Below are 57,671 nucleotides of genomic sequence, written 5' to 3'. Positions count from 1 at the left end.
TGAATCAATTAAATTTCTTAAATGATTTAATTGGTGTTGCTGCAGAAGTTGATACAATTTATGCGAAAAAGCAACAAGATATTTTATATAAAATTGTTGGCCAATAGGAAAAAACAATATTTTTAAAAGGGATTCTTAAAAGAATCCCTTTTTTATTTAACTGAAAATCAAAATATAATATATTAATGATAAATGTTTTTTAAATATTTTTGACAATTTTGTAAAACTTGGCACGTAACTTGAAAAAGTATATAGTGTAATCAAAATGATAGATTACTTTAAAATAGATTTGAAAAAATAAATTATAGAAAACATGAAAAAGTTATTTTTTGCAGCTGCTTTCGCAGCAGTTGGTTTAGTAGGAGTAAATGCTCAAACAGGTGTTGAGGGAACAGTACACGTAGGTATTCCAGTTGGTGATACATCAGATGTTTCTTCTTTCAATATTGGTGTTGATTTAGCGTACTTACACCCAGTAGCAGATAACTTCAAGTTAGGAGCTAAAGTTGGTTACGATCACTTTATCGGTAAAGATTATGATTATGTAATTGCAGGACAGCGTTTTACTAACAAAGGTGAAGATTATGGTTTTATTCCATTAGCTGCAACTGCTAAATATGAGTTTAACAACAACTTATTTATTGGAGCTGATTTAGGATATGCATTTGCTACAACTGACGGAGTTGAAGGTGGTTTATTTTACCAACCAAAAATTGGTTACTCTGCAGCAACTTGGGATTTATATGCAGGTTATAAAGGTATTAGTGCAGGTCCAGAAAATAATGATTACGTAGATTACAAATTCAATGCAGTTTCTGTAGGTTTTGCTTACAAATTCTAATTAGAAATTCATTAAAATAATGATAAGACTATCCGAAAGGATAGTCTTATTTTTTTTATATAAGTATTTAAATGTCGGATAAGGTATTCTATTATAATTTATTGATTATGTTTTATAATACACATTTAAACGTTTATTAATTGAGTAAATATCTAATTAATAAAATGTATAATTTATTTAATATATGGTTCATATAATTATCTATTAAAGATCTGTCAATCAAATGTTTTTTAAAAAATATTTTTGACTCGGTTTATAGGTTAGGTTATGAAAAAAATAGGATTAATTTTATTATTAATATATTCAACATGTTCTTTTGGTCAGAAAAGAGAAAAGATTGGAATTCAGGTAAATGGGTATTTAGGTGTTCCGGTAGGATTACTTTCAAATGATTCTAATTTTAATTATGGAGTTTCAGTTGGTTATTTAGGCAAAATAGAGAATTTTTTTAGAGTGGGTGGTTCCATAGGTTATGATCATACTGTATTAAATAAAGCATCTCATATACCTCAGGATAGAGGGTTTCAATATTTATTTGTAGGTGCTTCAGCTGAATTAGATGTTTATAAAAAATTTTACATTGCTGCTGATTTAGGTTATGCATTTAATCAAACTAAAAATGGTTCAGGTTCGCATTATTTTACTCCAAAAGTAGGTTATCATTATTCTGATGATTTCAATTTCTATTTACATTATAAAGGAGTTCGATATTCTATAGGTCAAGTTGCTTCAATTGGAGCAGGACTAGCTTATAATTTTTAAAATAAATAATAATAAAAAGTTGGTTATAATTAATTATAACCAACTTTTTATTTATTTGTAAATCAATTTTTTGAATTTCTTTTTATTATGTTTAACATTTTTTGGCACAGCAATTGAAAATTATACCACGAATCTAAATTCAAAAATCAAACAAAATGAAAAAGTTATTTTTTGTAGCAGCAGGGTTAGTTGGTATGGTAGGAGTTAATGCTCAAGAGAAAACAGAGACACCTCAATTAGGTATTAAAACAAGTGCAAATGTTACGTCTTTCTTAGGAGACGATGTAAATGATGATGATTTTAAATTAGGATGGTCTGCAGGTTTGTACTACCACATTCCAATTAATCAAACGTTAGCTATTCAGCCAGAGGTAAATTATGCAAGAGTTGGAGCGAAGTATAAAAATGAGATGATTAATTCTCAAAATATCACTCAAACATATTCAAATTCAACAACATTAGATTATATTCAAGTTCCTGTATTATTAAAAATTTACCCAGGTGAATCTCGATTTAATTTCGAGGTTGGACCTCAAGTAGGTTTTAATATTTATGCTTCTAATAAAGCTAAATTTGATACTAATATAGCAGGAGAAAATATTATTTCTGAAACTAAAACTGATATCTCTGATAATGTAGAAAAAGTAGATTTTGGAGTTGTTGGTGGTATTGGATATAATATTACAGATAATGTAAATGTAGGTGCTAGATACTATTTAGGATTACAAGATACATTTAAAAGTAACGCTAATTTCGATGCGAAGAACCATGGGTTTACATTCGGAGTTGGATATTCATTCTAATCAATTAGGATTAATTTTTATAACATAAAAGTAAAGGCACTCTTGGAGTGCCTTTTTTTATTGAGAGATAATTCTGTTGATTGTTCTATTTAATATTGTTGAATTAACAATTATTATTATTAATAATACAACTATACTTCCTATAATAACTTCTATAAATGATGAATTTTCAATCACTATAAAATTTCCTATTTTTGATTTAATATAGTTAACCGTATAATAAACAAGTGGTAAACTAAAGATAAAACCTAAGAAGATAAAAAATGTCATCATTTTCAGATATGGTTTACTCAATTGATTTTTAGAAAATCCAATCAGAGATAAATCTTTAATTTTATGTTTGTTCTTTTCAATTAATAACTGAAAATTAATTATCATCAACCAAATTGCTGCAAAAACAATAATTCCACCAATTAATAAAACTAAACTGAAAGCTAATTTAAGATAAGATGTTAATTCGTTATTTTTTAATTCATCTTTGTTGATGTCGTAGTTCTGCTCTTCAAAAAAAGCTGAGTAGTTTTCTTCACCATCGTTTGATGTTTGTACAATAACTCTTGATGGTTCTGAAAGTTGATTTGGAGCAAAATTCTTATTCGCCCAATCTAAATAATTTTCAGGAACTAAAATCGTGTTAATTTTTGTAGTAAAATCAACAATTCTTGCTTGGTAAACTTTCTGATTTTCACCTTTACCAATTACCAACTGAAACGGGATTTTTGTAAATAAACTTTCTGATACTTGTGGTAATCCTTGGCTCGAAGCAAATCCGAAATTGTATAAATTCAAATAACTTTTAGGAATTATTATTGGGATAAATTCATCACCTTCATTCCACTTCCATTGTTCGTTATCAACATCAATAAATTGTTCAGGAACAGATTCAAAAAATAAATCTGTCGAAAAACCTCTAATTCCAGCAACACCACCAACTTGTAATTTTACAGGAAATAAACTCGATTTAAAAGTACCAATTTCTTCAACAAATGTTTGAGTTTTTAGATATTCAATCTCATCAGAATCAAAAGTAGGTTTGCTACCTGTTAATGTTCCTAATGTTGATATTTTTTTATTTAAAACGATATAATTCGATTTCCAAATACTACTATCTTTTGTAAAGTTTTTAGCAAAATCGAAGTATAAAACATTCGCTAAAATTAGAATGTAAAAACCAATAATTGTAAAGATAAAAAAGGTAATCATTCGAGTAAAACTGATTTCTTTTCGAACGATTTTTTGTAAAAGTTGATTAGAGCTTAATGACATGATTTAATCGTTGATCTTCTATTTGTTGTAAACTTGTTAGGATTATTCCTGCTTTATTTTTCTTTGCTTCAATTTCAATTAAATCCATTAAAAGCGATTGATTGATATCATCTAAATGACTAAAAGGTTCGTCTAAAAGTATAAAGTCAAATGGTTGACAAAAAGCACGTATCACAGCAATTCGTTGTCGTTGCCCATAAGAAAGATGAACAGCTTTTTGGTTTAAATGTTTTGATAAACCAACAGCTTCAATCCAATTTTTAATCTCATTTTCTGTTGCGTGATTGGTTAATCCATTTTTCAGTTGGATATTCTCTAAAAGCGTTAATTCTTCAAATAAATGTAAACCTTGGAATACATAAGATAATTTTGTTTTTCTTATTTCGTTCCAATCATTCGATTTTAGTTTTGAGATATCTTTAGTATTAAATAATACATTTCCGTCATAATCCTTTCTATCTCCGTAAATGATATTAATTAATGTTGATTTTCCAACTCCTGAATGAGCGACAATTTGATAATAGTTTCCTTTTTCGAACTCAATTTCATTGTTCCAAACTTCAGATTCATCAAATCCAAAATCTTTTAAAGGATGAGGGATAATATTTTTAATTTTAATTACTTCCATTTGATAAAATACCTGGATTTGAATAAACTGAATAGGTTTGATCTAAGAATAATAATATTGTCTCCAAAGAATTTACATCACTTTTCTTAAGTTGTAAATTTCCAGTTTTAGTGTATTCGTCCGTTACTTTAAATTCTATTTTAGAAAATTGACTAATAAATTTTTCCATTTCATTTGTAATTGGAATCGGTGAGTTTTTAATAAAATAATTCTTCACATCATTCGGATAATCTTCCAAGTTTAAATTAACATTCGCAAACATCGAATTTTTAGCACCTGAGGAGAAGGGCGATTGTATAAAATTATTTTTACTTACACGATTCAAAGCGAAATTATTTACTTGGATTTGATTATTTGTCACAAACATAATGTTGTTGTTAAAAGAGAAATATATAGATTGATTCGTGTTGATTTTTAACGAATGATAATTTCCATGACTAACTATTCCTTTTCCGAAGTTTGAAATAAAATGATTGTAAAAGTCTTTGTTTTTCATTCTTCCAGCTAAAATAAATTGTGGAATAATAATAGTCTTTTCAAAAGTTTCTTTTTTACCAAAATAATCATTTACACTAAAAGATTTAGCGCTTTCAAAATCATATATACTAAATAAAGCTTCGCCTTCAAAACTATTTTCTAGTATTGTGTAGTCGATAGTATATTCATTTAAAAAATCTGAAATTATATTTTTATTATTAAGAATATATCTCGTATTTGCAGGATAAGCACCAATAGAAATATTAGCATAACTTCTTTCAGGAAAATATTTGTAAAAATCTGTGTTGATTTTTGATTTCCACATTGGGCGTTTCTCTAATTCTATTTTTGTAGCTGGATCTGGATGAAATTTTTGAGTAAAACTAATATTATCATCGTTGAATGAAAGGTAAGTAGCCCAAGCACTTTTAGAAAAGTCTAAATTGTTTTCTGATGGATTTGTTTTGTTAGAAAAATACTTTGTAAAATTTCCTGTGTACCAAATATTAACATCTTGTGTGTTTTTTAAAAAATCAGCAAAACTAATATTATCAATTAACGAATTTTCATTTTTAATTAAATCTTCAAAAAAAGAATTTAGATCGGATGTCGGAGTTCCATATTCGCCAGCGATAAACATAAATTGCTTCTTATTCCAAGCTAAATATGGTTTTTTATTGCCTTTAATAAAAGTGTAATTATTTTCGTCAACAAAAGAAATATCTTGCTTATAAACCGATTTATAAATGGTTTTTAATTGTGCTTCAAACTCACTTTTATCATTCATATTCATAGCAAGAGTAACAATTAATTTATTGTTAAGTTTCTTACCAAAGATGTAAATCGGCGAAATAATATCTACGCCAGCATCTGTAGGAGATTTTTTAATTAAAGAAATCATTTCCTTCAAAGCTGGATCTGCATTATTAATTTCTGTTAATGCTAACTTTGCAAGATTGTATTGTTCAATATTTTCAAAGTTTCCTTTTTTAGCAATAGATTTTGGGTTGATTTGTATTACAAAATCAATGTCCGCTGGAATCATTTCTACATAATCTTTATTGTTACTACAGCTCAAAAGCTGGAACATTATAAGAGCTAATAAAATGAAATTCAGTATTTTTTTCATATTCACAATAGATAAAATGAATTTTTAATAGTTTATACAAAATTGCTAAAATATTTCTCTAAAAATTAAAGATTTTAGAGTAAATGATTGAAATATTTTTAAATTTAGAATTCACAGGCTGAAAACAATATAAAAACTTCAAAATTTATCATAATTGCGCATTTTTCCTTATATTCGCAAACCTTGATTTAGAAAGAAATAAACTCAGAATTCATGGCAAATAAATTCAAAGAATATAAGCACTTAGACTTAGTACAAGTCGCAAATGATACTTTACAAGATTGGAAAGAAAATAATGTTTTTGAGAAAAGTATTACGTCTCGTGAAGGAAATGATTCATACGTTTTTTACGAAGGGCCACCTTCTGCAAACGGAAAGCCAGGAATTCACCACGTATTAGCACGTTCTATCAAAGATATATTTTGTCGTTACCAAACGTTAAAAGGGAAACAAGTTTTCCGTAAAGCGGGTTGGGATACGCACGGATTACCTGTAGAATTAGGTACTGAGAAAGAATTAGGAATTACAAAAGAAGATATCGGATCTAAAATTTCGATTACTGAATATAACGAAGCTTGTAAAAATACAGTGATGCGTTACACAGATTTGTGGAACGATTTAACTGAAAAAATGGGATATTGGGTTGATATGAACGACCCATACATCACATACAAGCCAAAATATATGGAGTCGGTTTGGTGGTTATTACAACAAATTTATAACAAAGATTTGTTATATAAAGGATACACAATCCAACCATATTCTCCAAAAGCAGGTACAGGTTTATCTTCTCACGAATTAAACCAACCTGGTACATACAAAGATGTTACAGATACCACAATTGTAGCTCAGTTCAAAGCGAAGAAAGAAACTTCAGATTTATTAAAAGCTATTGATGGAGATGTTTACTTCTTAGCTTGGACAACTACACCATGGACTTTACCATCAAATACTGCTTTAACAGTTGGACCAAAAATCGATTATGTATTAGTTGAAACTTTCAACCAATATACTTTCGAGCCAATGAAAGTTATCTTAGGAAAACCATTAGTTGGTAAACAATTTAGTAAACCATACTTCTTAGCTGAAACTGAAGAAGATTTCACAGTTTACGCTGCAGGAAACAAAACAATTCCTTACCGTATTTTAGCTGAGTACAAAGGTGCTGATTTAGTAGGAGCGCAATACGAGCAATTATTACCTTGGGCTTTACCTTACGAAGATGCAGAAAAAGCATTCCAAGTAATCCCTGGAGATTTCGTTACTACAGAAGACGGTACTGGTATCGTACACACAGCTCCAACTTTTGGTGCGGATGATGCGAAAGTTGCTAAAGATGCAGGTGTTCCAGCAATGTTAGTTTTAGATGAGAACGGTAACGCTGTTCCATTAGTAGACCTACAAGGTCGTTTTGTTGAAACTTTAGGTGAAGGTTTCGGAGGAAAATACGTGAAAAACGAATACTATGATGAAGGTCAAGAGCCAGAAAGATCGGTTGATGTTGAAATCGCAATTTTATTAAAAGAGCGTAATCAAGCTTTCAAAGTAGAGAAATATAAACACAGTTACCCACACTGTTGGCGTACTGATAAGCCAATTTTATATTACCCATTAGATTCTTGGTTCATCAAAGTTACTGATGTTAAAGATCGTATGGTTGAATTAAACAAAGAAATCAACTGGAAACCTAAAGCTACAGGTGAAGGTCGTTTCGGGAATTGGTTAGAAAATGCAAATGATTGGAATTTATCTCGTTCTCGTTACTGGGGAATTCCATTACCAATTTGGAGAACTGAGGAAGGTGACGAAGTTACTGTAGTTGGATCTGTTGAAGAATTAGTTGCTGAAATTGAAAAATCTATCGCAGCTGGTTTCATGACATCTAATCCATTCGAAGGTTTCAAAATTGGAGATATGTCTGATGAAAATTACGACTTAATCGACTTACATAAAAATGTAGTAGATGAGGTTGTTTTAGTTGCTGCTTCAGGAAAACCAATGAAACGTGAGGCTGACTTAATTGACGTTTGGTTCGATTCTGGTGCAATGCCTTATGCGCAAGTTCACTATCCATTCGAGAATAAAGAATTAATCGATAACGGAACAATGTATCCAGCAGATTTTATTGCTGAAGGAGTAGATCAAACACGTGGTTGGTTCTATACTTTACATGCAATTGGAACATTAGTTTTCGATTCTAAAGCATACAAAAACGTTGTTTCTAATGGTTTAGTATTAGATAAAAACGGACAAAAAATGTCTAAACGTTTAGGAAATGCAGTAGATCCATTCGAAACATTAGCAACTTATGGACCAGATGCTACACGTTGGTACATGATTGCAAATGCTCAACCATGGGAAAACTTAAAATTCGATTTAGCTGGTGTTGATGAGGTTCGTCGTAAATTATTCGGTACATTATACAATACCTATTCATTCTTTGCTTTATATGCAAATGTTGATGGATTTACTTACGCTGAAGAAGAAATTCCAGTTGAAGAGCGTGCTGAATTAGATCAGTGGATTTTATCTGAATTAAATACATTAACAAAGAAAGTTGATGCTTATTTAGCAGAATACGAACCAACTAAAGCGGCTCGTGCGATTCAAGAATTTGTGATTGATAATTTATCAAACTGGCACATTCGTTTATCAAGAAGACGTTTCTGGAGAGGAGAGTACTCTAAAGACAAGATCTCTGCTTACCAAACATTGTACACAGTATTAGAAACTGTTTCAATTTTAGGATCGCCAATTGCTCCATTCTTTATGGATCGTTTATACAAAGATTTAAATGCTGCAACTGGTAAAAATGCTGCAGAATCTGTACACTTAGCATTATTCCCAACTGTGGATGAATCGTTAATTAAAGCAGGTTTAGAAGAGCAAACTCACTTAGCGCAAACAGCGACAAGTATGATTTTATCTTTACGTAAATTAAGCGATAACAAAGTACGTCAGCCGTTACAAAAAGTAATTATTCCTGTATTAAACGATTCGATGAAGCAAAAATTAGAATCAATTACAGAATTATTAAAACAAGAGGTTAACGTTAAGGAGATTCAATTATTAACGAACGAAGAAGCATCAAGTTTATTAGTTAAATCTATTAAACCAAACTTTAAAACATTAGGACCTAAGTTCGGTAAAGATATGAAAGCTATTTCTTCAGCTACTGCGCAATTATCAAATGATGAAATTGTTAAATTAGAGACTGAAGGGAAAATTGATTTGGTAATCGACAATAAAACTTATACTTTAGAAGTAGAAGATTTTGAAATTTCTACTAAAGATATTCCAGGATGGACAGTTGCATCAAACGCTACATTAACGGTAGCATTAGATTTACAATTATCTGAAGAATTAATCAATGAAGGTATCGCGCGTGAAATTGTAAATCGTGTACAAAACTTACGTAAAGAAACTGGACTTGAAGTAACCGATAAAATAAAACTATTATTAAAAAATGATGAACCTATCGTAAAAGCTGTTGAAGGTAACAAAGATTACATCTGTTCAGAAACATTAACAGAAGAGCTAGAAATAGTAGAAACTGTAGAAAATGGACAAGCAGTTGAAATTAATGGTATAGATACAGTTATTGCGGTACTAAAAAAGTAAACGCATATGACTACAGACGAAAGAGTGAGATATTCTGATAAAGAGTTAGAAGAATTTAGAGTTTTAATTCAAGAGAAATTAGATCAAGCTATTCGTGATTATGAACTTTTAAAAGAAGCTTATATGAACGATAGTTCAAATGGAACAGATGATACATCTCCAACATTCAAAGCTTTTGAAGAAGGGTCTGAAACTATGAGCAAAGAGCAAAATGCTCAATTAGCTTCTCGTCAAGAAAAATTTATCAGAGATTTAAAAAATGCATTAATTCGAATCGAGAACAAAACGTACGGAATTTGTCGCGTAACAGGTAAATTAATTAATCCTGAACGTTTAAAATTAGTTCCTCACGCAACTTTAAGTATCGAAGCGAAGAATTTACAACGTTAAAATAATATTTTGAAGAAAGTCTTTTTGATTACTTTATTGGTCTTAATTATAGATCAAATATCAAAAATATATGTCAAAACTAATTTTTACTTAGGCGAGGATGTGGAAGTGTTTAGCTGGTTCAAAATCGCCTTCGTAGAAAATCCAGGAATGGCATACGGAATGGAGTTTGGTGGTGTTACAGGAAAAATTGTTTTAACCGTTTTACGCGTAATTTTAATTGGATTTATTATTTATCTAATTAAAGATTGGGCGAAGAAAATTTCGAATAATTATTTTCTAGTTCCTGCAGCATTAGTTTTAGCAGGAGCAATAGGAAACGTAGTAGATTGCGTTTTTTATGGTGTAATGTTCGATAAAGGAACTACATGGGATAATATGTTCGGCGGATGGGTTGGATATCCAGGATTAGCAGAAATGAATTTTTCTGGCTATTCAGGTTGGTTAACTGGTTGCGTCGTAGATATGCTTTATTTCCCTTTGGTTGAATTTGATTGGCCAAGTTGGATTCCATTCATTGGAGGAAAGCACTACAAGTTCTTTCAGCCTGTTTTTAATATTGCAGATACCGCAATTTCAATCGGAGGTTTTGCACTCTTTATTTTTAGAAACAAAGCTTTTATTACCGATTCTGGTGAGAAAATGAAGTTTTAAAATATTAAATCCCTTGCAAGTAATTGTGAGGGATTTTTTTGTTATATTTAGGATAGAAAATATGAGAATGAAAAATAGATTTAAAATAATATTTTTTGCTTTACTAATTATTTGTCCATTGATTATTTGGATACAAATTAGAAATAGACAAGCAGGTAAAAAGGAATTTGAATTATTTTATTCAACCTCTATATATTCAAAACTAAAATCAATAACCGCAGGTACAAATGGTACTAGAATAACATTAGTAAATAATAGAAATTTTGTTTTTTCACCTTATTCTGATGAAAAATTAAACAAAGGAAATATTTTTGATCATATAGCTAAAGAAGGCGATATTGTAATAAAAAAAGCATATTCAGATTCGCTTATCTTAATTAATGAGAATGATAAATTTATTTTTATGTTTAATAAATTTGAAAAATAATTTAAACAAAACGAATACTAAGTAAAAGTGTATAAAAAAATCCTTTCAAGTTACTTGAAAGGATTTTTATGCTGTGGTCCCTACTGGATTCGAACCAGTGACCCCCTGCTTGTAAGGCAGGTGCTCTGAACCAACTGAGCTAAGGGACCTAATTTAGAATTTTATTTAAAAGACTTACTAATGTCTTTTTGTGGTCCCTACTGGATTCGAACCAGTGACCCCCTGCTTGTAAGGCAGGTGCTCTGAACCAACTGAGCTAAGGGACCTTGTTTTAGAATTTTATTTGAAAGACTTTCTATTGTCTTTTTGTGGTCCCTACTGGATTCGAACCAGTGACCCCCTGCTTGTAAGGCAGGTGCTCTGAACCAACTGAGCTAAGGGACCAATTTAGAATTTTATTTAAAAGACTTTCTAATTGTCTTTTTGTGGTCCCTACTGGATTCGAACCAGTGACCCCCTGCTTGTAAGGCAGGTGCTCTGAACCAACTGAGCTAAGGGACCTTCGTAATTGGATTGCAAATATAGGGCTGTTTTTGAATAATCCAAATACTTGAATTGAAAAAAATCAATAAAATTTCAAGCTTTTTTCTTAACTGATTTTATTTCAGTAGAATATTTTTTAAAAATTATTCAGAAATTTTTATTCTTTTTTTCTTCTCTTCTATTTTCACACCCTTAAATAGGTAAATTATTCCGATAAAAGCAATCGAAATTGTAATAACCGAGAACATAAAAGCAGCACTTGTTGCTAAAGTTTCGTCAAAATTAAATCGATTAGCAGCATACATAAACACAACTTCTCGGATTCCGAATCCACTAAAAGATATAATTGATAGAATTCCTGATACTAAAAATATCAATAAATAAATGCTGAAATTTTCTGGTTGAATATTTAATCCTTCTAAAACAAAATATAACATTCCGACTTGGATCAATTGTAAAACGATAGAATAAATCATCGAATTGAAGAATGTTTTCTTATGTTTAGGGAAGATGATTCCAAGAATGATCGGTACAGCGATAAATCCAATTAAAGAACTGCCTAATGCGCCGTATTGAATAATTGGGTAATCTGTTAAGTTAGATAAATAAACTAAAAATATGATAATTAAAAGCATAGCTGATAAACCAATGATTTTATCTAAAAACACTGCTTGTGAAATTTCTTTTAAACTGATTTTATAATTTTTATTCAATACATAAACTTTATATGCATCACCGCCGATTCCGCCAGGAACAAATGTATTATAGAACATTCCTAAAAAATACAAGCGGACATTGGATATATAGGATAGGTCTAAATCGATGTCACGGAAATAGTAATCTAATCGAAATACGGATAATGCTTGCGAAATCACATAAAGAACAACTGCAATTAAAATATAAAACCAATTGGCATTTTTGTAATTCGCTAAAATGTCGAAAATGTGTAATTTGACAAAAAATACATAATAGATTAATATAAAACTTATGGCAAGTTTTAATCCAGTAACGATATATTTTTTAGTTTTCTGATTCAATGTTTTATTCATTCAAAATTCAAATACAAATGTAGAGTTTCTTCAATAATCCTATTAAAAAATATTTCAATTCAATTAATTGTTTGATATTCCTTAGTTTTGTTTAAAATTTTAGATTTAAATGCAAGCAAAAGTTATTGTTATTACAGGAACTTCGTCTGGAGTTGGATTAACATTGGCCAACTATTTTCACGATAAAGGACATACTGTATATGGATTATCTCGTACAAAGAAAGGTCAGGAAAAGTTTACTCATATTCCGACAGATGTTTCAGATAAAGAGAATGTAAAACAAACTTTTCAGCAAATTTTATCAGAAACGAATAACCGAATTGATGTTTTGATAAATAATGCTGGTGTAGGAATGTTAGGTGCTGTTGAGGATGCTTCGAAAGAGGATATCGAAAAGGTGCTTAATGTAAATGTTTACGGAACTTTATTTACAATGCAAGAAGTATTGCCAGCTATGCGAGAGCAAAAGTCTGGTCATATATTAAATGTTTCTTCGATAGCGAGTAACAACGGTTTGCCTTTTAGAGGGTATTATTCTGCATCGAAAGCGATGATTGATCGTTTGGTAGAATCTGCACGTTTAGAAAATCGTAATACAGGTGTTGAAATTGCAACGCTAAACTTTGGTGATATTAAAACGAATATTGCAGAAGGTCGAGTAAAAACATTTGTATCTAATTTTTACAAAAAGAAATACGATGCAATGGTTGCGGATATCGATCACGAGGTGCAATTAGGAACTCCAACTGAAGATTTAATTCCGATTATTGAAGGAATCATGAATCAAAAAAATACAAAACCACATTATTATATTGGTAAAACAATGCAGAAATTCTCTGTGACTTTAAAGAGTATTTTACCACAAAAGGTTTTCGAAAATATTATTGCTAAATATTCAAAGTTAGATTAATGGAGGGGAAAGTAATTTGGCATTATAAATTGTTTGTTGAATTAACAGCCAAAGAATTATATCAAATCATTCAATTACGAAACGAAGTTTTTGTGATTGAACAAGATTGCATTTACCAAGATGCTGATGGGAAAGATTTGAAATGTGGACATCTTTGGGCTACAATTAGTGAAGAAGTTGTTGCATATTCTCGTATTGTTCCGAAAGGAATTTCTTACGATAACGAGCCGTCAATTGGTCGAGTAGTGTCAAGTGACAAAGTTCGTGGAATGGGATTAGGAAAACAATTGATTGAATATTCAATTCAAACCATAGAAAATAGATTGTTTACATCATCCATCCGAATTTCAGCTCAATTGTATTTAAAAGCTTTTTATGAATCTTTCGGTTTTGAACAGGTTTCTGAAGAATATTTAGAAGATGATATTCCACACATCGAAATGTTGAGAAAGTAAAATGAAATACATCAAATATATTGTGGCTGCTATGGTAGCCATTTATTTTTTAGCCGGAATAGGCGATTTAATCTATTCAAATTCATTAAAGAAAAAAGCACTTTTTAGTGGCGAAGTTCAGGAATGGGATCATGTAAACAAAGGTGAAATAAATGTAGATTTAGCTGTTTTTGGTTCTTCTCGTGCGATGATTCATATCAATCCCCAAATTTTAGAAGATTCGTTACAAATGAAAACGCATAATTTAGGTTTGAATGGAAGTAAATTCAAGATGCAATATTATCGTTTTCTGAAATATTTAGATCACAATCAACATCCAAAAACGATTGTTTGGAATTTAGATACTTTTTCTTTTTCTCACATTGATGAAGTTTTTCAACCCAATCAATATGTTCCGTTTATGTTATGGAATTATAAATTGTATTCGTACTTAAAAGAATATGAAGATTCGGATTGGAAAAATTATGTTATTCCGTTTTATCGATACGAAGATCAGAAATATTGGCAAGACGAAATAAAGAAATCAGATAAAGAGAAGTTGAATAAAAGTGGTGATTTCAGAACAAAAGGGTTTAAATCTTACGATAGAGCTTGGAATGTGAATTGGGCTACTTTAAAAGCGAAAGATGCTGAATTTGATCATGAAGTTTATCCATTGATGGAAGAGTTGATCAAGAAATGTAAAGAGGAAAATATTCAATTGATTTTTACGATTGCACCTGAATTTTACAAAGGGCAAGATTATATGTTGAATCGCGGTGAAATTGTAAATCGTTATAAAAAAACTTTATCAAAGTATAATTTACCATTGTTAGATTATTCGGATGATTCAATCAGTTATCAGCAAAAGTGGTTTTACAATACAACCCATTTAAATAATAAAGGAGCGGACGAATTTACTAGGCAATTAGCCGAAGATTTGAAGCCTTTTATTAAATAAAATAAAAATGCCTTTCTAATAAAAGGCATTTTTTATTGTGTAATATTATTTATGTTAATAATTTGAATGATGATTAAAACTTAAATTCATCCACTTTATTATTTCTACATTGGTTATATATAATATCAAAATCCCTAATGTTATCAATCTTAATATAATTTTCTTTAAATGTATTATTATTGAAAGAAAATTCAACTTGATAAACCAACGGTTCTTGATTAATAACTTTAGTTTTTAGTGAAAATTTATTCTTAGAAACAGTATCCATTTCATATTCCCCGTAAAATCCATTCTGACCTAAATTTCCATGTTTAAGATGCTTGTATTTTTCGATTTCTCCCATTTTAATTTTTAGATGAAAGTTTTCAATAATAAATTTTCTTTCGTATTGGGAATCACATGGAATGTATAAAACGTACTTATTTTGATATTTTTCTACCTTTATCCATTTTGTATTTCTACCGTTAGTTACATCATTTTTATCATAAACTACATCAAATTCAGAAAAATCTGAAAGTTTTGTGTATAATGTAGATTTTTTATCTCGTACCAAATAAACTTTATTATTTACATTATTTTGAATAATTATATTTTTGTTTTGAGAAAAACACAAATATGAAATGTGTAGAAGGAATAAAGAAATAAAATATTTCATATGTTTAAAAGTTTTATATAGTTCGAGAAATCAATAACTATAATTTTTCTTATTTAAATATAATAATTTCTTATTTAATAAATTTGAAACAAATATTTTTAAAATATATAGATAAGAAAAAAGCGTACCGAAGAACGCTTTTTTTATGTTGTTTCAATTTCTTTTTTATCTGATTTTTGAGTCAAATAAACTCCAGAAAGTATCATTACGAATCCAAGGATATGTAGCATTGTGATTTTTTCTCCAACAACAACTCCCCAAAAAACAGAGATAATTGGCATTAAATAGGTTACCATCGAAGAAAACATCGATCCTGTTGCTTGTATTAATTTGTAGAATAAAATCATCGCTAATGCTGTTCCCATTAATCCTAAAATGGTTACAAATCCAAGGCTTTGCCATTGTTGTTGCGTCCCTTCGAATACATCAAAAAATCCTGAAAAGAATAAAATAATTACAGAAGGTAATAACCAAATTGTGAATAATGATGAGGATAATTGGAACGATGGAACATCATTAAGATAAGTTGTTAAAATTAAACTGTTTAATCCGTATAAGGCTGTTGCAAGTACGATTAACATGCAATGATATAAACTATTATCGCCATTTAACGCATCGCTTCCTACTAATAAAATAGCTCCTAAAAAACCGATAGAAGCTCCAATAATTTGATTTTTTGTTCCTTTTTGGTTAAAAAATAATGCACCAAATAATAAGATAAATAGCGGAACTAAAGAATCTAAAATTCCGGCCATAGAACTTGTTACATGTGTTTGTGCCATCGGAAATAAAAACATTGGTACAAAATTTCCACAAAGTCCAGCTAAAGCAACATATGGTAATTTCTTTTTAGGAATTTTAAATAAACTAGGAATTCCCCATATAGCTAAAACTCCTCCCGCAATAGTTAATCGTAAAGCACCAACTTGATAGGGTGTATAAGCGACTAAACCTTGTTTGATTAAGATAAAAGAACTTCCCCAAGTTAAGGCTAAAACACCTAGGATGATCCAGTATTTTAATTCAATTTTCATGTTGTATAATTTTCGGCAAATATCCAAAAGTTTAAGTGATAATAAAATAGTAATTTAAACTATTTATTAGCACAACAAAAGCAATCCATGGTATGATCATTTACCATTCCGGTTGCTTGCATATGTGCGTAAATAATCGTTGAACCAAAGAATTTAAAACCTCGTTTTTTCAAATCTTTTGCGATTAGATCAGAAAGTTCAGTTGTAACAGGAACTTCTTTAATTGTTTTTGGATGATTAATAATCGGTTGATGATTGACATAATTCCACATAAAAGTTGAAAATGAACCAAATTCTTCTTGAATTTCAATAAATAATTTAGCGTTGTTAATCGCTGCATTTATTTTTCCTCGGTGTCGGATGATTCCTTCATTCTTTACTAATTCCTCAACTTTATTTTCAGTGTATTTAGCTACTTTTTCTACATCAAAATTATCAAAGGCATTTCTGAAATTTTCTCGTTTTTTTAAAATTGTTAACCAACTTAATCCTGCTTGAAAACTTTCTAATATCAGAAATTCAAATAACGTTTTATCGTCATAAACTGGTTTTCCCCATTCTTTATCATGATAATCAATATAGATTTGATCTTTTGTCACCCAAGCGCAACGTGTTTCCATTAGTTATAGATTAATATTAATTCGTCACTTCGAGTGATTTTCGTTTCGAAGAATAAGAAAATCGTATCGAGAAGTTAGACTAATTTTTGTTCAGGTTCTCGATACGAAAATCAAAGATTTTCATTCGAACTGACGGTTTTAAAATTTCAATAGTGAAATCTAAATCACCTCCAACGCTTCTTCAACAGAATAAACAGGCATTTGACATGCATAATTCTCGCAAATATGAATTCCAGTTTTTCCTTTAATCAAACGATTTTGAGTAATTTCAAGATTTTCAATTTCAGAAGCAACGAATATCGCATTTGGAATATAATAGGAGTTGATTTGTTTTAAAAAATCATTCGCTTCATCACCAACAATGACAATTTCTTTAAAATCGTGACTAAAATTCAAATACAACTGAATCCAATTCGCAAATCCAGTTGGATAATTATGAATTTTTTCTTCGATATTATTCAACATTTGTTTGGCTTGTTCTATATAATGTTCTTGACTTAAAATTTTTCCTAATTTGAATAAATTATTTGCCATTATCGAATTTGAAGATGAAATTACATTGTCATAAATTTCAAAAGTTTCGTTTACCAAAGGCGTATCGTAATGAGATTTGTAAGCAAACATTTTATTTTTATGATTATAAAATTGATTAAAAACTTGTTCAGTAATATCCTGCGCTTTATCTAAATAATTTTGATGAGATGTTGTTTTAAATAATTTGAGTAAAGCTTCAATTAATAAAGCATAATCGTCTAAGAAACCTGGAATTGTTGTTTGATTATCTTTATAATTTCGGAATAAAGTTTCACCATTCCATTGTTTAGTTAGAATAAATTGAATCGCATTTTCTGCTAATTCTAAATATTCTTGATTTTGAGTAGCTTGATAAGCATCACACAAACCTTTTGCTGTTATTGCATTCCATGAAGTTAAAATCTTTTCATCACGATGAGGTTTAATTCTCGCTTCACGAATCGGATTCAAAATCGATTTCCAAGCTTTTACTTTTTGTTGTAATTCATCCAATGAAATTGAATTTTTATCACAGAAATCTTCATCATCAGTTAATCGCATCAAAATATTATTACCATGTTCCCATTCACCAAAACCATCAACATTGTAATATTTTTTGAAAATCGGAAAATCATCCTCTAAAATTTGTTCTAATTCGTTCGAATTCCAAACATAATATTTACCTTCTTCACCTTCCGAATCGGCATCGATTGCTGCATAAAATGCATTTTCTGGCGAAAGCATTTCATCTTTTAACCAAGAAACGGTTTCATCAATTACATTTTTATATTCTGCTTCTCCAAAAACTTTGTAGGCATTGGCATACAGCGAAAGAAGTTGTCCATTATCGTAAAGCATTTTTTCGAAGTGAGGAACTTTCCAATACGGATCAACAGAATAACGAGAAAATCCACCTTTTAATTGATCGTAAATTCCTCCAAAAGCCATTCGATCTAATGTTATTTTTGTCTGAATCAATAAATCTTCGTCTTTGGTTTGAACACCATAACGAAGAATCGATTCCCATGCATTTGGCAACATAAACTTTGGTGCACGATTAAATCCGCCCCATTCATCATCAAATTGTTGTTTCCAGAAATCGAAGGTTTCTTGAATTTTAGTTTTTGTAAAAATAGAATTAGATTTTAAATCAATTGTTTCCATTTTCGTCAATCCATCCGCAATAGAATGAACATATTCTAACGTTTTTGAATAATTGTGATGATACATTTGTTGAATATTATCCAATAATTCTGTCCATTGATGCTTTGGGAAATAAGTTCCGCCATAAAAAGGTCTACCGTCAGGCAAGGCAAAAACATTCAGAGGCCAACCACCTGATTGATGAATTAATTGTGAAACATTCATGTACAACGCATCCAAATCAGGGCGTTCTTCACGATCAATTTTAATACAAACAAAATGATCATTCATTACTTGCGCAACTTCCTCATTTTCGAAAGATTGATGCTCCATGACATGACACCAATGACAAGCAGAATATCCAATTGAAATTAATAAAGGTTTATTAACTTCTTGAGAATAAGCTAAAACTTCATCGTTCCAAGATTGCCACCAAACGGGATTGTTTTCGTGCTGTTTTAAATAAGGACTTGTCGCTGATTTAAGATTATTTTGTTGAAAATTCATGTTCAAAAATTAGAAATTTAAATTTCCGACAAATAAAGAACTTTAAAAACTTTATCTTAGTTAAAAATTACGCTATAAATGGATATTTATGAAATTGTCTCGATAGGAATTTATTTAGCTTTGATGATTGGAATTGGTTTGTATTCGTACAAAAAATCGACATCAAATTCTGAAGAATTCTTAATCGGTGGAAGAAAAATGGGAGCAGCTGTTACAGCCTTATCAGCGGGAGCAGCAGATATGAGTGGATGGTTGTTAATGGGATTGCCAGGTGCCATGTATTTTACAGGATTATCGGCTTCTTGGATTGCAATAGGATTAACTTTTGGTGCTTTTATGAATTACATAATCGTAGCACCAAGATTAAGAGTTTACACCGAAGTTTCGGGGAATTCTATTACAATACCTGTTTTTTTCGAGAATCGTTTCAAAGACAAAACGCATTTACTAAAAATTGTTTCATCTGTATTAATCTTAGTTTTCTTTACACTTTATACATCATCTGGGATGGTTGCAGGAGGAAAATTATTTGAATCCGCTTTCGGAATGAACTATATGACAGGATTATTTGTTACAAGTATTGTAGTGGTTTTATATACTTTTTTAGGTGGTTTTTTAGCGGTTTCTCTAACTGATTTTGTACAAGGAACAATTATGGTTTTAGCTTTAGTAATTGTACCAATCGTAACTATTCTTGAAATTGGAGGAGTAGGAGAAACCTATCAATTAATCGACTCTAAAGGTCCTAATTATTTGGATTTGTTTACGGGAACTACAACAGTTGGTATTTTTTCACTTTTAGCTTGGGGATTAGGATATTTTGGCCAACCTCATATTTTGGTTCGTTTCATGGCGATTGACAAAGTTTCTGATTTAACTAAAGCAAGACGTATTGGGATTACTTGGATGATTTTTACTGTTGGTGGTGCTTTATTAGTAGGTTTAGTAGGTATTGCTTATTTATTAAAATTGGATCAATCGACGATGTCATTATTTGATACATCTAAAACTGATGCAGAAACAATTTTCATCTATTTTTCTCGTGTTTTGTTTCATCCATTAATTTCAGGATTCTTATTGTCTGCAATTTTAGCAGCGGTAATGAGTACAATTTCATCTCAATTATTAGTTACTTCAAGTTCTTTAACTGAAGATATTTATAAAGCATTTTTAAACAAAAAAGCAACATCAAAACAATTGTTGATAGCAAGTAGAGTTTCTGTATTAATTGTAGCTGTTATTTCTCTGGCTTTATCAATCACACCAAAAGATTCTATTTTAAATCTTGTGGGTAATGCTTGGGCAGGATTTGGAGCCGCTTTTGGACCAATAATTTTACTTTCTTTACTTTGGCGCAAGACAACTTGGCAAGGTGCATTAGTTGGAATGATTGTTGGTGCTACAGTTGTCTTATCATGGGTTTACATGGATCATTCTTTTAAAGATTGGTACGAAATGATTCCTGGATTTATCAGCTCTTTTGTGTCAATTATTTTAGTTTCATTGGTTACTAAACAAGATCAAACAGAGATTGATAAAGAATTTGATCAAGTAAACGAAATAATAAAAAACAGTTAATTTATTTTTTACAACCTATAAGAGCAAGTAGATTTAGTTTAAAAATTAGAATTGTTCGTATATTTGTAGAAAGTAGATTTTAAAGAAGAATCGAAAAAATATTTCTTTAGGAAGAATGATGAATGATATTATTCAATTACTGCCAGATCACGTAGCAAATCAAATTGCAGCAGGAGAAGTGGTTCAACGCCCATCTTCTGTCGTGAAAGAGTTAATTGAAAATGCAGTTGATGCAGGTGCTACAACAGTTCAATTAATATGTAAAGACGCTGGTAGAAGTTTAATCCAAGTTATAGATAACGGTGGTGGAATGAGTGTGACAGACGTAAGAATGGCTTACGAACGTCATGCAACTTCTAAAATTAAAACTACCGAAGATATATTTTCTATCCATACCAAAGGTTTTAGAGGTGAAGCTTTAGCTTCAATCGCAGCTGTTGCTCAGGTTGAAACAAAAACAAAGCGTGAAATTGATGAGTTAGGAACACAATTGATCATTGAAGGTGGAGAAGTTCGCAATCAAGATCCTGTTGTGTGTGCTACAGGGACTTCTATTTCTGTAAAGAACTTATTTTATAATGTTCCGGCTAGAAGAAATTTCTTAAAATCAAATCAAGTTGAATTTAGACATATTCAGGATGAATTTCAGCGTATCGCTTTAGCTCATGAAAATGTAAGTTTCTATTTACATCATAATGATTCAGAAATTTATCATTTAAAAGCAGGAAATTTAAAACAACGAATTGTTCAGATTTTTGGTAAAAAATTGGGTTCTCAGATTATTTCTGTAGAGGAAGATACCGAGATTGTAAAAATCAAAGGTTATGTAGGGAAACCTGATGCCGCTAAAAAATCGAGAGGTGAACAATTTTTCTTTGTCAATAATAGATTCATTCGTAGTCCATATCTACACAATGCATTATGTGATGCTTTCGAAGAATTACTACCTGCGGGATATCAACCTTCTTACTTTATGTATTTAGAGTTAGATCCAGCGCGAATTGATATCAATATTCATCCAACAAAAACAGAAATTAAGTTTGAGGACGAAGCTTTAATTTATACAATTATTAGAGCAGCTGTAAAACATGCATTAGGTCAATTTAATGTAATTCCTTCGTTGGATTTTGAACAAGATCCAAACTGGGCTTTTATTCCATCAGCGAAAGAGGATGCAGATATTAAAATGCCTGAAATTTCTGTAGATCAAAGTTTTAATCCATTTTCTAATGATAATCATTACAGAGCGCCAAAACCGTCTGCGATAAAATCGACAATGGATTTTTATAATGATGCAGTAGAGTTGGAGATTGAAAATAATCATGCGCATCAAGTTTTTGAATCAAATTTTGAACAAACGAATCAATTATTTGAGTCTGAAGTTGGACAAACTGAACATTTTAAAGTGATTCAGTGGCAAAGTAAATATTTGATTGTTGAATATCGTGGAGAATTATTAATTATAGACCAGCATAGAGCACATCAAAAGATTTTGTTCGAAAAATTCATTCACTCAAAACGCGATAATGCATTAGTACAACAAATGCTTTTTCCGATTGAATTGGATTTATCTCCTAATGATCGTCAGAAATTAATTGATGTAGAAAGCCAATTGTTAAGTTTTGGATTTGATATTTCTTTAGATGAAGAAGCAATTCAGATTAACGCAATTCCGGTTGATGTGCAACAAGAAGACGTTGTTTCTATCTTTATGGATTTTATTGACGAATTAGATTTCAAAGAAACATTAGAACTAGATCAGTCATTTGCTAAAATCTTAGCAAAAAATGCAGCTGTGAAGAAAGGAACAACTTTAAAAGAAGAACAAGCAACATCTTTAGTTGAAGAATTATTTAGATTGCCTAACCCAAATTATTCGCCTTATGGACGACCAATTTTTGTGCAAATGAATACAACTGAGGTTGAAAAAATATTACAATAGTTATGATCGGACAACCAATTCCTACTATTACCAAAAATTTATTGATAATTAATGGATTATTCTTTTTAGCGTCGATTGTTTTTCAATCGAAAGGAATAGACTTATCTGTGATTTTAGGTGCGTTTTATCCAGGTTCACCAAATTTTGAGAGCTGGCAAATCGTTACGCATATGTTTATGCATGCAAGCTATCCAGAAATCTCACACATATTATTCAATATGTTTGCGCTTTGGTCATTTGGATCTACGGTTGAAAGTACAATAGGGCAAAAAAACTTTTTCAAATTGTATCTTTTTGCAGGTTTTGGAGGTTTCTTTTTATTCAATTTAGTGAATTACATTGAAATTAGTCAATTACAAAAACTAGTTGAAGCTGATGGAATTTCATTATCTGAAGTATATAATGCCTCGAAATTAAATATTCATCGCGAATTGATAAACCAAACTACAGCTCAGGTAGCAAATAATGCAAATGCAATTGCATTAGCTCAGCAATATACAACACCAATGGTTGGTGCATCTGGAGCAATTTATGGCTTATTGATAGCGTTTGCAGTTTTATATCCAGATGCAAAATTAGCCTTGATATTTTTTCCAGTTGGAGTTAAAGCGAAATATTTTATTCCGATATTAATTTTCATAGAATTGTTCTTAGGAGTAAAAAATTATGATTGGAATAACGTGGCTCACTTTGCACATTTAGGTGGAGCTTTAATTGGTTTCTTATTCATTCGAAATTGGAAGAAAAATTTATACCGAAGAAATTAAGACTGTAAAGTTTATGATAAACGGAATTTTAGACGATTTAAAATTAAAATATAAAACAGGAAATATTACAACAAAGATTATTTATATCAATGTTGTAATATTTTTCTCTTTGTGGTTAATAGATTATTTTGCAGGTAATACGATTAGTAATTGGTTAAGATTACCTCGATTAGAAGAAAATTATATTACACAACCTTGGTCATTATTAACCTATACTTGGTTACATTTTGATCTTTGGCAATTGGTTATGAATATGATTTTATTGTATTTCATCGGTCAATTGTTTTTAAGATTTTTCCGAGATAAAGATTTATTAACATTTTACATCTTTGGGGGATTAGCAGGAGGTTTAGCGTTTTTAGTTTTTCCAATAAAAACAACAAGTCTTTTGGCGGGAAGTTCGGCAGCGATTTATACTTTATTATTTGCTGTAATTAGTTATAATCCTAAAATGCCAGTTCGATTAGTTTTAATCCCTTCAAGTTTTCCAATATTATATTTTGGATATTTTTTCTTGGTAATGGATTTACTTCAAATTATATTAAAAGGAAGTAATATGGGTGGAAGTATTTCGCATTTAGGCGGAATGGCTTTTGGTTATTTATATATGAAACAATTTGAAAAAGGAAACGATTTTTTAGGTAACTTCATTCAAAGTTTGGGAGGCGTTATTTCGAAGAAAGAAAAGAAAACAAATTTTAAAACATATAAGAATTATTCGAATTCAACTTCGGATAATGTACCGAAAAATGATTACGATTTTAATGATCAAAAAGTAGAAAAACAAAAAAAAATAAATACTATATTAGATAAAATTTCTCGTTCAGGTTACGAGAGTTTATCTAAAGAAGAAAAAGATTTCTTGTTTAAGGAAGGTAGATAAAATGGGTGTTTTTAGTCGCGATAAATTTAAATTGAATTATTTCAATAGATTAGTGCTTACTATAAATTTTATAGTATTACTTGTCGCGTACACTATATATTTAAACAAAATTTTTACTCCAGTTCAAATTCCTTATTTCAACTTTATTTCGATTGGTTATCCAATCATTTTTTTCGTAGTTGTTTTATTTTTATTGTATTGGTTATTGTTTTCTTGGCGCCACTTTATTTTGGTTCTTATTTTGTCATCAGGAACATTTTATCCAATTTATTTATCGTATCCGATTCATAATTTTAGTAAGCAATCAAAAGAAGTTGCAAACTTATCTGTGATGACATTTAATACTCATGGTTTTAAAGAAGATGGAACTTTTGAGCTAATTGAAAATAATTTGACTGATATTATTCTTCTTCAAGAAAGTAGAGAAAATCAGCAAAAAAAATGGAAAGAAGATAAACTAGAAGGTTATTATTCTGAATATTATGATTTACTATCTATTCACAGTAAATATCCTATAATTAAGACTAATGAAATTAAACAAACAGAAGGTAATTTAAGTGGTCATGCAGCATATTTTGATATAGATTTAGGATTTGATACAATAAGAGTAATAAATTTATATATGGAACCAATGTATATTGATAAAGCATTGGTAAAAGATATTATTAAGTCTAATACAGCAGAAGAAATAGAAGAGTCAAGTAAAAAAATTGAATCAAAGCTAATTAGAGGAATGGTAATGCACGAAAAAAGACTTCGTGAATTAGTTCCTTTCATTAAAAAATCACCACATCCAATATTATTAGCCTCAGATTTAAATTCTACACCAGGGTCCTATGAATATGAAACATTAAATTCATTTTTATCTGATTCATATATCCAAGCTGGTGAAGGAAATGGAACTACTTTCCATGGGTTTAAATTTCCGATAAGAATTGATTATATGTTTCATTCAAAACCTTTTGAGGTTATTGAAGCAAAGGTGATTCGAAAGAAATTTTCTGATCATTTTCCTGTAATAATAAGTTATAAACTTCATAATTAGTTTTATCTTTAAATATAAAAATCATCAATATGTCTAAAAGAGAAGATTTTGTACAAGAAATACAATCAAGATATACTTATAAAAATGATAAGATAGTATTAGGTAAAGCCAAATTGGATGGAGAGATTGTAGAAGAAGCTGAAATTGCTGTTGCCTTAAAAACATTAAATCGTCATGGTTTAATTGGAGGTGCAACAGGAACAGGTAAAACAAAATCTTTACAAATTGTAGCAGAACAATTATCATTAAAAGGTGTTCCAACTTTATTAATGGATATTAAAGGCGATTTATCAGGAATTGCAGCTGCAGGAAAAATTGATGATGAAAACATTCGTGCTCGTCACGAAGCATTAAATATTCCTTTTGAACCAAAAGGAAATCCAACTGAATTATTAACAATTTCAAATGAACCTGGAGTTCAATTACGAGCTACAGTTACTGATTTTGGGCCCGTTTTGTTCAGTAAAATATTAGAATTAAACGAAACTCAAGAAAGTATAATTTCTATTATATTTAAATATTGTGAAGACAGAAATCTTCCATTAATAGATTTAGAAGATATTCGCAGAGTTTTACAATATGTAACAGATTCTAAAGAAGGTAAGGCAGAACTAAACATGAGTTACGGTTCAATTGCTCCAGCTTCGTTAGGAGCAATTCTTCGTAAAATTGTAGCATTAGAACAACAAGGTGCTTCAAAATTTTTCGGAGAGCCAAGTTTTGATATTCACGACTTGTTACAAACAAAAGATGGATTAGGATTGGTTAATATTATCCGATTAATTGATATACAAAATTATCCTAATTTGTTTTCGACTTTTATGTTGAGTTTATTAAACAAAATTTATACTCAGTTACCTGAAGCGGGTGATGCAGATAAACCAAAACTTGTTATTTTTATTGATGAAGCACATTTGATTTTTAAAGAAGCAACAAAATCTTTATTGAATCAAATTGAAACTATCGTAAAATTAATTCGTTCAAAAGGTATTGGTTTAATCTTTGTGACTCAAGTACCTGGCGATGTTCCGGACGGAGTTTTAGGTCAATTAGGTTTAAAAATACAACATGCTTTACGTGGATTTACGGCAAAAGATCGTAAAGAAATTCAGAAAGCAGTAGAAAATTATCCAATAACCACATATTATAAAGCAGATGAGGTTATCACCCAATTAGGTATTGGTGAGGCATTCATCACAGCTTTGGATGAGAAAGGAATTCCAACACCATTAGCATATACGCATATGCGTTCTCCTAATTCGAGAATGGACGTATTAACACAAGATGAGATTGATATGATTGTATCAAAATCTCAATTAGTAAAAAAATACGAACAATCAATTGATAGACATTCTGCAAACGAAATACTACAACAAAAATTAGAAGAACAAGCGCAAGCTGTAACATCACAAAAAACATCAAAAACAACTTCTTCAGGAAGACAAACGACTGCAAAGCAAACAGATTGGACTGATAATAAAATGGTTCGTGATGTTAGCCGTACAGCAACTCGTAAGTTAATTGATTGGGGGATGAAGCTTTTGATGAATGCTTTAAAAGGAAAAAAATAATAAGTAGTGTACGCAATTTTAGATATAGAAGCGACAGGGGGAAAAGTTGGTGAAGAGTCGATTATTGAAATTGCTATTTACAAATTTGATGGTGAAGAAATCGTTGACCAATTTATTTCGTTAATTAATCCAGAAAGGAAAATAGATCCGTTTGTACAGAAATTAACAAATATTACGGAAAAGATGGTTAAGACTGCTCCAAAATTTCATGAAGTAGCCAAACGTATCGTAGAGATTACGGAAGACTGTACTTTGGTAGGTCATAACGTTACTTTTGATTATCGAATGTTAAATCAAGAGTTTAATCGTTTAGGTTACCAATACGAAAAAGATTGGATTGATACTTTTGAATATGCAGAAACATTAATACCAGGAATGCCTTCGTATTCGTTAGGTAAATTATGTGACTCTTTAGGAATTATTGTAACTGATAGACATAGAGCTTCTGGAGACGCAAGAGCAACTATTGCTTTATTTAAGATGCTTTTGGATAAAGATAATCAGAAAATAATCACTAAAAAGTCAGGGATAAAGTTTCCTAAAAAAGTGAATAATAAGTATGAAAAACTTGTTCAGGATTTACCAAATAAACCGGGATTATATTATTTATATAATTCTAAAAAGCAAATAATTTATATAGGTAAAAGTATAAATATAGCACAAGCAGTTAATCAAATCTTTACATCAAAATCTTTAAGAAATAATCGTATAAAACGATATACAAAAGATATTAAATTTGAATTGACAGGTAGTAATTTATTAGCTTCTATTAAAGAAATTAATGAAATTCTGAAAATTAAACCTTATTTAAATCTTGATATCTCTAATAAACATTTATACCAATTTGGTATTTATTTTAGAGAGAATAAAAGTACTTTTTCAAGATTAGAACCAGGTAAGGGGAGAAGAAGTGAACCTTTTTTATCGTATAGAACTAAAGAAGAGGCTGAATATAATTTAGAAAAAATTATAAGTGATTACCATCTTTGTCAGAAGATCAATAAAGGAATTAAAAATGCTGATTCTTGTTTTGGATATACCGTTGATACATGTAAAGGTGTATGTATAGGAGAGGAAAATAAAGTAGATTATAATTTACGTCTTAAAGAAATAGTAGATAAGACCAAATATCCTTCAGATAGTTTCTTAATTGTAAGTAAAGGTAGAGAAGGTATTGAAAAATCATTTATTTTTATCGAAAACAATGTTTTTGTTGGATATGGATATTATGAATATCATCATCAAATAAATTCAGTAGAACGCATAAAAAAGATAATGACGGTAGCTGAAGAGCGACCAGATATCAAAGCGATAATTAGAAATTATCTTTTTAAAGCAAAGGAGAATCAAATAATAATTATAGAATAAAAAATGGCTTCAATTTGAAGCCATTTATAGTTTTATTTAGAAGATTGTAATTCTGTTATGTGACCAACTTTCTGTACAATTTTATTATCCTTGTCTAGTAGGAAAATTGTAGGTGTAGAATCTACATTGTATGATTCAGCAATTGGAGAATCCCAGCGTAATAAATCTGTATAGTTGTACCATCCTAAATCTTTAGTAGCATTATTAAATTCTGTTTGATCAAAATCTAATGAAATCGCAATTATTTCACCACCTTTTTTCTTGAATTCTGTGTAATATTCTTTGATATAAGGTAATTCCTTGTTACAAGCAGGACACCAAGAGGCCCAAAATACAACAAGCTTTTCAGAAGCTTTAATGTCATATAAACTTTTCTTCCCTTTTACAGGAGTTTCAAATTTTATATCTGGAGCTTTGTCACCAATTTTAATTGTATTAGCTCCGCTAACTTTTTTCTTTAAATCGTCCGTTATTTTACAAGTTAAACTATTTACTTTTGATTTATAACTTGAGTAAAAGTTAGGAAAATTTGCTTCAGGAACTAAAGTGAAAATTGTTGATAAGATGTTTTGACCTCTTTCTGTTTCAATATTTCCTTTTTCTAATAAAACTTCAGTCGCTTTTTGCAAGTTGTTTTCTGGAGTATCATTTGGTGATTTAGAAAATTGATAATTGATGTAAGCAAAAGCTAATTCAGGTAAATAACTTGAGTTTTCTAAGCGATCATCATCATTCTGAATATGAGTTAATATCTTATTAGCAGAAGCTTCGCTTAAATTTGTTTTTGATTCTTTTACTAATGCTTCTAATCCTGAAATATAATTAACTAGAGGTGAAGATATAGATTGATTTTTATTTAAATCATTGATTCTTTTTTCTTCAGTTTCTATGGCTTTATAAAATGGATCATTTGGATTGTAAATATTTTTGATATGCGGAAAAATAGATGCATTTAGTTCATTTAGTGGAACTAATTGTTGCAATTTATTATATTCTGTTTGAGCTTTACCTTCCGTAACTTTTAATCCTGTCTGAATTTGTTCCCCATATACAGTAGAGAATTTAATATTTTCATTGTCTGATAATACAGAAATCGCGCCACCTGCAGGAGTTTCTAATTTTACGATACCATTGTACTTAACCGGAACTTTAGTAGTAAAGTTACCATTGTGATCTGTTTTTACAGTATTAATCGTTTTAGGAGAACCATTTTCGAAAATTTTAACTAATACTGGTTTATTAGAATAGTTTCCTATTTGGCCATTAATACTAAATTGAGCAAATGTATTTGCACCTATTAAAACTAATGGTAGTAATAAGTATTTTTTCATAGTTTGTTATAATTAAAAAAACCTCAATCATTTGATTGAGGTTTTAAAAATACTATTATTTTTTAATAATTTGTTTTTCTTTATTATAATAAATAACTCCTGCTGCTAAAACACCTGTAGCAAGTAATAAACCAGCATAATCATCTAGTGGTACTTTTTGAGTTCCGGAACCTTGTCCTGGTGTTGGTGGATTTTCTCCATCACATTCCCATCCATCTCCACAATCATTCCCATAGACAAATGGGCTATGAAAAATTAATACAGTAAATATAGTTAATAATTTAAATATAGATTTCATAAGTTAGGTTTATTTGTTAATTGTTTTTTTAGTAACTACTTTTCCATCTTTATAAGTAATGACAACTACATATATATTTGGAACATTAGATAAATTTAATTTATGATCAATGCTTGTTTTAACATCATTTGTTACATTTATTAATTTACCTGTAACATCATATATTTCAACTTTAGCAGTTGTATTATTATTTTCAAATCTAATTAATTGATTTGAATTATTTTTATAAATGTATGTAGCTCCTTTTGATAAATCATTTGTAGATAATGTTCTTGGAGCTTCATTCCAATAAAATTCAAATCTATTATTAATATTATCATCTGCTACAAATGTAATTTGCGTTGAAGCATCAACTTCAGTTACAGTATTTTTTAATTTATCTAATAAATAATAACGTCCTAAATTTAAATCACTTACTTTATTAAGAATTGAATATTCATATAAATTCATATTCATATTATATTCGTTTCCGTTATCTAAATTTTTAAATCCTATTCTTAATGGTTTACCAATATAATCTTCAGAGTTGAATGAATTTGAAATTGTTTCTGCATCTAAAATTACATCTCCATTTTCATTTTCTTCGTAAAAGAAGATATTATTATTAGCTTGTTTTGTAGATGTTTCATTTCCTGTTTGCATAAAATTTGCATTTAACAAATATGCAGCATTACCTTTTAAAGTTGAATTTTCGCTTAAAAATAATTCTAATTGAGTGAAATCAAAATCTGTAACTAATCCTTTAGCTTTTAATTCTTCGTTGTTTAAAAAATCTTTTTGTTCAACGTTTCTAGAATAAGTTCCTGCAGGAGGCATACCTGGAGTTGTACCTGGATAAGATTTTAAAAAAGTTTTTTGTTTATCTCCTAAATTAACATCAGCTGTAACAATTCTAGTATTTCCATTACCAACTCTATTAATAGCATAGTAATCTACATAGAATGTTTCATATGGTTTAATTAATAAAGCTTCAGATGATCCAGTCCAAAAAAATGGTTGAGGATTACTTGATGAGGTATCCTTGCTTAAGTAAGCGCTAAAAGTTGTATTTGTAGTACTAGTACTTGTATTTCCATTTTGTGAATTCCAAGTAATACTAAAGTCATTAGCTAATTTATAAATTCTAAATCTAAGTGCACCATCATAAACAGCTGTTGGTGTTTTAGAATTATCATTTGAAAAATAAATCCAAGAATTTCCTATATTAATATCACTTAAATCAATATTTGAAGTATAGGGATTTGCTAATCTGTGTAAATTTTTTCCGTATAATTTACTATTGTTACTATTATTTTGTTGATTACCTAAATAAGAATCATATGATTCTCTATAATTATTAATTTCATTTTTCCATTCTAAATAAGTTTTATCTTCGTGACTTAATGAACCTCCTTTTAATCCAGATATAATGTGCTCTGTTAAATTATTATTAGAAGGAATACCACTAAATGAAACTTTTTGAATTCCAGTTGAAATATTTGATTTTATTTGATTGATGATATTTTTGAAATCAGATCCTTGTCTAGAATTGATTAAATATCTGTTAATAGGATTAATTAAATCACTTGCAACAACAGCATCAAATTCAGTTTCACTGTTATCCCAAGTCATAAATGTTTGATTATAACGAGTATTACATGCTGTATTTAATGTACAATCTCCTATGAACGTTGGTGTGATAGCAGAATTTGAAAGTTGAAAATTAGTAATAGATTCATAGACATTTTTTGCAGTTCCTTTAAAAGGTAGTGCTAAAATATATTCATCTATCTGATCAATTTTAGGTAAACTTCTCTCCATAGCAACTAATCCAGTTGTAATTTTATCTTGAGAAATTATTAATTGTCCATAGTTATTATTATCAGTCCATACATTAATGAATTCTTTTCCTTTTGTTGAAGGATCTGAATTGTTAGTATAATTACCTTGTATTTTTATATTACCTTCGTTCTTAACTACTTCAGAAGAAGCTTCGCTTAAAGTAACATTTCCACCATGATAAAATAAAGTATTTGGCTGTACTTTTACAATAGCATTTTTGCCAATATAAGTATCTTGTGCATATGTTAAAACAGATGCGAAAAGAGATAAAGTTAGTAAATTCTTTTTCATATATTCAATCGTTTAAGAGGTTTTGTATTATGCTATATTCTTGCAAATATAAAAAGTAAATTTTAAATTAAACAATTTCAGTTAATTAAACTGAAACTTTTTTAGGAAGTTCGTCAATGTTATACATTAAATCTGTAAACAGTTCTTCTGTAACTGATCTTAATCCTCTTGCACCTAGACCTAATTCATTCGCTCTATCAACTATTTTGTCTATAGTTTCTTCACTAATAATTAGCTCTTTTCCATCTAATTCAAATAATTTTTGATATTGTTTTAACAATGCATTTTTAGGCTCTGTTAAAATTGCTTTCATAGCTTCTTTGTCCAATGGTTTTAAGAAAGTAATGATTGGTAAACGCCCAATTAATTCAGGTATAATACCAAAGTTTTTTAAATCCATAGAGTTTACTTCATCTAAAAGATTTTGTACTTCTTTTGTATCTTCGTTTTTGAATCCAATAACATGTTTCTTTAAACGATCAGCAATATGTTTTTCTATACCAGAAAAAGCACCACCAGCAATAAATAAGATATCTTTAGTGTTTACTTCAACAAATTTTTGGTCTGGATGTTTACGTCCTCCTTTTGGTGGAACATTTACAACAGCTCCTTCTAATATCTTAAGTAAAGCTTGTTGTACACCTTCACCAGAAACATCTCTTGTAATTGATGGGTTATCTGATTTACGTGCAATTTTATCAACTTCGTCAATAAAAACGATACCTTTTTCAGCTAATTCAACATTGTAATCAGCTGCTTGTAATAAGCGAGTTAAAATACTCTCGACATCTTCACCTACATATCCAGCTTCTGTTAATACAGTTGCGTCAACTATTGCAAATGGAACATTTAATAATTTAGCAATTGTTTTAGCTAATAATGTTTTTCCACTACCGGTTTCACCAACTAAAATAACATTAGATTTGTCAATTTCAACTTCGTTATTAGACTTTGCTTCATTTAAAACTCGTTTGTAATGATTGTATACAGCTACTGAAAGAATTTTTTTAGCTTGATCTTGTCCAATCACATAATCATCTAAGAATTCTTTAATCTCTTTTGGAGATTTTAAAGCAAGAGGTTGTATTAATTCATTATCTGTGTTGAATTTCTTATCCTCAAGAACAATGCCATGAGCTTGTTCGATACAATTATCACAAATATTTCCTTCTACTCCTGAAACTAAAATATTTACATCATTTCTGCTTTTCCCACAGAACGAACACTTGTTTTCTTCCAATTTAATACTGTTTATTACAATGTACAAAGTTACGTAAAAAATTAAAATTTAAGTGATTGATTTTATAAAATTACATTGTTTGCAATAAAAGAAAAAAGGCAACTCGAATTTCGAGTTGCCTTTTTATGTTATTTTTGAATATTAAATTATTTGCGAGGTAACAAGACTTCGTCAATCATTCCGTATTCTTTTGCTTCCTGTGAAGTCATCCAATAATCACGTTCACCATCTTTTTCGATCTGCTCGAAAGTTTGACCTGAATGGTGAGATAGAATATCATATAATTCTGTTTTTAACTTTAAAATTTCTTTTAAAGTAATTTCCATATCTGTAGCCTGACCTTGAGCACCACCTAATGGTTGGTGAATCATAACTCTTGAGTGTTTTAATGCAGAACGTTTACCAGCTGCACCTGCACATAATAGAACTGCTCCCATAGAAGCGGCCATACCTGTACAAATTGTTGCAACATCTGGTTTAATTAATTGCATTGTATCGTAGATACCTAAACCTGCGTAAACACCTCCACCAGGAGAGTTAACATAAATTTGGATATCTTTTGTAGAATCAACACTTTCTAAGAATAATAACTGTGCTTGAATGATATTTGCGATTTGATCATCAATTGCAGTTCCTAAAAAGATAATTCTATCCATCATTAATCTTGAGAAAACATCCATTTGTGCAACGTTTAATTTTCTCTCCTCAACAATGTATGGCGTTGTATTTTGGATGTAGCTTTCCATATGTAAACTACTAATTCCTTTATCTAGCAACGCGTATTTTTTAAATTCTTCTCCAGCGTTTTTCATTATTATTTTATTTTAAAGAAAGGTAAAGAATTTTTTTAGAATTCAATTAAGCTTCTGCTAATTCTTCGTTCTTTTTTGTAATAATTTCTACAAACTCGTCAAATGTAACTTCTTTCTCGTTTAACTTAACGTTTTCTTTGAAGATAGCTAACATTTTGTCTGTGAATACTTGGTAAGATAAACGGTTGTATTCTTCTTGGTTAGATAATGCACCAGCGATGATTTGGTTCATACTTTCTTCTGGAATAGAAGTTTGTCCGTACATTTTTAATTGCTCTTTAATTGCAACTACAGCAGCTTCTTTAACTTCTTCTGCATTAACTTCTACGTTATTAACTTCAGCAATTTTAGCTTCGATTAATTGGTAACGTAAAGATTTTTCCATTTTAGCTAATTCCTCAGCAGCTTGCTCTTCAGAAGTGATTTGCTCGTTAGAGAAAGTTAACCATTTAGTTAAGAATTCTTTTGGTAATTCGAAAGAAGTGTTTTCTAATAAAGCAGCAACAACGTCGTTGATAATTTGTTTATCAGCTTCTTTGTTGTACATGTTTTCAGACTCTTCTTTAATTTTGTTACGGAAAGCTTCTTCAGAATCAACTGCACCTTCTCCGTATACTTTATCAAATAATTCTTGGTTTACTTCAGCTTTAGCAACTGTATTGATTTCTTTGATTGTAATAGAAATATTAACACCTTCTTCAGAAACTTCAGTTCCTAAGTTTTGTGTAGCTTCTTCTGCAGTATCGTAGATATCTTTAGAGTTAACTTCAACTATATCACCAACTTTTTTACCGATAAATGCAGATGCATCTTTTAAGTCTTCGATACGGATGAAAGATGCTTTAGCTTCTTCACCGTTTACAGCTTGATCAACTTTTAAGATAGCTCCTTCTTCAGCAGCTTCTAAAGATTTTAATGATCCAAAACGTTGAGAGAAATTATCAACATATTTTTGAACTTCTTCGTCAGCAACAGCTACTTTTAAAGATTCAACTTCAATTTTAGATAAATCAACGTCAAATTCTGGAGCTAAACCAATTTCGAAATCAAAAGTTAATTCTTCAGCATTCCAATCGATAGCATCTTTAATTACTGGAATTGGATTTCCTAAAATTGATAATTTTTCTTCGTTGATGTATTCAGTAACTGATTTTTGTAATAATTCGTTTACTGTATCAAAAACTACTGCGTCACCATATTGTTTTTTAACAAAACTCATTGGTACTTGTCCTTTACGGAAACCTTTAATAGAAGCAGTTTTTCTGTATTGATTTAATACGTTATCTACTTTTTCTTGATAATCTGCTTTAGCTAAAGTAATTGAGATTACTGCAGATAAGTTGTCTGTTGTATTTCTAGTAATATTCATCTTCCTAAAATTTGGTTCGCAAATGTACAAATTTTATATGAATAGTAAAGTGTTACGATTAAATTCAGTAGATTAATTAGGAATATTATTTTATCTGAAAGTGTATATTTATAAATAGATTTAATGGTAATAAAAAAGTTCGATAACCGAAGTTATCGAACTTTATGTATTTAAAGGATTTATATTTTAATCCATTTCTGCGTAAGAAGGGTCTAGATTGAAGTCTTCCATAAACTTAGTTGTGTAGTTTCCAGCAATAAAATCTGGATCATCCATTAACTGTAAGTGGAATGGAATTGTAGTTTTAATTCCTTCGATGTAAAATTCACCTAAAGCACGTTTCATTTTCTGAATTGCTTCTTCACGAGTTTGTGCAGTCGTGATTAATTTAGCAATCATAGAATCGTAGTGAGGAGGAATTACATATCCTGCGTAAACGTGAGTATCTACACGAACTCCATTTCCACCAGGGATATTGATTGATGTAATCATACCTGGAGATGGACGGAAGTCAGAATAAGGATCTTCTGCGTTAATACGACACTCGATTGAGTGCATTTGTGGATAATAGTTTTTACCAGAGATTGCTTCACCAGCAGCTAACATAATTTGTTCGCGAACTAAATCGAAACCTGTTACTTGCTCTGTGATTGGGTGTTCTACTTGTATACGAGTATTCATTTCCATAAAGTAGAAATCTCCATGTTTATCAACTAAGAATTCAATTGTACCAACACCTTCGTAACCGATGTATTCAGCAGCTTTTACAGCAGCTGTTCCCATGCGCTCACGTAATTCATCAGTCATAATTGGAGAAGGAGTTTCTTCAACTAATTTTTGATTACGACGTTGGATAGAACAATCACGCTCTGATAAGTGGCAAGCTTTTCCAAATTTATCTCCAGCAACTTGGATTTCAACATGGCGAGGTTCCTCGATTAATTTTTCCATGTACATTCCGTCGTTTCCGAATGCTGCAGCAGCTTCTTGACGAGCAGATTCCCAAGCGTGTAATAATTCTTCTTCTTTCCAAACAGCACGCATACCTTTACCTCCACCACCGGCAGTAGCTTTTAACATTACAGGGAATTTAATTTCCTTTGCAATTTCTAAGGCTTGTTCGTAACTATCTAATAAACCTTCAGATCCTGGAACAACAGGAACTCCGGCTTCTTTCATTGTAGCTTTCGCATTAGCTTTATCTCCCATACGGTCGATGTGCTCTGGAGAAGCTCCAATAAATTTAATTCCGTGCGATTGACAAATTTTAGAGAATGTTGCGTTTTCTGATAAGAAACCGTATCCTGGGTGAATAGCATCTGCGTCTGTAATTTCAGCAGCAGCGATAATATTCGCCATTTTTAAGTAAGAATCTTTACTTTGTGCAGGACCGATACATACTGCTTCGTCAGCAAAACGAACGTGTAAAGAAGTTTCGTCAGCTTTTGAGTAAACTGCAACAGTTTTAATACCCATTTCTTTTGCAGTACGAATAACACGCATTGCAATTTCTCCTCTATTTGCTATTAATATCTTTTTAAACATAGCTAAATGTTATAGATTAAGAAGGGTCTACTAAGAATAAAGGTTGATCGTATTCTACAGGAGTAGCATCGTCAATTAAAATTTTAACGATTTTACCAGAAACTTCTGATTCAATTTCGTTAAATAATTTCATAGCCTCCACAATACATAATACTTTTCCTGGAGCGATAGTATCACCAACACTAATGAATGGATCTTTACCTGGACCTGATGCACGGTAGAATGTTCCAATCATTGGAGATTTTACAGTAATGTAGTTACTGTTCTCTTCAGTAGCAGTAGCAGATGTTTCTGTAGAAGCAACTGGAGCAGGAGCTGCAGCAGGAGCAACTGGAGCTTGACCTGGTTGTGGTACGTAGTAAGTTTGAGCTACTGGTTGGTTAGAAATTCCGTGTAAAGTTTTAATTTTGATTTCAATGTCTTCTTGTTTAATGCTAACTTCAGCAACTTCAGCTTTAGACACAAATCTGATTAAATTTTGAATGTCTTTAATATCCATAATATAATGCGGTTTTTAAATTCGTATTTTACGTTATTTTTAATAAAATGTTAACCAAAGGTATTAAATAAAAATAAAAAAGCTGCTTCTTTATTAAGAAACAGCTTGAAAATCTTTCTAAGACTCTATTATTCAGTAACTTCTTGTACTTTTTCTAATACTACTTTACCTTTGTAGTATAATTTTCCGTCAGACCAGTGTGCTCTGTGGTATAAGTGAGCTTCACCTGTTGTAGAATCGATAGCTAATTGTGGAGCTTCGATTTTGTAGTGTGTTCTACGTTTATCTCTTCTTGTTGACGACTGTCTTCTCTTAGGATGTGCCATATCTAACTACTTTTTTTTATTTCTTTATATATTATTACTAAAAACCCTACGGTTTTAAATCTTTCAATTTTGCCCAACGTGGGTCGATATTGTCATCATTGTCGTCATCGTCATCGTTGTTTTCATCATTATCTTCTAGTTGGCTGATATCGTATATACTATATTCGTCTAATAAATTAGAGATTTCAGGATCGATATTACCTTCTAAAACATCAGGATGTACTCTTTTTACAGGGAATGATAACATAATCAATTCATATAAGATTTGCATTATGTTTAATTCGTATTCATCTCGAGGGATAATCCAAATTTCACTATCTGTGTCATCAAATTCGTCGCCAAATTTAACAATTAATTTAGCTTCATTCGAAATTTTTTGATCAAAATTTTCACCTGTTATATCACATGGTACAGTTATTTTTCCATTTATACTGAAAAACAGCTCTAACATTGTTGATTTTTTTTCGAAATTTAAATCAACATTGATTACAGGGTTTTCAAAATCTGTCTCAATTTCAAACAAATCAAAGAACGATTGTGATATTTCGTATGTAAAATCTGTTGGCCCAAAAGGTAAACTAGAGAATACAATGGTGTAATTTTTCATTTTGTCCATACCACGAAAAGGTTTGCAAAGATAACATATTTTATTTAAAATAAATATCGTTTGCTTAGTTATTTTATTTTTTTATTCTTTATTATCTCCTTTTTCTAATTTTAAAGGAATGTGTTGAAGAACGTTTTTAGTTAATTCAGCGTAATCTAAACGATTTTTAAATAAATCTAATGCTAAATATACTGCTTCTTTAAATGATTCTTCATTTGCAATTCCTTTACCAGCGATGTTATATGCAACGCCATGGTCTGGAGATGTTCTTACATATTTTAAACCAGCTGTGTAGTTTACACCTTCATCAAAGGCAATTGTTTTGAAAGGGATTAAGCCTTGATCGTGGTACATAGCTAAAACAGCATCAAAAACTTCTAAATTATCAGAAGTAAAGAAGCTGTCAGCAGAGTATGGTCCATAAACTAGCTTATCTTCCTTTTTACAACGTTCTATCGCTGGAATAATAATATCTTGCTCTTCAGTTCCTAATAATCCATTATCGCCAGCGTGAGGGTTTAAACCTAATACTGCAATTTTTGGTTTTTGAACTGTATAATCCTCAACTAAACTTTTATGAATTTGCTGAATTTTACTGTAAACAGATTTTTTAGTAATTCCTTGAGCTATTTTAGAAACAGGCACGTGTTGAGTTACTAAACCAACTTTAATTTTTTCAGCTACCATAAACATCAATGGGAATCCGCCCCAAACTTCACCTAAATATTCTGTATGTCCAGGGAATTTGAACTCTTCTGATTGTATGTTGTCTTTGTTTATTGGTGCAGTTACTAATACATCTGTAAAACCATCTGTTACAGATTGTGCAGCAGCTTTTAATGATTGAAAAGCGTGTTCTCCTGCGGTTTTAGTTACTTTACCAAATTGTACTTCGATTGTGTCTTTCCAAAGGTTAACTACGTTAATTTTTCCATCTACAATTTGACTTGCATCTTGGATTCCTTGAAAGTTAATACGATCTAAGTTTAATTTATCTTTTTGGTGCGATAATAATTTTGTTGAAGCAAAAATTACAGGTGTGAATAATTCTGTAATTTCTTTTTCTTTTAATGTTTTTAAAATTATTTCTATACCAATTCCGTTGTAATCACCAATAGATATAGCTACACGGATTTTTCTATCTTTTTCAGACATAATTTAAAATTAGAATGATTGTGCTGTTGGTTTCTTTTTTCTAAAGAATTGTTTGTAAATAATATCAATTATTAAACCTCCAATCCATGAAAATAAGAATAATACTGGACAAATTGCAATCTCGTACCAAGTTGGGTGGTATGGAGTGAAAATTACATCTCCAAAAGCTACTAATAATAAAATGAATCCAATTAGCATAGAATATGCTTGTTTAGCTCTTTTTACAATTAAAGCGGTTACGATGCCTCCGCCTAATGCAGCTATTCCAGATGATAATAACATCATACCAAAGAAATTAACTTCATAAGCTTTTCCAGCTCCTTTAGAGAAGTATTTGATGATATGTCTCCATTCAGGAAAAACAGCTTCGTCTTCCCAACCTAATTTATAAGCATTTACAGTAATGCCGGCATTAACAATAAGATATACAACCAGTAGTCCTAAAACTACACCGATTACATTTCTTAAAACAGTCTTGTCTTTTAACATATTTTTTGTTTGGGGTTTCTGTTATGCAATAGCAATAACAGAAATTTCAACATTAACATCGCGTGGCAAACGTGCAACTTCTACACACTCACGCGCTGGATAATTTGTATCTGTAAAGTAAGAAGCGTAAACTTCGTTTACATCATTAAAATCGTTTAAATCTTTTAAGAAAATTGTTGTTTTTACAATTTGGTCTACAGATGTACCTGCAGCTTCTAAAATAGATTTTACATTTTTCATTACTTGGTGTACTTCATCTTTAATTCCTGTAGTAACCAATGCGCCAGCTTCTACGTTAAATGGAATTTGCCCCGAAGTGTAAACAAATCCATTGTATTTAACACCTTGTGAATATGGTCCGATAGCTTCTGGAGCTTTAGAAGTATAAATAATTTCTTTTTTCATAATGCGTTATATTTTTAAAATCTAGATCGTGATCTATCGTTGTATTTTAAGTCACTTAAGATAGATGATTTTATTTGAATCATAAAACCATAGTATTTATATCTACCCATCGGGACCCAGTTGAAAGACATCTTAAAGCTTCGTAAATCTCTTTCGAAGTTAAGATTTAACATCGTGAATTCATTTTCGATGAAATCGTAAGTTGTCATTGCTGAGATATCCCAGTATGGTGTAGGTTTAATTTTTCCATTTAAATTAACTGTCCCAGTGCTTTTCCCATTTCTATTAGATCCTTTATTGTAAGAGTAGGCTAAGTTAGCGCTAACACTCCATGGAATAGCAAAATGAGCATAATTTTTATCGTCGTAGTAAAAGTTTTCGTCACGAATACTTCCTCGTTTTGAGTAATTTTTCTCGTCGAATTTTTTTCCACCAAAAGTTGAATTGTCAAATGTATATCCTGTTCCAACTTGGAAATTTGTTAAACGAGGTAATGCTAATTCATCAATATATTTTCCTGTGTCTTTTCCAGGTTCGAATATTAATTTGTATGGATTAAATTGACCAGAGAATTGAACATTTACTTTTCTGTCTAAGAAACTTGTGTTACCAGACATTGTAATTGGTGCAAGTCTAAAACTTGTAGCTGAGAAATTATATGCTGTCGAGAAGTTTAAAGATTCGAAGATTTTAACTTTCTTCACACCTTTAGGGTCGTTCTCGTCTTTAACTTTCATTTCTAAATTATTTAGTAAACTAAATGTTAAACTATTAGATAACTGAGGGACTGAAATTCCGTATAATGCTTGTTCGTATTGATTGTACCAAATCTCCTCCATATTAGCACCTTCATACGATTGGTAATACCCCCAAGATGGATCTTGGAAATTAGGATTGAAGGAATAACCAACCATAGGGCTTAATACGTGACGGATTCCTTGAATTTTGGCTTCTTTGTTCGAGTTTAAGAATGTTCCGTAAACATTAGTAGAAATATTAGCTGAAACATTAAACGTACGATAAGCGTTAAATCCTTTAATAACATTATCAGAAGTTCTTTGGTTTAAAGGATTGTAAATTCTTTGGATTTTACGATCACTCCAAACTTCGTTGTAAGTAGATGAAAAACTAAAAGGGAAATAGTTAAATAAAGTAACACCAGATGTTAAATTCATCCTTTGGTTTGTTCCAATACGAGATTGTTCTTCCCACATTGTTTTTGTGAAAATATCTTTATCGTTTGTTCTAATTTCGTTTGCACCTCTTAAGGTGTAATCAATACCTAAATTCTGAATTAATCCTTTCTTAGCACCCGCTTTTGGAGCAAAAGGATAAATTCGTGACATATTAACATTTAAACTTGGTGCAGTTAATGTGATGTTATTATTTAGATTTTCAGTATTTACATTTTGGTTTTGATTCATCTGCTGCGAATGATTCATACTTAAAGTAGCAGAGAATGGTGAATCTTTAAATTTTTTATTTAAAGTAATAGACGAATTTATATTGTTGGTATAAACTTGATTATTTTGAATAAACTGTGTGTTAATCGAGTTTTGATAAAATTTAGAACTAGAGAAATTTACATTAGCATTAAAGTTAGTGTAAGGATTTGACTTTGGATCTTGTTGATGTCTCCAAGAAACGTGGAATAAATCATTTTTGTTAAAAGTATTATTTCCAGATGTTAAGCCTTTAATACCAGTAATTCTTTTTTCGAAACTTGCAGAAAAACCACCATTGTATCTATAATTCTTTTTATACATACTTTCAGTTCTCAATCCCCAACTTCCTTTAGTATAGATATCACCAGTTAATTTGATATCCCAATATTCCCCAATAGGAACGTAAAATCCAATTCCTTCAATAAAAAATCCTAAATCAGATCTTTCACCAGGTTTAGGCATTAATATACCTGCCGATCTTTTACTACCTAATGGTATGTATGCAAATGGTGCAACTAACGGAGTAGGAATGTCGTAAATAAACATTTGCGTAGGACCTGCAATTAATGTTTTATTTTCGCCATTATTTATAAGTTTCCCTGGAGATGTACGAATGAAATAATCTCTATCTGACGTTTTACCATCTTTAAAGTAACTATCTGTTGTATACTCGGCTCTATTCATATACATAATAGAGTCGTTTACACGTTTTACTTTATCAGCTGTAATTACACCTTCACCTTCAGTCATACGCACATTGTATGCAATTCCAACTTTAGTTTTAAAGTTAACTTTAAATGCATCTTGCGTAAATTCTTGTTGACCTTGAACAAATTTTGTAGGTTCAATTATCTGACCGATAGAATCTCTTTTTCCTTCGGCATACACATCACCAGTGTTCCAATTCAATTCAATGTAATCAGCGTATATAGACATATCACCATATGTTACGCGAGCATTGCGTAAAAAATATGATGTACGTTTTTTAAGATCATGTCTTTCGTCTTCAGACTCCCTATCCACGATAAACTCTAATTGTTCTTTCTTTACATTAATAACAGTATCTAATTTTATACTATCTGTAATTATTTTAGAGTTATCTTTATTTGTATTATTTTCAGTTATCTGACCAAAAGTTATAGTACAAACCATGGCCGGACTTAAAAATAATATGGATTTAAATGCGTTTGTAAACAAATTGAAAAACTTATTTTTTATAAATTGCGTCAAAATTAATCAAAAAAACAATCCTACAGTATGAGATTAAAAATGATTAACATACAAAAGTATCTATTTTTTGCTATGATGTTGCTTTTTTCTTCAGTTTCATTTGCACAAAAAAAGACCAATTTTGTTGTTGTGTTAGATGCCGGCCATGGAGGAAAGGATGCTGGGGCTAGAGGAGTGGCTGATTTAGAGAAAAATATCGCATTAGATGTTGTTTTAAGATTTGGATCATTAATAGAAAAAAATCATCCAGATGTTAAAGTAGTATATACTAGAAAAACCGATGTTTTCTTAGAATTGTATGAAAGAACTCGAATTTCGAATGATAATAAAGCTAATTTATTTATTTCAGTTCACTGTAATTCTGCTAAAAACACTTCTGCTTACGGAACAGAAACTTTCGTGATGGGATTAAATAGAATGAGTGAAACGGATGAAGTTTCCAGAGCTGAGAACTCGGTTATTTTCTTAGAAAAAGATCAGGCTCGATACGAGAAATTTAATCCAAAAGATCCTGAAGCAGTAATTGCATTCGAAATTATGAATGCAGCTTACAAAGAGCAATCGATTCGTTTTGCTGATTTGGTAGAAACAAAGTTTACAAAAGAACAAGGACGTCATAGTCGAGGAGTAAAACAAGCAAATTTTCACGTATTACGAGGGAATGCTTCTCCATCAGTTTTAGTAGAGTTAGGTTTTATTTCTAATCATGATGAAGGAACGTATTTAGCATCAAACGAAGGGAAACAAGCTTCAACGGAATCTTTATATAAAGCTTTTAAAGAGTATAAGAAAGAATTTGATCGTCGTTCAGGAATTATCGAAGAAGATGAAAAACCAAAAGCTAAACCAGTTGAAAAACCATTAGAAGGAAAAGCCTTAAAAATTAAATTTTTAGAAACAACTTTAAAATATACAGTTACAGCACCGCAGTTAAAAGGATTAACAGATGTAGAAATTGTACAAGACGGGAATAAATATATTTATTACTACGGAAATACAAATTTACAGTCTCGTGCTGATGATTTATTGAATTCAGTTAAACGTAAAGGATTCAATAAGGCAGAAATTGTCGAGTTTGATTTAAATAAAAAACTAGAAGGTCAGAAAAATTATCGCGTTTTATTTATGTCTTCAAACAAGAAATATAAAGAGCGTGATGAAAGATTTAACGGATTGTCTAATGTATTGAGAGTTAAGAATGGAGGGATGTTCAATTATTATTTTGGAATAGATAAAACTTTAGATGCGGCTCAAAAAACTTTAGAAGCAGTACAGAAAAAAGGATTTAGAAATGCGTTCATAGTTACATTTAATGGTGAAGAACCTATGTAATATTGAATAATTCTAGATAAATATTAATTATTTTTGCAGAAACATACATAACGTGAAGATTTCAAAAGAAGCCAAAATAGGTGTAGTAGTTATATTAACATTAGTGAGTTTTTTTATCTTATTTAATTTTTTAAAAGGTAAAAATATGTTCACTTCAGGAAGAGTATTCAAAGTAAAATTTGATAATGTTAGTGGGTTAGCACCATCTAAACCAGTATCTATTAACGGTCTAAGAGTAGGTCGTGTAGAGGAAATTAAAATTATTGAAGATCAACAACCTATTCATTTCGAAGTGTTAATTTCGGTAGAGAAGGATGTAGAATTTTCTAAAAATACAGTTGCTGAAATTTATGAACCAGGAATTATGTCTGGTCCAGAAGTACGTTTAATTTTAGATTATGGGAAAAATATTGCGCAAAGTGGTGATTTTTTACCAGGTCGTGTAGCTGGCGGAATGATCGCTGGTTTTCAAGAGCAATTAGGACCAACACAAACTAAAATTGATTCTGTTTTAGTTACATTAAATAAAACTTTAGCTGGTGTAGATTCTATGTTAGATCAAGAAAATAAGCAGAATTTAAAAGTTTTATTAAACAACTTAAACAAAACTGTAACGTCTTTTGATGCAACTGCAAAATCTATCGAAAAAACATCTAATTCAGCAAATAGCTTAATTAATGCGAACGAGAAAACGATTACTAAAACATTAGATAATGCCAACACAACTTTAGCTTCAACAAAAGCAACAATTGAAAAATTTGGTAAAACTGCCGATAAAATCAATGCGATGGAGTTAGAGAAAACAATCAAAAACTTTGAGGATGCTTCAAAAAGTTTAACAGTTTTATTGGATGATATTAATAAAGGTAAAGGAACATTAGGAAAATTAGCCAAAGAAGACGATATTGCAAATGAATTACAAGCTACAATCAAAAATATGAACGTGTTAGTAGAAGATTTAAAGAAAAATCCAAGCCGTTACGTAAACATTTCAGTTTTTGGGAAAAAGCAAGAAATTCAACACTAAAATAAAAAACCAAAACTCACAAAAAAATTATATTAAATGATGAATTACATTCCAAATGTAATCTTTGCCCTTGTTATGATAGGATCGTTATGGTTCTTTTCACAAAACGTGAAAAAGATCATTCGTAATATCAAATTAGGAAAAAAGATCGATCGTTTCGATAATCCATCGGAACGTTGGGCTACTATGGCAAAAGTAGCTTTAGGTCAAGGAAAAATGACAGTAAGACCTGTAGCAGGATTTTTACACATTATTGTGTATGTAGGTTTCTTATTGATCAATATTGAAGTAGTAGAAATTATAATCGACGGATTATTTGGTACACACCGTGTACTAAGTTTTATGGGAGGATTTTACGATTTAATGATCGGATTCTTCGAAATTTTAGCTTTCGGAGTATTAGTATCATGTATTATTTTCTGGTTACGTCGTAATGTGATGAAAATTCAACGTTTCTGGAAGCCAGAGATGAAAGATTTCCCAAAAGATGATGCAAATTACATCTTATTTATGGAGGTTGCTTTTATGTTTGCTTTATTAACAATGAATGGAGCAGATCAAGTTTTACAACAATTAGGAGCTGAACATTATGTAAAAGCAGGTTCTTTTCCTATTTCGTCTTGGTTAACAGCACCTATCTTAAGTCACTTTAATGATATTACATTTTTAACAATAGTAGAAAGAGGAGCATGGTGGTTTCATGTTTTAGGAATTTTCTTCTTCTTAAACTATTTATATTATTCAAAACATTTACATATAATATTAGCTTTCCCTAATACTTGGTTCTCTAAATTAGAACCTAAAGCAGAATTTACAAATTTAGAATCTGTTACAAATGAAGTAAAGTTAATGATGGATCCAAATGCAGATCCATTTGCTGCACCAGCAGAACCAGCTGGAGAGCCAGAAACTTTTGGGGCAAAAGATATCTTTGATCTGAATCAAGTACAATTATTAAACGCATACACTTGTACAGAGTGTGGTCGTTGTACTTCTGAATGTCCAGCTAATTTAACAGGTAAGAAATTATCTCCTCGTAAAATTATGATGGACACTCGTGATCGTATTGAAGAGGTAAGTAAAAATATCGACACAAACGGAGAATTCGTAGATGATGGTAAAACATTAGTTAATGATTTTATTACACCTGAAGAATTATGGGCATGTACATCATGTAATGCATGTACACAAGCTTGTCCAGTAAACATTGATCCGTTATCAATCATTGTAGATTTACGTCGTTACTTGGTAATGGAACAATCTGCAGCTCCAAACGAGCTAAATATGATGATGACAAACGTGGAGAACAATGGTGCTCCATGGCAGTTTAACACTGCGGATCGTCTAAACTGGGCAAACGAATAAGAGACCCTGATAAAGTTGTTATTGCTTTACTCCAAATCTATTAATTGACACAAATAACAAACATACACACACAATGGAAGATTTCTTAAAGGAAAAAATCGAAAACGGAGAAAAAGTAAGCCCAATTTTACCAGTAGATGTTAAGAATTACTTAATTGATATTGACGGTACTATCTGTGATGATATTCCAAATGAAGAGCCAGAAAGGATGTTAACTGCAGCTGTATATCCAGATGCTTTAATAACATTAAATAAATGGTACGATGAAGGACATATTATTACATTTTTTACGTCAAGAACTGAGGAACACCGCGAGTATACAGAAATTTGGTTAGAAAAATATGGTTTCAAATACCATGGATTATTAATGGGAAAACCTCGTGGAGGAAACTACCATTGGATTGATAACCATTTAGTAAAAGCAACTCGTTATAATGGTAAATTTACTGATTTAGTTGAGAAGACTGTTTCTATCGAAGTTTTTGATGATGGGAATCATGATTCTTAATTAAAGATTCAAAACTAAAAGACTACAAAAAAAACTATGTCAAATATAACTGTTAAAACAATGGCTCAATACATGGCCGAAGGTAAACAACCAGAAGTATTATTCTGGGTTGGATGTGCCGGAAGTTTTGATGATAGAGCTAAAAAAATTACAAGAGCATTTGTAAAAATTTTAAATAATATTGGTGTTGAATTTGCTGTATTAGGAACAGAAGAGTCTTGTACAGGAGATCCAGCAAAACGTGCAGGGAATGAGTTTGTGTTTCAAATGCAAGCAATGATGAACATTGAAGTATTAAACGCATACGAAGTAAAGAAAATTGTTACAACTTGTCCGCACTGTTTTAATACTTTAAAAAATGAATATCCATCTTTAGGTGGTGATTACGAAGTATTACATCACTCACAATATTTACAACAGTTAATAGACGCTGGAAAACTGAAATTAGAAGGTTCCGAAACTTTCAAAGGAAAACGAATTACTTTCCATGATCCATGTTATTTAGGACGTGGAAACGATGTTTATGAAGCTCCTCGTACATTAATTGAAAAATTAGATGCAGAGTTAGTAGAAATGAAACGTTGTCGTACACGTGGATTATGTTGTGGTGCTGGAGGTGCACAAATGTTTAAAGAACCTGAAAAAGGAGACAAAGACATTAACATCGAAAGAACTGAAGAGGCTTTACAAGAAAAACCTCATGTTATTGCAACAGGATGTCCTTTCTGCAATACAATGATGACAGACGGAGTAAAACACTTCGAAAAAGAATCATCAGTTGTAGTAAAAGATTTAGCCGAATTAATTATGGAAGCTAAAGATTTATAGACTAAATCAAAAAAAAGAATATTTAAAAGTCACCTTATTTAAGGTGGCTTTTTTGTGTAAAAAAAATTAACAATTAATATAAAAAAAATTGGTTTAAATATAAATGCTTATCTTTGCAGAATATTTAAGATAATTTTGTCTTGAAATTTAGAAGATTTATATCTTCATATACTTTTTTTAATACCATTTGACCTAGTCAAATTTATCATTAATTTCTGTACTTCTAAAATACATATAAGTTCTTCTTATAGCTTTTTTTATTAGAATCTAAATTTCAATTGTCTTGAATATTAATATTCATTTAATAAAATAATAGTTATGGCAGAATCTACCTCTAAAAAAGAAAAAAATAAAAAGAAAGCATTAAAAAAGCTTGAGAAATTAAACAAAAGAGAGGTTCGTAAAGAACACAACAATAAAGGTAAATCATTAGAAGAAATGATTGTTTATGTAGATGTTTTAGGAAATTTTACAGATGTTCCTCCACATTTACAAGACAAAGAAGCTGATTTAAAAAATAACGAAAGATTAGAAGTTAAAGATATTATTATTAACGGAGTTGTAGATAACTATAATGATGCAAAAGGTTTTGGATTTATTAAAGTTTCAAACTCAACAGATAAAATTTTCTTCCACTTCAAAGAATCTAGAGAACAATTAAAAGTTGGGGATAATGTTGCCTTCAAAAAAGTGCTTACTGAAAAAGGTTTCAAAGCAACTCAAATTTCAAAAATATAATAATTATTAAATACATTAGCATGCAAGAAGGAACAGTAAAGTTTTTTAACGAGGAAAAAGGTTTTGGATTCATTACAAACACAAATGGTGAAGATATCTTTGTTCACGTAACAGGTTTAATCGATAGAGTAAACCAAGGTGACCAAATCGTTTTTACTTTAGAGCAAGGTAAAAAAGGATTAATGGCTACAAATGTTAAATTAAAATAAGAATCCTTCTTATATTCAATCATAATACTTAAATTAAAATACGATGAATTTAGCAGACGATTCAAGAATTTGGATTTTTCAAGCAAATCGTAAATTCTCTTCTGAAGAAAAAGAAGTTATCATATTAAAATTAAAAAAATTTATTGCTGATTGGAACGCTCATGGAGCATCTCTTTTAGCTGATTTTGATTTACCATATGATCAATTTATAGTTGTAGGAGTTGATGAAAAACAAGCTTCTGCAAGTGGTTGTTCAATTGATAAATTAACAAAAATTATTCGCGAATTAGACGCTGAATATAATTTTGAATTTTTAAATCGTATGTTAATCGCTTTCGAACAGGAAGAAAGTATTAAGATTGAAAAATTGCCTTCTTTTAAATCAAATATAAAAGAAGGTTTATACAATGATATTAAAGTTTTTAATAACGGAATTTCAAACTTAGCAGAATTTAAATCAATATGGGTATTACCTATAGAAAAAAGTTGGGCTAAATCGTTATTAAACTAAAAATATACAGTATTTAACAGCTAAAGCCGTACTTTTTTAAGTACGGCTTTATTTTTGCTATAATATTGTTGAAAAAAAGTAAATTTACTGTAATAAATATTTATCGAATATGAAAAATAAAGGATGTTTAATTGGTGGTGGTATATTAGCTGCTATCATTATTTTAGCTTTTATCGTAGGTGGTTGGTTTGTATCTAAATATAACAGCATGGTTCCTATGGAAGAAGGTGTAAAAGCACAATGGTCTAATGTTGAAAATACTTACCAGAAACGTACAGATTTAGTTGATCAATTAGTTGGAACTGTAAAAGGAGCAGCAAATTTTGAACAAGAAACTTTAACAGGTGTTATTGAAGCACGTGCAAAAGCAACATCTACACAATTAAATTTAGATGATGCATCTCAATTAACTGATGCTAATATTGCTAAATTTCAAGAAGCCCAAGATCAATTAAGTGGTGCATTAAGTCGTTTAATGGTTTCTGTTGAAAGATATCCTGAATTAAAAGCAAATCAAAATTTCTTAAACTTACAAGCATCTATTGAAAGTATGGAAGCTGAAGTTTTACACGAAAGAAAGAAATATAATACAGCGGCTGAAGGATTTAATTCACATATCAAAACTTTCCCAAATAACTTTATTGCTCAATTTGGAGGTTTTACTGAGAAAGGATACTTTAAAGCTGCTGCTGGTACAGAAAATGCACCAAAAGTAGAATTCTAATTGTATGGAAAGAACGGATAATCCATTTCTTTCACCAAAACAAGAACAGAAGATTATTGAGGCAATACAAGCTGCCGAAAAAAATACAAGTGGAGAGATTCGAGTTCATATTGAATTCGAATCTTCTACTGATCATTTCAAATCTGCGTTAGAAGTTTTTCAGCAATTAGGAATGGATCAAACAAAAGAAAGAAATGCTGTTCTTTTTCATGTGGCTCCTTACGATCGTAACTTTACTATAATTGGTGATGTTGGAATTGATAAAATAACGCCAGATGATTTTTGGGAAGAAATTAAAAACGAAGTGATTTCTTACTTTAAAGAAAATAGGCACACTAAAGGCTTATGCGTTGGGATAGAAATGACCGGCGAAGCATTAAAAAAATATTTTCCTTATCAGGAAAATGATCAAAATGAGTTATCAGATGAAATTAGCTACAGTTAGGAATTTTTTACTTTTCTTTTTTATAGGGCTTGTTTCATTATTAGCTCAAACGCCTTATGAATTAGTTGAATTAAAAAATCCACCTAAAAAATTAGTGCAAGATTATGCACAGGTTTTTGATGCGATGCAATTAAACGATCTGGAAAGAAAATTAGTTGCTTATAACGATTCAACATCTACACAAATATTAGTTTTAACAGTTGAATCTTTAGATGGTTATCCTTTAGAGATGTTTGCGAATGATATCGGTGAAAAATGGGGTGTTGGTCAAAAAGGAAAAGATAATGGTATTGTCATCGTATTAAGTGAACAAGATCGTAAAATTACTATTCGTACAGGTTACGGTTCTCAAGTTCAATTTCCTCCATCAATCAATAAATCAATTATAGATGATGTAATTATACCACGTTTTAAACAAGGTGATTACGCGGGCGGAATTAATGCTGGTGTAGATGCTATATTTAGTTTCTTTAATGGTAAATATAATGCCGAGCCAAAAGAAGCCGAATATGAGGTGGATTGGTTTGGAACATTTATGTTAATCTTTTTCGTTTTGTTTATTCTATTTGTCATTTTCGGACGAAAAAATAAAGGAAACGGAGGTGGCGGCGGAAATGGTGGTCACAGACAAAGAAGTATATTAGACGATATTACTATCATGAACACAGGTCGCTCTGTTTTTGGTGGAGGCGGATTCGGTTCTGGTGGTGGTTTCGGAGGATCTTCAGGAGGTGGATTCGGCGGAGGCGGCTTTGGTGGCTTTGGCGGAGGAAGCTTCGGTGGAGGTGGAGCTTCAGGAAGTTGGTAATCTCTCAAAATATATAATCCAGATTGATATTATTCAGTCTGGATTTTTCTTTTTATAGCTAAACAATAATCCTTAATTTAGTTTTCTATTTTATTCTATGGATATTTTAAATCACATATATACTAATCAACGCAGTAATTCGAACGATACATCAGATGCACGTTCTGAGTATCAGCGCGATTATGATCGTATTATCTTTTCGTCTGCTTTCCGTCGTTTACAGAACAAAACGCAAGTATTCCCATTACCAGGAAGTGTTTTTGTACATAATCGCTTAACGCATTCCTTAGAGGTTTCTTCAGTTGGTCGTTCGATGGGGAATTTGGTCGGAAAATTTGTCAAAGAAAACTATCAGTTGTCAGATCAATCATACGATTTTTACAATTATAGTTTACACGATGTAATCTCGGCTGCTTGTTTATGTCACGATATCGGAAATCCAGCATTTGGTCATTCTGGTGAGGATGCGATCGCTTCTTATTTTGATCGTCATGAAGACGAATTAAAACCTTTTTTTACTGAAGCTGAATGGGCTGATTTAATCAATTTTGAAGGAAATGCTAATGCTATTAGAATTTTGACGCAGCAACAAAATGGGAAATCAGAAGGTGGATTGCGTTTAACATATTCAACATTAGCTTCGATTGCTAAATATCCTTGTGAATCTATAGCAAAAGATAAATCTCAATTACACCGCAAAAAGTTTGGATTTTTTCAGGCTCAAAAAGATGTTTTTCAAACAATTGCTGTAAAAACAAGTATGATTCAAGAGTCCGATTCGCCAATTATATTCAAACGTCATCCATTTGTATGGTTAGTTGAAGCAGCTGATGATATATGTTATAGTATTATTGATGTGGAAGATTCGCAACGATTAGGAATTATTGATCATGATAAGTGTAAAAGATTATTCTTGAATTTAGTAGAATCTCTGAATCCAGAACAAATTGAGAAAACAAAAGTTACTTTAAAAGCTATTTCTGATAAGAATGATAGAATTGCTTATTTAAGAGCAAAGTCGATTAATCTTTTGACTCAGAAATCTGTTGAAGTATATCAACAAAATTTTGAATCAATTGTAAAGGGAGAATTTAAAACGGCTTTATTAGATATTATTAAAGATGAAACTGTAAACGAAACAAAAAAAGTTTTAACTGAAATTCAACGCTTTTCTCGTGAAAATATTTATAATCACCGTTCAGTTTTAGAAATTGAAAATGCAGGTTATAATGTAATGTCTGAATTATTGTCACAATTTATTCCACCAATTTTAAAAGATGAGGCTCATCGTAAATCTTTTGAGAAAAAGGCCTTAAAATTAGTTCCTAATCAGTTTTTATATGAAAAAGGTTCCAAATATCAAAAGGTGATGGGGATTTTAGATTATGTATCTGGAATGACGGATAATTACGCAACGGAATTATATCGTCGTATTAAGGGAATTGAAATTGGAATGACAATATAATTTATATGTTAGTTGTTTTATCATGAAATTCATTAAAAATTAAATACTATACTACTATATGGAAAATGTTATCATTAGAGAAGCAGTTAAGGAAGATTGTCCTCGAATTTTAGAGTTAATTAAAGAATTAGCACTTTATGAAAAAGCACCTGATGAGGTTACAGTTTCTTTAGAAGAAATGGAAGAATGTGGATTTGGTGTAAATCCAGTTTGGGGATCTTTAGTTGCAGTTGTTGATGGTGTAATTGTAGGAATTGCTCTGCATTATGACCGATATTCTACATGGAAAGGTCGAAGATTGTATTTGGAAGATTTAATCGTAACAGAATCGATGCGTGGAACTGGATTAGGAAAGTTACTTTTGGATGAATTAATCGCTTACGCGAAAGAAAAAAAATATAACGGAATGGTGTGGCAAGTTTTAGATTGGAACGAACCTGCTATTAATTTTTATAAAAAATACAATGCTGATTTTGACTCAGAATGGGTGAATGTTTCCATCAATTTTTGATGAAATATATAAGTATAAAAAGTAAAAAACTCGATTCTATAGAATCGAGTTTTTTATTGAGTAAAATATAAATAAAAGATGATTTTAAATCAAACTTTGATTTTGTCTATAATTAATAATTAAGAAAATTCCGATTAATATCGTGAATCCCCAAAGCGAACTTCCTCCGTAGCTAAAGAATGGTAACGGAATACCTACTGTTGGGAATAATCCCATAACCATTGCAATGTTAATAAAGTAGTGGAAGAATAAAATGGATGCTACGGAATAACCGTAGAATCGTGCAAATTTATTCTTTTGATTTTCTGCTATGTAAAACAGTCGACCTATAAAAAGTGCATATAAAATTACTACACCTACGCTTCCTGCAAAACCCCATTCTTCACCAACAGTACAGAAAATATAATCAGTCCATTGTTCTGGCACAAATCGTCCTTTTTTGATTGTTCCTTGGTTATATCCTTTTCCGAATAATTCTCCAGAACCAATTGCCGTTTTAGAATATAATAAGTTATAGCCAGAAGTATCACGATATTTTGCTTCACCTTCATACAATACCATTACACGTTCTTTTTGGTGTTTTGGTAATTTTTCGAAAATGATAGGAGATATAAAACTAATTGTACTTGTAAATAATAAAACAACGATTGATGTGATAATACTAACCGTCATTACATTCGCTGCAACTCCTGATTGTAATTTGAATGGAGATGAACTTGTTTCCTTTTCATATGAAAGTTTCATGATGATAACTGGAATAATTGAAATAAAAGCTCCGAATCCACCAAAAATTAATGTATTAAAGAATATAGGTTCACTAAAATATAAGGCTTTATTTGGGAATAAATGTCCAAAACCTAAACGTGTTTCTTCATCAAAATGCCCAATTATATATGCTGATCCAATTAGTAATAAAAAGAAGATAAATAGGCCAATTAACGAGCCGTAACATGCATCTTCAATCTCTTTATTATAATTAAACGATAAGACTAATAAAGCAATTACTAATACTATAAATCCAAAGACTAAAAGTACATAAAATGGAATTTGTACAATTGAAATTAGGAAAATAATTAAAGCGATAATAGGACTTAGAATAATCATTGGATGAAATCCTTCTCTATACAATGGTATTGATAGAGAACAGAATATGATAACTGATCCTAAATCGGGTTGCATTAAAATTAAAGCAATTGGTATAATTACAATTAAAGCAATTTTACCTAAAAAAGTGATATCTTTAAGATTAGCACTGGAATGATTTATTAAATTAGCAATTAATAACGAGGTTCCAATCTTAGCGAATTCAGCAGGCTGTAATGATACCGGTCCGAAGCTATACCAAGCTTTTGCACCATTAATTTCTTTTCCGACAATAAGTACCCCAACGAGTAGAAGTACTGAAATTATATAAATAACTGGTGAATAGGTTTCGAAAAAATTTCGGTTATTACCACTAATGATAATCATTCCTAAAATCATTCCCATACCAAGTGTGAACCAAATTATTTGTTTGATTCCACGTTCACTATCCACACTGTAGACATTCATTATTCCAAAGATTAAAAGAATTAATCCCAGTATAATTACTGTCCAATCAATTCCTTGTAATAATCTGTTTTGGCTCAATGCTATCTTTCTTTAAAGTTACGGTACTATCTTTTTTTACAGGTTCTATATATAAACCTTTTCTTTTTAGGTAATTAATCCACTGACGATTATATTCGCCTTGGAAACTTCCGTTTTTCATCTTAGTCAACATTGGTTGACGCTTGATGGTATCAGTTATATATAATTCGGCAACTAAACTTGTCATAGGACCAGCCCAAGTTGCACCGTAATGTGCATTTTCTACAATTGCAGCAACTACAATTTTTGGTTTATCGGCAGGTGCAATCAAAACAAATAACGAGTGATCTTGTCCTTGCGAGTTTTGAGATGTTCCTGTTTTACCTAATTGTTCGTAATCTCTAACGCTTAAAGCTCTTGCTGTACCCATTGTAAATACATTTCTCATTCCACGCAATATGGTTTCGAAATGTTTTTGATCAACTAAAGTTTTCTTTGGAACAATAAAGTTTGAATCTTTTAATGGTTGACCTTCAATTTTATGAACAATATGAGGCGTGAAAAAGAATCCTTTATTAGCAATTGCAGCGGCAAAATTTGCCATTTGCAGCGGAGTTGTATTAATATCACCTTGTCCCATACCGTTGAATATAATTCGGTAAGGATTCCAAACACCTTCTCCAAAACGATCGTCATAGAAATCTCCGGTAGGAATTAAACCTTTGTTACCAACAGGTAAATCAGTACCCATGAATTTTCCTAAACCAAAACTATTCATAATATTCGCCCATTCGTTCATACCTTCTGTATAATCATTTGGGTTTTTTCTTACAATATCGCGATAAGCTTCAGAGAAATAGTTGTTACACGATTTACCGATAGCATATTCTAAGTTTTGAGGTGAATAATATCTTCCACAGTGACAACCAATTTTCATACGACCATATCTAAAACCATGTTTACATGTGTAAGTTGTAGAATCAGTCATTGTTCCCATTTGTAAACCAGCTAATGCTGTTAACATCTTGAATGTTGAACCTGGAGGATAAGTACCTTGTAAAGCTCTATCGAAAGTTGGTTTTGAAATGGAATCATTAATCAAAGCATTTCTAAGTTTTGAATCTAAGAAATGGTTAGGATTAATTGTTGGAGCAGAAGCTAAGGCTAAAATCTCACCACTATTTGGATCAAGTGCAACAATAGCTCCACGCTTGTTTTGCAACATTTGTTCGGCTAATTCTTGTAATCTATAATCAATAGTTAAGTGAATTGTTTTGCCACTTTTTACTTGCCTGTCGTATTGTCCATCTTTGTATGGACCTACAACATTCATTGTACGGTCTACAATCCAGTTTTTTATACCTTTTACTCCTCTTAAATCTTTCTCATACGATTTTTCAACACCAGTAATTCCAACGAAATCTCCAGGTTGATAATAGGTAGAATCAGATTTAATGTATGATGGATTTGCTTCGTTGATATATCCTAAAATATTTCCGGCAGTTTCTACCATATACTTACGTTCAGGACGTTTTATGATACTAAATGCAGGGTATAAGTAAAGTTGCTCTTGCATACGAGCATAATCTTCGCGAGATATATTTTTTTTGAAAGGATAAGGAGACAATTTTTTAAAACCATCAGTCTTTGTAATTGTATTGATGATTGAATCAAATTGTTTTGTAGTTACACCTACTAAATTTGAAAACTTTACTGTATCAAAATTTTCTCCAATTTTCATTGGAAGGACATTTAATTCGTATGAGTATGTATTTGATACTAATAACTTTCCATTTCGGTCAAGAATATCACCACGGTTTGGGTAGATAATTTCTTGTTTGATAGAGGTATTGAAGGCATTCAATTTATATCTGTCCGTGAAAAGTTGTAAGTACGCAAGTCGACCTATAAAAAGAAAAACTATAAATAGGATTAATGTATATACGACTAAGAGTTTTTTCATATCAGAATTTTATTTTTGAATAAAATCTTATAAATAAAAACAAAAATAAAGGTTATACCTGCACTAATTAGTGCATTTGTTAATACAGTTAGAATTCCTGTGAATTTGAAATTTTCTAAAAGTAATAAAACAGAATGATGGAAAATAATCAAAATAGCTAAATAGAATATCCATTGTGAAAAACTGAATGAATTGAAATTGAAATATTCCATTTCAAAATTCACTTTTCCTGCTAATAATTTTATTATTAAATTTCTATAGAATGCTATCAATGTTAAAGCAAAAGCATGAATTCCACCAGAATATTCTAAAATATCAATCGATAGACCTAATAAAAAGGCTAA

Annotated in this window: 56 protein-coding genes and 4 tRNA genes (2 of these 60 running past the window's edge); 31 read left to right on the top strand and 29 right to left on the bottom strand. The window is 30.5% G+C overall.

Annotated features, from left to right (window positions below; genetic code table 11):
* The 4 genes from EAH69_RS02455 to EAH69_RS02440 all read left to right on the top strand — a co-directional run.
* On the top strand, positions 1–107 hold the 3' end of the coding sequence (locus tag EAH69_RS02455) for a glycosyltransferase family 117 protein (RefSeq protein ID WP_121933601.1). Its footprint begins 3,490 nt before the window's first position; only the last 107 of its 3,597 coding nucleotides appear in the window; its start codon lies off the left edge, out of view; it ends in the stop codon at positions 105–107.
* A gap of 206 nt (positions 108–313) precedes the next feature.
* Entirely contained in the window at positions 314–841 is a 528-nt protein-coding gene (locus EAH69_RS02450; protein ID WP_121933600.1) for a hypothetical protein, read from the top strand.
* 267 nt (positions 842–1,108) lie between these two features.
* Positions 1,109–1,603, top strand: coding sequence for a hypothetical protein (locus EAH69_RS02445; RefSeq protein WP_121933599.1), 495 nt, complete (start codon positions 1,109–1,111; stop codon positions 1,601–1,603).
* Between the two features lie 155 nt (positions 1,604–1,758).
* Entirely contained in the window at positions 1,759–2,406 is a 648-nt protein-coding gene (locus tag EAH69_RS02440) for a porin family protein (protein WP_121933598.1), read from the top strand.
* Positions 2,407–2,463: 57 nt separating this feature from the next.
* Here EAH69_RS02440 and EAH69_RS02435 read toward each other — a convergent pair whose 3' ends face one another.
* The 3 genes from EAH69_RS02435 to EAH69_RS02425 are packed head-to-tail and all read right to left on the bottom strand — an operon-like array spanning position 2,464 to position 5,906.
* Positions 2,464–3,672 carry an FtsX-like permease family protein gene (locus EAH69_RS02435; protein ID WP_121933597.1) on the bottom strand — a complete coding sequence of 403 codons (1,209 nt, stop codon included), beginning with the start codon at positions 3,670–3,672 and terminating at the stop codon, positions 2,464–2,466.
* Positions 3,656–4,300, bottom strand: coding sequence for an ATP-binding cassette domain-containing protein (locus tag EAH69_RS02430; protein ID WP_121933596.1), 645 nt, complete (start codon positions 4,298–4,300; stop codon positions 3,656–3,658). The genes EAH69_RS02435 and EAH69_RS02430 overlap by 17 nt, the downstream gene beginning before the upstream one ends.
* On the bottom strand, positions 4,287–5,906 hold the full coding sequence (locus tag EAH69_RS02425; protein ID WP_147439071.1) for a DUF4836 family protein: 1,620 nt from the start codon (positions 5,904–5,906) through the stop codon (positions 4,287–4,289). Before EAH69_RS02425 ends, EAH69_RS02430 begins: the two co-directional genes overlap by 14 nt.
* A 213-nt stretch (positions 5,907–6,119) precedes the next feature.
* Between EAH69_RS02425 and ileS the strand changes: the two genes are divergently transcribed.
* From ileS to EAH69_RS02405, 4 genes are all read left to right on the top strand, one after another.
* On the top strand, positions 6,120–9,527 hold the full coding sequence (gene ileS, locus EAH69_RS02420; RefSeq protein ID WP_121933594.1) for an isoleucine--tRNA ligase: 3,408 nt from the start codon (positions 6,120–6,122) through the stop codon (positions 9,525–9,527).
* A gap of 6 nt (positions 9,528–9,533) precedes the next feature.
* Entirely contained in the window at positions 9,534–9,917 is a 384-nt protein-coding gene (locus EAH69_RS02415; protein ID WP_121933593.1) for a TraR/DksA family transcriptional regulator, read from the top strand.
* A gap of 9 nt (positions 9,918–9,926) precedes the next feature.
* Entirely contained in the window at positions 9,927–10,571 is a 645-nt protein-coding gene (locus EAH69_RS02410) for a lipoprotein signal peptidase (protein ID WP_121933592.1), read from the top strand.
* Between the two features lie 67 nt (positions 10,572–10,638).
* Entirely contained in the window at positions 10,639–10,998 is a 360-nt protein-coding gene (locus EAH69_RS02405) for a hypothetical protein (RefSeq protein WP_147439070.1), read from the top strand.
* A 74-nt stretch (positions 10,999–11,072) separates the two neighbouring features.
* Here EAH69_RS02405 and EAH69_RS02400 read toward each other — a convergent pair.
* The 5 genes from EAH69_RS02400 to EAH69_RS02380 all read right to left on the bottom strand — a co-directional run bounded on the left by EAH69_RS02400 (position 11,073) and on the right by EAH69_RS02380 (position 12,530).
* Positions 11,073–11,147 (bottom strand) — tRNA-Val (locus EAH69_RS02400).
* 42 nt (positions 11,148–11,189) lie between these two features.
* Positions 11,190–11,264: transfer RNA gene (locus tag EAH69_RS02395), tRNA-Val, on the bottom strand.
* Between the two features lie 43 nt (positions 11,265–11,307).
* Positions 11,308–11,382 (bottom strand) — tRNA-Val (locus tag EAH69_RS02390).
* Positions 11,383–11,424: 42 nt separating this feature from the next.
* Positions 11,425–11,499: transfer RNA gene (locus EAH69_RS02385), tRNA-Val, on the bottom strand.
* Between the two features lie 125 nt (positions 11,500–11,624).
* On the bottom strand, positions 11,625–12,530 hold the full coding sequence (locus tag EAH69_RS02380) for a lysylphosphatidylglycerol synthase transmembrane domain-containing protein (protein WP_121933590.1): 906 nt from the start codon (positions 12,528–12,530) through the stop codon (positions 11,625–11,627).
* 109 nt (positions 12,531–12,639) lie between these two features.
* On the opposite strand from EAH69_RS02380, the gene EAH69_RS02375 reads away from it, so the two are divergent.
* From EAH69_RS02375 to EAH69_RS02365, 3 genes are read left to right on the top strand one after another with little or no spacing between them, the layout of a single operon-like run.
* Complete coding sequence (locus EAH69_RS02375) at positions 12,640–13,440, top strand: SDR family NAD(P)-dependent oxidoreductase (protein WP_121933589.1); 801 nt, start codon at positions 12,640–12,642, stop codon at positions 13,438–13,440.
* Complete coding sequence (locus EAH69_RS02370) at positions 13,440–13,895, top strand: GNAT family N-acetyltransferase (RefSeq protein ID WP_121933588.1); 456 nt, start codon at positions 13,440–13,442, stop codon at positions 13,893–13,895. The genes EAH69_RS02375 and EAH69_RS02370 overlap by 1 nt, the downstream gene beginning before the upstream one ends.
* A gap of 1 nt (position 13,896) precedes the next feature.
* Positions 13,897–14,835, top strand: coding sequence for a hypothetical protein (locus tag EAH69_RS02365; RefSeq protein WP_121933587.1), 939 nt, complete (start codon positions 13,897–13,899; stop codon positions 14,833–14,835).
* Positions 14,836–14,908: 73 nt separating this feature from the next.
* Here EAH69_RS02365 and EAH69_RS02360 read toward each other — a convergent pair whose 3' ends face one another.
* The 4 genes from EAH69_RS02360 to EAH69_RS02345 form a co-directional block, all read right to left on the bottom strand.
* A complete protein-coding gene (locus EAH69_RS02360; RefSeq protein WP_147439069.1) occupies positions 14,909–15,490 on the bottom strand; it encodes a hypothetical protein in 582 nt (193 codons plus the stop codon).
* 143 nt (positions 15,491–15,633) lie between these two features.
* Positions 15,634–16,524 carry a DMT family transporter gene (locus EAH69_RS02355; protein ID WP_121933585.1) on the bottom strand — a complete coding sequence of 297 codons (891 nt, stop codon included), beginning with the start codon at positions 16,522–16,524 and terminating at the stop codon, positions 15,634–15,636.
* A 59-nt stretch (positions 16,525–16,583) separates the two neighbouring features.
* Complete coding sequence (locus tag EAH69_RS02350; RefSeq protein WP_121933584.1) at positions 16,584–17,144, bottom strand: DNA-3-methyladenine glycosylase I; 561 nt, start codon at positions 17,142–17,144, stop codon at positions 16,584–16,586.
* Between the two features lie 159 nt (positions 17,145–17,303).
* The gene (locus EAH69_RS02345; protein WP_121933583.1) at positions 17,304–19,307 is read right to left on the bottom strand and encodes a thioredoxin domain-containing protein; all 2,004 of its coding nucleotides are present in this window, start codon (positions 19,305–19,307) and stop codon (positions 17,304–17,306) included.
* A 78-nt stretch (positions 19,308–19,385) separates the two neighbouring features.
* Here EAH69_RS02345 and putP point away from each other — a divergent pair, with 78 nt between their 5' ends.
* The 7 genes from putP (at position 19,386) to EAH69_RS02310 (ending at position 28,461) form a co-directional block, all read left to right on the top strand.
* The gene (gene putP, locus EAH69_RS02340; protein ID WP_121933582.1) at positions 19,386–20,885 is read left to right on the top strand and encodes a sodium/proline symporter PutP; all 1,500 of its coding nucleotides are present in this window, start codon (positions 19,386–19,388) and stop codon (positions 20,883–20,885) included.
* A 115-nt stretch (positions 20,886–21,000) separates the two neighbouring features.
* The gene (mutL, locus tag EAH69_RS02335; RefSeq protein WP_317124727.1) at positions 21,001–22,827 is read left to right on the top strand and encodes a DNA mismatch repair endonuclease MutL; all 1,827 of its coding nucleotides are present in this window, start codon (positions 21,001–21,003) and stop codon (positions 22,825–22,827) included.
* A gap of 2 nt (positions 22,828–22,829) precedes the next feature.
* Positions 22,830–23,594, top strand: a complete 765-nt coding sequence (locus EAH69_RS02330) for a rhomboid family intramembrane serine protease (RefSeq protein WP_230466672.1) — start codon at positions 22,830–22,832, stop codon at positions 23,592–23,594.
* 13 nt (positions 23,595–23,607) lie between these two features.
* Positions 23,608–24,477 carry a rhomboid family intramembrane serine protease gene (locus EAH69_RS02325; protein ID WP_121933627.1) on the top strand — a complete coding sequence of 290 codons (870 nt, stop codon included), beginning with the start codon at positions 23,608–23,610 and terminating at the stop codon, positions 24,475–24,477.
* A 1-nt stretch (position 24,478) separates the two neighbouring features.
* Positions 24,479–25,522 carry an endonuclease/exonuclease/phosphatase family protein gene (locus EAH69_RS02320; RefSeq protein ID WP_230466671.1) on the top strand — a complete coding sequence of 348 codons (1,044 nt, stop codon included), beginning with the start codon at positions 24,479–24,481 and terminating at the stop codon, positions 25,520–25,522.
* Between the two features lie 29 nt (positions 25,523–25,551).
* Positions 25,552–27,093 (top strand): helicase HerA-like domain-containing protein, encoded by a 1,542-nt coding sequence (locus EAH69_RS02315; RefSeq protein WP_121933581.1) that lies wholly within the window; start codon positions 25,552–25,554, stop codon positions 27,091–27,093.
* A gap of 6 nt (positions 27,094–27,099) precedes the next feature.
* The gene (locus EAH69_RS02310; protein ID WP_121933580.1) at positions 27,100–28,461 is read left to right on the top strand and encodes an exonuclease domain-containing protein; all 1,362 of its coding nucleotides are present in this window, start codon (positions 27,100–27,102) and stop codon (positions 28,459–28,461) included.
* A 32-nt stretch (positions 28,462–28,493) separates the two neighbouring features.
* Here EAH69_RS02310 and EAH69_RS02305 read toward each other — a convergent pair whose 3' ends face one another.
* The 14 genes from EAH69_RS02305 to EAH69_RS02240 all read right to left on the bottom strand — a co-directional run bounded on the left by EAH69_RS02305 (position 28,494) and on the right by EAH69_RS02240 (position 43,246).
* A complete protein-coding gene (locus tag EAH69_RS02305; protein ID WP_121933579.1) occupies positions 28,494–29,792 on the bottom strand; it encodes a TlpA disulfide reductase family protein in 1,299 nt (432 codons plus the stop codon).
* Between the two features lie 55 nt (positions 29,793–29,847).
* Positions 29,848–30,090, bottom strand: coding sequence for a hypothetical protein (locus EAH69_RS02300; RefSeq protein ID WP_121933578.1), 243 nt, complete (start codon positions 30,088–30,090; stop codon positions 29,848–29,850).
* A gap of 9 nt (positions 30,091–30,099) precedes the next feature.
* Positions 30,100–32,202 carry a T9SS type A sorting domain-containing protein gene (locus EAH69_RS02295; protein WP_121933577.1) on the bottom strand — a complete coding sequence of 701 codons (2,103 nt, stop codon included), beginning with the start codon at positions 32,200–32,202 and terminating at the stop codon, positions 30,100–30,102.
* An 85-nt stretch (positions 32,203–32,287) separates the two neighbouring features.
* Positions 32,288–33,448, bottom strand: coding sequence for an ATP-dependent Clp protease ATP-binding subunit ClpX (gene clpX / locus EAH69_RS02290; RefSeq protein WP_230466679.1), 1,161 nt, complete (start codon positions 33,446–33,448; stop codon positions 32,288–32,290).
* Between the two features lie 140 nt (positions 33,449–33,588).
* Positions 33,589–34,254, bottom strand: a complete 666-nt coding sequence (gene clpP / locus EAH69_RS02285; protein ID WP_121933575.1) for an ATP-dependent Clp endopeptidase proteolytic subunit ClpP — start codon at positions 34,252–34,254, stop codon at positions 33,589–33,591.
* A 46-nt stretch (positions 34,255–34,300) separates the two neighbouring features.
* Entirely contained in the window at positions 34,301–35,623 is a 1,323-nt protein-coding gene (gene tig, locus EAH69_RS02280; RefSeq protein ID WP_121933574.1) for a trigger factor, read from the bottom strand.
* A gap of 186 nt (positions 35,624–35,809) precedes the next feature.
* Entirely contained in the window at positions 35,810–37,168 is a 1,359-nt protein-coding gene (gene accC, locus EAH69_RS02275) for an acetyl-CoA carboxylase biotin carboxylase subunit (protein WP_121933573.1), read from the bottom strand.
* Between the two features lie 16 nt (positions 37,169–37,184).
* Positions 37,185–37,667, bottom strand: a complete 483-nt coding sequence (accB, locus tag EAH69_RS02270) for an acetyl-CoA carboxylase biotin carboxyl carrier protein (RefSeq protein WP_121933572.1) — start codon at positions 37,665–37,667, stop codon at positions 37,185–37,187.
* A gap of 128 nt (positions 37,668–37,795) precedes the next feature.
* Positions 37,796–37,993, bottom strand: coding sequence for a 50S ribosomal protein L32 (rpmF, locus tag EAH69_RS02265; protein ID WP_121933571.1), 198 nt, complete (start codon positions 37,991–37,993; stop codon positions 37,796–37,798).
* Positions 37,994–38,039: 46 nt separating this feature from the next.
* Complete coding sequence (locus tag EAH69_RS02260; RefSeq protein WP_121933570.1) at positions 38,040–38,609, bottom strand: YceD family protein; 570 nt, start codon at positions 38,607–38,609, stop codon at positions 38,040–38,042.
* 72 nt (positions 38,610–38,681) lie between these two features.
* On the bottom strand, positions 38,682–39,755 hold the full coding sequence (gene pdxA, locus EAH69_RS02255) for a 4-hydroxythreonine-4-phosphate dehydrogenase PdxA (RefSeq protein ID WP_121933569.1): 1,074 nt from the start codon (positions 39,753–39,755) through the stop codon (positions 38,682–38,684).
* A gap of 9 nt (positions 39,756–39,764) precedes the next feature.
* Positions 39,765–40,244 carry a hypothetical protein gene (locus EAH69_RS02250; protein WP_121933568.1) on the bottom strand — a complete coding sequence of 160 codons (480 nt, stop codon included), beginning with the start codon at positions 40,242–40,244 and terminating at the stop codon, positions 39,765–39,767.
* A gap of 21 nt (positions 40,245–40,265) precedes the next feature.
* Positions 40,266–40,649, bottom strand: a complete 384-nt coding sequence (locus EAH69_RS02245) for a RidA family protein (RefSeq protein ID WP_121933567.1) — start codon at positions 40,647–40,649, stop codon at positions 40,266–40,268.
* Positions 40,650–40,663: 14 nt separating this feature from the next.
* Positions 40,664–43,246: a putative LPS assembly protein LptD gene (locus tag EAH69_RS02240; protein ID WP_230466670.1), complete on the bottom strand. Its 2,583-nt coding sequence runs from the start codon at positions 43,244–43,246 to the stop codon at positions 40,664–40,666.
* Between the two features lie 117 nt (positions 43,247–43,363).
* On the opposite strand from EAH69_RS02240, the gene EAH69_RS02235 reads away from it, so the two are divergent.
* The 13 genes from EAH69_RS02235 to EAH69_RS02175 all read left to right on the top strand — a co-directional run bounded on the left by EAH69_RS02235 (position 43,364) and on the right by EAH69_RS02175 (position 53,795).
* The gene (locus tag EAH69_RS02235; RefSeq protein WP_230466669.1) at positions 43,364–44,656 is read left to right on the top strand and encodes an N-acetylmuramoyl-L-alanine amidase family protein; all 1,293 of its coding nucleotides are present in this window, start codon (positions 43,364–43,366) and stop codon (positions 44,654–44,656) included.
* A 145-nt stretch (positions 44,657–44,801) separates the two neighbouring features.
* Positions 44,802–45,683, top strand: coding sequence for an MlaD family protein (locus EAH69_RS02230; RefSeq protein ID WP_230466668.1), 882 nt, complete (start codon positions 44,802–44,804; stop codon positions 45,681–45,683).
* 39 nt (positions 45,684–45,722) lie between these two features.
* Positions 45,723–47,048 (top strand): (Fe-S)-binding protein, encoded by a 1,326-nt coding sequence (locus tag EAH69_RS02225; protein WP_121933625.1) that lies wholly within the window; start codon positions 45,723–45,725, stop codon positions 47,046–47,048.
* Positions 47,049–47,121: 73 nt separating this feature from the next.
* Positions 47,122–47,556 (top strand): phosphoheptose isomerase, encoded by a 435-nt coding sequence (locus EAH69_RS02220; RefSeq protein WP_121933563.1) that lies wholly within the window; start codon positions 47,122–47,124, stop codon positions 47,554–47,556.
* 36 nt (positions 47,557–47,592) lie between these two features.
* Positions 47,593–48,384: a (Fe-S)-binding protein gene (locus tag EAH69_RS02215; RefSeq protein WP_121933562.1), complete on the top strand. Its 792-nt coding sequence runs from the start codon at positions 47,593–47,595 to the stop codon at positions 48,382–48,384.
* Positions 48,385–48,702: 318 nt separating this feature from the next.
* Positions 48,703–49,122, top strand: coding sequence for a cold-shock protein (locus EAH69_RS02210; protein ID WP_121933561.1), 420 nt, complete (start codon positions 48,703–48,705; stop codon positions 49,120–49,122).
* A gap of 20 nt (positions 49,123–49,142) precedes the next feature.
* Positions 49,143–49,331 carry a cold-shock protein gene (locus EAH69_RS02205; protein ID WP_121933560.1) on the top strand — a complete coding sequence of 63 codons (189 nt, stop codon included), beginning with the start codon at positions 49,143–49,145 and terminating at the stop codon, positions 49,329–49,331.
* A 43-nt stretch (positions 49,332–49,374) separates the two neighbouring features.
* Positions 49,375–49,842: an ABC transporter ATPase gene (locus EAH69_RS02200; protein WP_121933559.1), complete on the top strand. Its 468-nt coding sequence runs from the start codon at positions 49,375–49,377 to the stop codon at positions 49,840–49,842.
* A gap of 109 nt (positions 49,843–49,951) precedes the next feature.
* Positions 49,952–50,566, top strand: a complete 615-nt coding sequence (locus tag EAH69_RS02195; protein ID WP_121933558.1) for a LemA family protein — start codon at positions 49,952–49,954, stop codon at positions 50,564–50,566.
* A gap of 4 nt (positions 50,567–50,570) precedes the next feature.
* Positions 50,571–51,011 carry a TPM domain-containing protein gene (locus tag EAH69_RS02190; protein WP_121933557.1) on the top strand — a complete coding sequence of 147 codons (441 nt, stop codon included), beginning with the start codon at positions 50,571–50,573 and terminating at the stop codon, positions 51,009–51,011.
* Entirely contained in the window at positions 50,992–51,819 is an 828-nt protein-coding gene (locus EAH69_RS14050) for a TPM domain-containing protein (RefSeq protein ID WP_121933556.1), read from the top strand. The genes EAH69_RS02190 and EAH69_RS14050 overlap by 20 nt, the downstream gene beginning before the upstream one ends.
* 97 nt (positions 51,820–51,916) lie before the next feature.
* A complete protein-coding gene (gene dgt / locus EAH69_RS02180) occupies positions 51,917–53,284 on the top strand; it encodes a dGTP triphosphohydrolase (protein ID WP_121933555.1) in 1,368 nt (455 codons plus the stop codon).
* Positions 53,285–53,342: 58 nt separating this feature from the next.
* Positions 53,343–53,795 carry a GNAT family N-acetyltransferase gene (locus EAH69_RS02175; RefSeq protein WP_121933554.1) on the top strand — a complete coding sequence of 151 codons (453 nt, stop codon included), beginning with the start codon at positions 53,343–53,345 and terminating at the stop codon, positions 53,793–53,795.
* Between the two features lie 84 nt (positions 53,796–53,879).
* Here EAH69_RS02175 and rodA read toward each other — a convergent pair whose 3' ends face one another.
* The 3 genes in view from rodA to mreD are tightly spaced (each overlapping or abutting the next) and all read right to left on the bottom strand, a layout consistent with a single transcriptional unit that may run on beyond the window.
* The gene (gene rodA, locus EAH69_RS02170; protein ID WP_121933553.1) at positions 53,880–55,424 is read right to left on the bottom strand and encodes a rod shape-determining protein RodA; all 1,545 of its coding nucleotides are present in this window, start codon (positions 55,422–55,424) and stop codon (positions 53,880–53,882) included.
* Positions 55,393–57,327 carry a peptidoglycan D,D-transpeptidase FtsI family protein gene (locus EAH69_RS02165; RefSeq protein ID WP_121933552.1) on the bottom strand — a complete coding sequence of 645 codons (1,935 nt, stop codon included), beginning with the start codon at positions 57,325–57,327 and terminating at the stop codon, positions 55,393–55,395. Before EAH69_RS02165 ends, rodA begins: the two co-directional genes overlap by 32 nt.
* A protein-coding gene (mreD, locus tag EAH69_RS02160) for a rod shape-determining protein MreD (RefSeq protein WP_121933551.1) crosses the window boundary here: on the bottom strand, positions 57,324–57,671 show its 3' portion. The gene runs 168 nt beyond the window's last position; only the last 348 of its 516 coding nucleotides appear in the window; its start codon lies off the right edge, out of view; its stop codon occupies positions 57,324–57,326. Before mreD ends, EAH69_RS02165 begins: the two co-directional genes overlap by 4 nt.

This window comes from Faecalibacter macacae, assembly GCF_003687725.1.
GTDB classification, from domain to species: Bacteria; Bacteroidota; Bacteroidia; order Flavobacteriales; family Weeksellaceae; genus Empedobacter; species Empedobacter macacae.
This window is presented reverse-complemented; position numbering and strand designations above follow the sequence as displayed.

Bases quoted from the DNA above. Each gene is read 5' to 3' on its own strand.
- EAH69_RS02450 (WP_121933600.1), top strand. From the start codon at position 314: ATGAAAAAGTTATTTTTTGCAGCTGCTTTCGCAGCAGTTGGTTTAGTA.
- EAH69_RS02445 (WP_121933599.1), top strand. From the start codon at position 1,109: ATGAAAAAAATAGGATTAATTTTATTATTAATATATTCAACATGTTCT.
- EAH69_RS02440 (WP_121933598.1), top strand. From the start codon at position 1,759: ATGAAAAAGTTATTTTTTGTAGCAGCAGGGTTAGTTGGTATGGTAGGA.
- EAH69_RS02435 (WP_121933597.1), bottom strand. From the start codon at position 3,672: ATGTCATTAAGCTCTAATCAACTTTTACAAAAAATCGTTCGAAAAGAA.
- EAH69_RS02430 (WP_121933596.1), bottom strand. From the start codon at position 4,300: ATGGAAGTAATTAAAATTAAAAATATTATCCCTCATCCTTTAAAAGAT.
- EAH69_RS02425 (WP_147439071.1), bottom strand. From the start codon at position 5,906: ATGAAAAAAATACTGAATTTCATTTTATTAGCTCTTATAATGTTCCAG.
- ileS (WP_121933594.1), top strand. From the start codon at position 6,120: ATGGCAAATAAATTCAAAGAATATAAGCACTTAGACTTAGTACAAGTC.
- EAH69_RS02415 (WP_121933593.1), top strand. From the start codon at position 9,534: ATGACTACAGACGAAAGAGTGAGATATTCTGATAAAGAGTTAGAAGAA.
- EAH69_RS02405 (WP_147439070.1), top strand. From the start codon at position 10,639: ATGAAAAATAGATTTAAAATAATATTTTTTGCTTTACTAATTATTTGT.
- EAH69_RS02380 (WP_121933590.1), bottom strand. From the start codon at position 12,530: ATGAATAAAACATTGAATCAGAAAACTAAAAAATATATCGTTACTGGA.
- EAH69_RS02375 (WP_121933589.1), top strand. From the start codon at position 12,640: ATGCAAGCAAAAGTTATTGTTATTACAGGAACTTCGTCTGGAGTTGGA.
- EAH69_RS02370 (WP_121933588.1), top strand. From the start codon at position 13,440: ATGGAGGGGAAAGTAATTTGGCATTATAAATTGTTTGTTGAATTAACA.
- EAH69_RS02365 (WP_121933587.1), top strand. From the start codon at position 13,897: ATGAAATACATCAAATATATTGTGGCTGCTATGGTAGCCATTTATTTT.
- EAH69_RS02360 (WP_147439069.1), bottom strand. From the start codon at position 15,490: ATGAAATATTTTATTTCTTTATTCCTTCTACACATTTCATATTTGTGT.
- EAH69_RS02355 (WP_121933585.1), bottom strand. From the start codon at position 16,524: ATGAAAATTGAATTAAAATACTGGATCATCCTAGGTGTTTTAGCCTTA.
- EAH69_RS02350 (WP_121933584.1), bottom strand. From the start codon at position 17,144: ATGGAAACACGTTGCGCTTGGGTGACAAAAGATCAAATCTATATTGAT.
- EAH69_RS02345 (WP_121933583.1), bottom strand. From the start codon at position 19,307: ATGAATTTTCAACAAAATAATCTTAAATCAGCGACAAGTCCTTATTTA.
- putP (WP_121933582.1), top strand. From the start codon at position 19,386: ATGGATATTTATGAAATTGTCTCGATAGGAATTTATTTAGCTTTGATG.
- mutL (WP_317124727.1), top strand. From the start codon at position 21,001: ATGATGAATGATATTATTCAATTACTGCCAGATCACGTAGCAAATCAA.
- EAH69_RS02330 (WP_230466672.1), top strand. From the start codon at position 22,830: ATGATCGGACAACCAATTCCTACTATTACCAAAAATTTATTGATAATT.
- EAH69_RS02325 (WP_121933627.1), top strand. From the start codon at position 23,608: ATGATAAACGGAATTTTAGACGATTTAAAATTAAAATATAAAACAGGA.
- EAH69_RS02320 (WP_230466671.1), top strand. From the start codon at position 24,479: ATGGGTGTTTTTAGTCGCGATAAATTTAAATTGAATTATTTCAATAGA.
- EAH69_RS02315 (WP_121933581.1), top strand. From the start codon at position 25,552: ATGTCTAAAAGAGAAGATTTTGTACAAGAAATACAATCAAGATATACT.
- EAH69_RS02305 (WP_121933579.1), bottom strand. From the start codon at position 29,792: ATGAAAAAATACTTATTACTACCATTAGTTTTAATAGGTGCAAATACA.
- EAH69_RS02300 (WP_121933578.1), bottom strand. From the start codon at position 30,090: ATGAAATCTATATTTAAATTATTAACTATATTTACTGTATTAATTTTT.
- EAH69_RS02295 (WP_121933577.1), bottom strand. From the start codon at position 32,202: ATGAAAAAGAATTTACTAACTTTATCTCTTTTCGCATCTGTTTTAACA.
- clpP (WP_121933575.1), bottom strand. From the start codon at position 34,254: ATGAAAAACGCTGGAGAAGAATTTAAAAAATACGCGTTGCTAGATAAA.
- tig (WP_121933574.1), bottom strand. From the start codon at position 35,623: ATGAATATTACTAGAAATACAACAGACAACTTATCTGCAGTAATCTCA.
- accC (WP_121933573.1), bottom strand. From the start codon at position 37,168: ATGTTTAAAAAGATATTAATAGCAAATAGAGGAGAAATTGCAATGCGT.
- accB (WP_121933572.1), bottom strand. From the start codon at position 37,667: ATGGATATTAAAGACATTCAAAATTTAATCAGATTTGTGTCTAAAGCT.
- rpmF (WP_121933571.1), bottom strand. From the start codon at position 37,993: ATGGCACATCCTAAGAGAAGACAGTCGTCAACAAGAAGAGATAAACGT.
- EAH69_RS02260 (WP_121933570.1), bottom strand. From the start codon at position 38,609: ATGGACAAAATGAAAAATTACACCATTGTATTCTCTAGTTTACCTTTT.
- pdxA (WP_121933569.1), bottom strand. From the start codon at position 39,755: ATGTCTGAAAAAGATAGAAAAATCCGTGTAGCTATATCTATTGGTGAT.
- EAH69_RS02250 (WP_121933568.1), bottom strand. From the start codon at position 40,244: ATGTTAAAAGACAAGACTGTTTTAAGAAATGTAATCGGTGTAGTTTTA.
- EAH69_RS02245 (WP_121933567.1), bottom strand. From the start codon at position 40,649: ATGAAAAAAGAAATTATTTATACTTCTAAAGCTCCAGAAGCTATCGGA.
- EAH69_RS02240 (WP_230466670.1), bottom strand. From the start codon at position 43,246: ATGGTTTGTACTATAACTTTTGGTCAGATAACTGAAAATAATACAAAT.
- EAH69_RS02235 (WP_230466669.1), top strand. From the start codon at position 43,364: ATGATTAACATACAAAAGTATCTATTTTTTGCTATGATGTTGCTTTTT.
- EAH69_RS02230 (WP_230466668.1), top strand. From the start codon at position 44,802: ATGTTCACTTCAGGAAGAGTATTCAAAGTAAAATTTGATAATGTTAGT.
- EAH69_RS02225 (WP_121933625.1), top strand. From the start codon at position 45,723: ATGAATTACATTCCAAATGTAATCTTTGCCCTTGTTATGATAGGATCG.
- EAH69_RS02220 (WP_121933563.1), top strand. From the start codon at position 47,122: ATGGAAGATTTCTTAAAGGAAAAAATCGAAAACGGAGAAAAAGTAAGC.
- EAH69_RS02215 (WP_121933562.1), top strand. From the start codon at position 47,593: ATGTCAAATATAACTGTTAAAACAATGGCTCAATACATGGCCGAAGGT.
- EAH69_RS02210 (WP_121933561.1), top strand. From the start codon at position 48,703: ATGGCAGAATCTACCTCTAAAAAAGAAAAAAATAAAAAGAAAGCATTA.
- EAH69_RS02205 (WP_121933560.1), top strand. From the start codon at position 49,143: ATGCAAGAAGGAACAGTAAAGTTTTTTAACGAGGAAAAAGGTTTTGGA.
- EAH69_RS02200 (WP_121933559.1), top strand. From the start codon at position 49,375: ATGAATTTAGCAGACGATTCAAGAATTTGGATTTTTCAAGCAAATCGT.
- EAH69_RS02195 (WP_121933558.1), top strand. From the start codon at position 49,952: ATGAAAAATAAAGGATGTTTAATTGGTGGTGGTATATTAGCTGCTATC.
- EAH69_RS02190 (WP_121933557.1), top strand. From the start codon at position 50,571: ATGGAAAGAACGGATAATCCATTTCTTTCACCAAAACAAGAACAGAAG.
- EAH69_RS14050 (WP_121933556.1), top strand. From the start codon at position 50,992: ATGAAATTAGCTACAGTTAGGAATTTTTTACTTTTCTTTTTTATAGGG.
- dgt (WP_121933555.1), top strand. From the start codon at position 51,917: ATGGATATTTTAAATCACATATATACTAATCAACGCAGTAATTCGAAC.
- EAH69_RS02175 (WP_121933554.1), top strand. From the start codon at position 53,343: ATGGAAAATGTTATCATTAGAGAAGCAGTTAAGGAAGATTGTCCTCGA.
- EAH69_RS02165 (WP_121933552.1), bottom strand. From the start codon at position 57,327: ATGAAAAAACTCTTAGTCGTATATACATTAATCCTATTTATAGTTTTT.